The sequence below is a fragment of the Leptolyngbya sp. BC1307 genome, from assembly GCF_002286735.1.
GTDB lineage: Bacteria > Cyanobacteriota > Cyanobacteriia > Phormidesmidales > Phormidesmidaceae > Phormidesmis.
In genome coordinates, this window is the sequence record NZ_NRTA01000004.1 from 57,672 (window position 1) to 115,342 (window position 57,671).

General features: G+C 52.5%; 51 protein-coding genes, 1 tRNA gene, 1 pseudogene and 1 riboswitch (2 of these 54 cut by a window edge). Of the genes and pseudogenes, 22 read left to right on the forward strand and 31 right to left on the reverse strand.

Annotated elements, in window-relative coordinates; translation table 11 throughout:
* Positions 1-434: the end of a DMT family transporter gene (locus CKL79_RS03695; protein ID WP_121968243.1), read on the forward strand. Its footprint begins 949 nt before the window's first position; only the last 434 of its 1,383 coding nucleotides appear in the window; the start codon falls outside the window, past its left edge; it ends in the stop codon at positions 432-434.
* Positions 435-472: 38 nt separating this feature from the next.
* On the opposite strand, the gene CKL79_RS03700 is transcribed toward CKL79_RS03695, so the two are convergent.
* Positions 473-559 (reverse strand) — tRNA-Ser (locus tag CKL79_RS03700).
* A 111-nt stretch (positions 560-670) separates the two neighbouring features.
* On the opposite strand from CKL79_RS03700, the gene CKL79_RS03705 reads away from it, so the two are divergent.
* The 6 genes from CKL79_RS03705 to gntT all read left to right on the forward strand — a co-directional run bounded on the left by CKL79_RS03705 (position 671) and on the right by gntT (position 7,789).
* Positions 671-1,039 carry a 2Fe-2S iron-sulfur cluster-binding protein gene (locus CKL79_RS03705; protein WP_121968244.1) on the forward strand — a complete coding sequence of 123 codons (369 nt, stop codon included), beginning with the start codon at positions 671-673 and terminating at the stop codon, positions 1,037-1,039.
* 50 nt (positions 1,040-1,089) lie between these two features.
* Positions 1,090-1,923 (forward strand): inositol monophosphatase family protein, encoded by an 834-nt coding sequence (locus tag CKL79_RS03710; RefSeq protein WP_121968245.1) that lies wholly within the window; start codon positions 1,090-1,092, stop codon positions 1,921-1,923.
* A gap of 111 nt (positions 1,924-2,034) precedes the next feature.
* Positions 2,035-3,483, forward strand: a complete 1,449-nt coding sequence (locus CKL79_RS03715) for a DUF697 domain-containing protein (RefSeq protein WP_121968246.1) — start codon at positions 2,035-2,037, stop codon at positions 3,481-3,483.
* Between the two features lie 9 nt (positions 3,484-3,492).
* Positions 3,493-4,944 (forward strand): GTP-binding protein, encoded by a 1,452-nt coding sequence (locus CKL79_RS03720; RefSeq protein WP_121968247.1) that lies wholly within the window; start codon positions 3,493-3,495, stop codon positions 4,942-4,944.
* A gap of 294 nt (positions 4,945-5,238) precedes the next feature.
* Entirely contained in the window at positions 5,239-6,201 is a 963-nt protein-coding gene (locus CKL79_RS03725; RefSeq protein ID WP_121968248.1) for an RNA polymerase sigma factor, RpoD/SigA family, read from the forward strand.
* A gap of 211 nt (positions 6,202-6,412) precedes the next feature.
* Entirely contained in the window at positions 6,413-7,789 is a 1,377-nt protein-coding gene (gntT, locus tag CKL79_RS03730; protein WP_121968249.1) for a guanitoxin biosynthesis MATE family efflux transporter GntT, read from the forward strand.
* 28 nt (positions 7,790-7,817) lie between these two features.
* Here the strand turns inward: gntT and CKL79_RS03735 are convergent, their stop codons facing one another.
* From CKL79_RS03735 to CKL79_RS23065, 5 genes are all read right to left on the reverse strand, one after another.
* Positions 7,818-8,732 (reverse strand): MBL fold metallo-hydrolase, encoded by a 915-nt coding sequence (locus tag CKL79_RS03735; RefSeq protein ID WP_240518642.1) that lies wholly within the window; start codon positions 8,730-8,732, stop codon positions 7,818-7,820.
* 387 nt (positions 8,733-9,119) lie between these two features.
* The gene (locus CKL79_RS03740) at positions 9,120-9,629 is read right to left on the reverse strand and encodes an inorganic diphosphatase (protein ID WP_121968250.1); all 510 of its coding nucleotides are present in this window, start codon (positions 9,627-9,629) and stop codon (positions 9,120-9,122) included.
* Between the two features lie 678 nt (positions 9,630-10,307).
* Complete coding sequence (locus CKL79_RS03750) at positions 10,308-10,685, reverse strand: resolvase (protein ID WP_121968252.1); 378 nt, start codon at positions 10,683-10,685, stop codon at positions 10,308-10,310.
* Positions 10,686-11,153: 468 nt separating this feature from the next.
* Positions 11,154-11,726, reverse strand: a complete 573-nt coding sequence (locus CKL79_RS03755; protein ID WP_346427042.1) for a DUF1838 family protein — start codon at positions 11,724-11,726, stop codon at positions 11,154-11,156.
* Positions 11,727-11,738: 12 nt separating this feature from the next.
* Positions 11,739-11,978 carry a DUF1838 family protein gene (locus CKL79_RS23065; RefSeq protein ID WP_170943961.1) on the reverse strand — a complete coding sequence of 80 codons (240 nt, stop codon included), beginning with the start codon at positions 11,976-11,978 and terminating at the stop codon, positions 11,739-11,741.
* A 672-nt stretch (positions 11,979-12,650) separates the two neighbouring features.
* Between CKL79_RS23065 and CKL79_RS03765 the strand changes: the two genes are divergently transcribed.
* Positions 12,651-13,040, forward strand: a complete 390-nt coding sequence (locus CKL79_RS03765; protein ID WP_121968255.1) for a hypothetical protein — start codon at positions 12,651-12,653, stop codon at positions 13,038-13,040.
* Between the two features lie 200 nt (positions 13,041-13,240).
* Here CKL79_RS03765 and CKL79_RS03770 read toward each other — a convergent pair whose 3' ends face one another.
* The 3 genes from CKL79_RS03770 to CKL79_RS03780 form a co-directional block, all read right to left on the reverse strand.
* The gene (locus CKL79_RS03770) at positions 13,241-14,734 is read right to left on the reverse strand and encodes an ATP-binding protein (RefSeq protein ID WP_170943962.1); all 1,494 of its coding nucleotides are present in this window, start codon (positions 14,732-14,734) and stop codon (positions 13,241-13,243) included.
* A gap of 278 nt (positions 14,735-15,012) precedes the next feature.
* Positions 15,013-16,353 (reverse strand): SLC13 family permease, encoded by a 1,341-nt coding sequence (locus tag CKL79_RS03775; protein WP_121968257.1) that lies wholly within the window; start codon positions 16,351-16,353, stop codon positions 15,013-15,015.
* A 70-nt stretch (positions 16,354-16,423) separates the two neighbouring features.
* A riboswitch (cyclic di-AMP (ydaO/yuaA leader) is annotated at positions 16,424-16,567 on the reverse strand.
* A gap of 55 nt (positions 16,568-16,622) precedes the next feature.
* Positions 16,623-17,717, reverse strand: coding sequence for an ATP-binding protein (locus CKL79_RS03780; RefSeq protein ID WP_121968258.1), 1,095 nt, complete (start codon positions 17,715-17,717; stop codon positions 16,623-16,625).
* A gap of 97 nt (positions 17,718-17,814) precedes the next feature.
* Between CKL79_RS03780 and CKL79_RS03785 the strand changes: the two genes are divergently transcribed.
* A complete protein-coding gene (locus CKL79_RS03785) occupies positions 17,815-20,670 on the forward strand; it encodes a cation-translocating P-type ATPase (protein ID WP_121968259.1) in 2,856 nt (951 codons plus the stop codon).
* Positions 20,671-21,057: 387 nt separating this feature from the next.
* Here the strand turns inward: CKL79_RS03785 and aroB are convergent, their stop codons facing one another.
* Positions 21,058-22,206, reverse strand: coding sequence for a 3-dehydroquinate synthase (gene aroB, locus CKL79_RS03790; RefSeq protein ID WP_121968260.1), 1,149 nt, complete (start codon positions 22,204-22,206; stop codon positions 21,058-21,060).
* 91 nt (positions 22,207-22,297) lie between these two features.
* Between aroB and CKL79_RS03795 the strand changes: the two genes are divergently transcribed.
* Positions 22,298-22,393 (forward strand): cytochrome b6-f complex subunit PetL, encoded by a 96-nt coding sequence (locus tag CKL79_RS03795; RefSeq protein ID WP_121968261.1) that lies wholly within the window; start codon positions 22,298-22,300, stop codon positions 22,391-22,393.
* A gap of 86 nt (positions 22,394-22,479) precedes the next feature.
* Here CKL79_RS03795 and CKL79_RS03800 read toward each other — a convergent pair whose 3' ends face one another.
* From CKL79_RS03800 to CKL79_RS03815, 4 genes are all read right to left on the reverse strand, one after another.
* A complete protein-coding gene (locus CKL79_RS03800; RefSeq protein WP_121968262.1) occupies positions 22,480-23,841 on the reverse strand; it encodes an O-antigen ligase family protein in 1,362 nt (453 codons plus the stop codon).
* Positions 23,828-25,288: an undecaprenyl-phosphate galactose phosphotransferase WbaP gene (gene wbaP, locus CKL79_RS03805; RefSeq protein ID WP_346427043.1), complete on the reverse strand. Its 1,461-nt coding sequence runs from the start codon at positions 25,286-25,288 to the stop codon at positions 23,828-23,830. The genes CKL79_RS03800 and wbaP overlap by 14 nt, the downstream gene beginning before the upstream one ends.
* A gap of 52 nt (positions 25,289-25,340) precedes the next feature.
* Positions 25,341-26,459 (reverse strand): glycosyltransferase family 4 protein, encoded by a 1,119-nt coding sequence (locus CKL79_RS03810; RefSeq protein WP_121968264.1) that lies wholly within the window; start codon positions 26,457-26,459, stop codon positions 25,341-25,343.
* 198 nt (positions 26,460-26,657) lie between these two features.
* Complete coding sequence (locus CKL79_RS03815) at positions 26,658-27,638, reverse strand: transposase (RefSeq protein ID WP_121968265.1); 981 nt, start codon at positions 27,636-27,638, stop codon at positions 26,658-26,660.
* 349 nt (positions 27,639-27,987) lie between these two features.
* Here CKL79_RS03815 and rfbC point away from each other — a divergent pair.
* The 4 genes and pseudogenes from rfbC to rfbB form a co-directional block, all read left to right on the forward strand.
* Positions 27,988-28,530, forward strand: a pseudogene (gene rfbC, locus CKL79_RS03820) (dTDP-4-dehydrorhamnose 3,5-epimerase); the annotation flags it as partial.
* An 89-nt stretch (positions 28,531-28,619) separates the two neighbouring features.
* Complete coding sequence (gene rfbD, locus CKL79_RS03825) at positions 28,620-29,501, forward strand: dTDP-4-dehydrorhamnose reductase (RefSeq protein ID WP_121968267.1); 882 nt, start codon at positions 28,620-28,622, stop codon at positions 29,499-29,501.
* A 61-nt stretch (positions 29,502-29,562) separates the two neighbouring features.
* Complete coding sequence (locus tag CKL79_RS03830; protein ID WP_121968268.1) at positions 29,563-30,639, forward strand: glucose-1-phosphate thymidylyltransferase; 1,077 nt, start codon at positions 29,563-29,565, stop codon at positions 30,637-30,639.
* 53 nt (positions 30,640-30,692) lie between these two features.
* Complete coding sequence (gene rfbB, locus CKL79_RS03835) at positions 30,693-31,754, forward strand: dTDP-glucose 4,6-dehydratase (protein WP_121968269.1); 1,062 nt, start codon at positions 30,693-30,695, stop codon at positions 31,752-31,754.
* A gap of 189 nt (positions 31,755-31,943) precedes the next feature.
* Here rfbB and CKL79_RS03840 read toward each other — a convergent pair whose 3' ends face one another.
* A complete protein-coding gene (locus CKL79_RS03840) occupies positions 31,944-32,351 on the reverse strand; it encodes a hypothetical protein (RefSeq protein WP_121968270.1) in 408 nt (135 codons plus the stop codon).
* Positions 32,352-32,630: 279 nt separating this feature from the next.
* Between CKL79_RS03840 and hisB the strand changes: the two genes are divergently transcribed.
* Entirely contained in the window at positions 32,631-33,296 is a 666-nt protein-coding gene (hisB, locus tag CKL79_RS03845) for an imidazoleglycerol-phosphate dehydratase HisB (protein WP_205878985.1), read from the forward strand.
* A gap of 15 nt (positions 33,297-33,311) precedes the next feature.
* Here the strand turns inward: hisB and CKL79_RS03850 are convergent, their stop codons facing one another.
* A complete protein-coding gene (locus CKL79_RS03850) occupies positions 33,312-33,860 on the reverse strand; it encodes a hypothetical protein (protein ID WP_121968271.1) in 549 nt (182 codons plus the stop codon).
* 420 nt (positions 33,861-34,280) lie between these two features.
* Here CKL79_RS03850 and CKL79_RS03855 point away from each other — a divergent pair, with 420 nt between their 5' ends.
* The 3 genes from CKL79_RS03855 to CKL79_RS24135 all read left to right on the forward strand — a co-directional run bounded on the left by CKL79_RS03855 (position 34,281) and on the right by CKL79_RS24135 (position 35,457).
* Positions 34,281-34,868 (forward strand): HD domain-containing protein, encoded by a 588-nt coding sequence (locus tag CKL79_RS03855; RefSeq protein WP_121968272.1) that lies wholly within the window; start codon positions 34,281-34,283, stop codon positions 34,866-34,868.
* A gap of 124 nt (positions 34,869-34,992) precedes the next feature.
* Positions 34,993-35,316: a hypothetical protein gene (locus CKL79_RS03860; RefSeq protein WP_121968273.1), complete on the forward strand. Its 324-nt coding sequence runs from the start codon at positions 34,993-34,995 to the stop codon at positions 35,314-35,316.
* 6 nt (positions 35,317-35,322) lie between these two features.
* Positions 35,323-35,457 (forward strand): hypothetical protein, encoded by a 135-nt coding sequence (locus CKL79_RS24135; protein WP_276298925.1) that lies wholly within the window; start codon positions 35,323-35,325, stop codon positions 35,455-35,457.
* Here CKL79_RS24135 and CKL79_RS03865 read toward each other — a convergent pair.
* The 4 genes from CKL79_RS03865 to CKL79_RS03885 all read right to left on the reverse strand — a co-directional run bounded on the left by CKL79_RS03865 (position 35,454) and on the right by CKL79_RS03885 (position 38,740).
* Positions 35,454-36,269 carry an MAE_28990/MAE_18760 family HEPN-like nuclease gene (locus tag CKL79_RS03865; RefSeq protein WP_121968274.1) on the reverse strand — a complete coding sequence of 272 codons (816 nt, stop codon included), beginning with the start codon at positions 36,267-36,269 and terminating at the stop codon, positions 35,454-35,456. The two genes, CKL79_RS24135 and CKL79_RS03865, sit on opposite strands and share 4 nt — an antisense overlap.
* Positions 36,270-37,379 carry a DUF262 domain-containing protein gene (locus tag CKL79_RS03870; protein ID WP_121968275.1) on the reverse strand — a complete coding sequence of 370 codons (1,110 nt, stop codon included), beginning with the start codon at positions 37,377-37,379 and terminating at the stop codon, positions 36,270-36,272.
* 46 nt (positions 37,380-37,425) lie between these two features.
* Positions 37,426-37,728 carry a hypothetical protein gene (locus CKL79_RS03875; protein WP_121968276.1) on the reverse strand — a complete coding sequence of 101 codons (303 nt, stop codon included), beginning with the start codon at positions 37,726-37,728 and terminating at the stop codon, positions 37,426-37,428.
* 469 nt (positions 37,729-38,197) lie between these two features.
* Entirely contained in the window at positions 38,198-38,740 is a 543-nt protein-coding gene (locus CKL79_RS03885) for a DUF4334 domain-containing protein (RefSeq protein ID WP_121968353.1), read from the reverse strand.
* 696 nt (positions 38,741-39,436) lie between these two features.
* Here CKL79_RS03885 and CKL79_RS03890 point away from each other — a divergent pair.
* Positions 39,437-40,102, forward strand: coding sequence for a DUF305 domain-containing protein (locus CKL79_RS03890; protein ID WP_121968278.1), 666 nt, complete (start codon positions 39,437-39,439; stop codon positions 40,100-40,102).
* 78 nt (positions 40,103-40,180) lie between these two features.
* On the opposite strand, the gene CKL79_RS03895 is transcribed toward CKL79_RS03890, so the two are convergent.
* The 6 genes from CKL79_RS03895 to CKL79_RS24140 all read right to left on the reverse strand — a co-directional run bounded on the left by CKL79_RS03895 (position 40,181) and on the right by CKL79_RS24140 (position 47,741).
* Positions 40,181-40,660, reverse strand: a complete 480-nt coding sequence (locus tag CKL79_RS03895; protein WP_121968354.1) for a hypothetical protein — start codon at positions 40,658-40,660, stop codon at positions 40,181-40,183.
* A gap of 122 nt (positions 40,661-40,782) precedes the next feature.
* Positions 40,783-43,917, reverse strand: coding sequence for an efflux RND transporter permease subunit (locus CKL79_RS03900; protein WP_121968279.1), 3,135 nt, complete (start codon positions 43,915-43,917; stop codon positions 40,783-40,785).
* An 83-nt stretch (positions 43,918-44,000) separates the two neighbouring features.
* A complete protein-coding gene (locus CKL79_RS03905; RefSeq protein ID WP_170943963.1) occupies positions 44,001-45,596 on the reverse strand; it encodes an efflux RND transporter periplasmic adaptor subunit in 1,596 nt (531 codons plus the stop codon).
* 231 nt (positions 45,597-45,827) lie between these two features.
* Positions 45,828-45,998 (reverse strand): hypothetical protein, encoded by a 171-nt coding sequence (locus tag CKL79_RS23070; protein WP_170943964.1) that lies wholly within the window; start codon positions 45,996-45,998, stop codon positions 45,828-45,830.
* A gap of 487 nt (positions 45,999-46,485) precedes the next feature.
* Complete coding sequence (locus CKL79_RS03910) at positions 46,486-47,379, reverse strand: hypothetical protein (RefSeq protein WP_141242144.1); 894 nt, start codon at positions 47,377-47,379, stop codon at positions 46,486-46,488.
* Between the two features lie 227 nt (positions 47,380-47,606).
* Entirely contained in the window at positions 47,607-47,741 is a 135-nt protein-coding gene (locus CKL79_RS24140; RefSeq protein ID WP_276298935.1) for a hypothetical protein, read from the reverse strand.
* Between the two features lie 130 nt (positions 47,742-47,871).
* On the opposite strand from CKL79_RS24140, the gene CKL79_RS03915 reads away from it, so the two are divergent.
* Positions 47,872-49,740 (forward strand): alpha/beta hydrolase, encoded by a 1,869-nt coding sequence (locus tag CKL79_RS03915; RefSeq protein ID WP_121968282.1) that lies wholly within the window; start codon positions 47,872-47,874, stop codon positions 49,738-49,740.
* Positions 49,741-49,832: 92 nt separating this feature from the next.
* Here CKL79_RS03915 and CKL79_RS03920 read toward each other — a convergent pair whose 3' ends face one another.
* From CKL79_RS03920 to CKL79_RS03940, 5 genes are all read right to left on the reverse strand, one after another.
* Complete coding sequence (locus tag CKL79_RS03920) at positions 49,833-51,089, reverse strand: tetratricopeptide repeat protein (protein WP_121968283.1); 1,257 nt, start codon at positions 51,087-51,089, stop codon at positions 49,833-49,835.
* Between the two features lie 88 nt (positions 51,090-51,177).
* Positions 51,178-52,074 carry an ATP-binding protein gene (locus CKL79_RS03925; RefSeq protein WP_205878986.1) on the reverse strand — a complete coding sequence of 299 codons (897 nt, stop codon included), beginning with the start codon at positions 52,072-52,074 and terminating at the stop codon, positions 51,178-51,180.
* A gap of 165 nt (positions 52,075-52,239) precedes the next feature.
* Complete coding sequence (locus tag CKL79_RS03930; RefSeq protein WP_121968285.1) at positions 52,240-53,643, reverse strand: leucine-rich repeat-containing protein kinase family protein; 1,404 nt, start codon at positions 53,641-53,643, stop codon at positions 52,240-52,242.
* A 148-nt stretch (positions 53,644-53,791) separates the two neighbouring features.
* Entirely contained in the window at positions 53,792-54,775 is a 984-nt protein-coding gene (locus CKL79_RS03935; protein WP_121968286.1) for a hypothetical protein, read from the reverse strand.
* 303 nt (positions 54,776-55,078) lie between these two features.
* On the reverse strand, positions 55,079-55,843 hold the full coding sequence (locus CKL79_RS03940) for an HAD family phosphatase (protein ID WP_121968287.1): 765 nt from the start codon (positions 55,841-55,843) through the stop codon (positions 55,079-55,081).
* Between the two features lie 357 nt (positions 55,844-56,200).
* Here CKL79_RS03940 and CKL79_RS03945 point away from each other — a divergent pair, with 357 nt between their 5' ends.
* Entirely contained in the window at positions 56,201-56,662 is a 462-nt protein-coding gene (locus tag CKL79_RS03945) for a hypothetical protein (RefSeq protein WP_121968288.1), read from the forward strand.
* Between the two features lie 82 nt (positions 56,663-56,744).
* Positions 56,745-57,671: the 5' portion of an NAD(P)/FAD-dependent oxidoreductase gene (locus tag CKL79_RS03950; protein WP_121968289.1), read on the forward strand. It continues 606 nt past the right edge of the window; only the first 927 of its 1,533 coding nucleotides appear in the window; it begins with the start codon at positions 56,745-56,747; its stop codon lies off the right edge, out of view.

Sequence of the window (57,671 nt, forward strand, 5' to 3'; positions counted from 1 at the left end):
TTTTGCTGGGCGGCTTAGGCAGCATTTGCTTCGGCATCTATGTCGGTCTGACCAATCTCAGCTACCGGCAGCGGTGTCACCCTATTCCGGCGAGCATCGTCCAGTTTTCTACGGCGGCGGTGCTCAGCAGCCTGGTGCTGTTGGTCAAACCGCTGCAGCTAGCCAACATCAGCTGGCCAGGTTTTTTTCTCTGGGGGTTGCTTTTAGGCGTGGTGATGCTGCTGGCCTATCTGTTTAACTACAGCAGTCTGCGGCTGATTGGTATTCGCACTGCCATTGTCGCTGCTGCTACGCCAATGGTGGCCGTGCTGCTGGCCTGGAGCTTTATGCCAACGCCCTCGCTAGAAACCATTCAGTGGACTGGTATCGCGCTGGTGACTATTGGCGGCGTGGCCTTTGGCAAAGAAAAGCTCAGCGACAGCCCTCAGCCGTAAGCTCAACTTTGCCTATCGACTTTGCCTAATTTTAAGGACGGAGAGAGAGGGATTCGAACCCTCGAACAAGTTGCCCCGTTACAGCATTTCCAGTGCTGCGCCTTCAACCACTCGGCCATCTCTCCCTATGGGCGTGTAATGCTCGCATTACAGCTTTGCCATCCTATCAGAAATTGAGCCGTCTATCGCTATCTTTATGCGATCATAGAACTGCCCTCTGATTTTTTCGCTGATCTATGGCTGAGGTTTACAACGTTCGGATTCACGACCGCCAAAAAGGGACTGACTATACCGTGCAGGTGCCGGACGATCGCTACATTCTCCAAACCGCCGAAAACCAGACTGCTGACCTGCCCTTTGCTTGCCGCAACGGAGCCTGCACCACCTGCGCCGTGCGCGTACTCTCTGGCGATCTGCATCAGCCAGAAGCGATGGGCCTATCGCCCGACTTACGCGAACAGGGCTACGCGCTGCTGTGCGTCAGCTATCCGCGCAGCGATCTAGAAGTCGAGACGCAAGATGAAGACGAGGTCTACGAGCTGCAGTTTGGCCGCTACTTTGGCAAAGGCAAAGTCCGCTTTGGCATCCCGATTGAAGATGACTGAGCCATGACAGCGTAGACTCTTGCTTGTCTGACTAATCAGTTTTTCTACCTATGACCTACTCTCCTGCCGACCTCCAGCGCTTCCTTGACATTGCTACAGAAGCCGTCTCAGCCGGGGGCGCAGTGCTTCAGCACTACTGGGGCAACCTCGCAGATATCCGCTCTAAAGGTCGCCCTGGAGACTTAGTGACCGAAGCCGATAAAGCTGCCGAGAAGGAAGTGCTTGCCGTCTTGCGGTTGCACCTGCCGGGCCACGCCATTCTCGCAGAAGAGTCGGGCAGTATCGGCACCCAGACAGACGGCCTTCTTTGGGCGGTAGACCCGCTGGATGGCACGACGAACTACACCCATCAGTATCCGTTTTGCGGCTGCTCGGTGGGTTTACTAATTGACGGTAAACCAGCCGTCGGGGCGATTTTTGACCCGGTTCACAATCAGCTTTTTCGGGCGGCGAAGGGGCTGGGTGCGACCTGCAATCGGGAGCCGATCAGCGTCTCGGGTACGGCATCTTTGGCCGACAGTCTGCTGGTGACTGGCTTTGCCTATGACCGCCGCGAGACGATTGATAACAACTACGCCGAATTTTGCCATCTGACCCATCTCACTCAGGGCGTGCGTCGGGGCGGAGCGGCTTCGATTGATCTGGCCTATGTGGCCTGCGGGCGGATAGAGGGCTATTGGGAGAGAGGGCTGTCGCCCTGGGATTTGGCAGCGGGCGTGATCTTAGTTGAAGAGGCGGGAGGGCAGGTGACGGCTTATGACCAAAGCCCGTTTGAGATTGAGTCAGGGCGGATTTTGGCGACGAATGGCAAGGTACACAGCGATCTGAGTCGCGCGCTGACGGCTGTGAAGCCACTGGAGCGGTTTGCACCTGAGCAAAGTTAGGTTTCACAGCACAGTCTATTCCCAGGCAAGTTACCGCCTCGGTTCTCCCTACTTTGCCGATTTTGCCTGGTTCTATAGAATAGAGATACAGCAGCTCGCGGTAACTTTTTCATGCAACTAAAGCGTCCTATCTTAGTCGGTGGTTTGGGTTTGTCAGCCAGCTTGTGGCTGATGAATATTGTCGGGCATTCTCCGCTGGGAGATGGCTCTGGGCTACTGGGAATGTTTGCTTTGGGCTCCGGGCTCTGGTGGCTGAAGCAGCGCAGCCCAGCAGCAGCGATTGAGCCGCCCCTTGCTTTAGGGCCAGTTGATAGAGCTGCCGTTGAGCAGATTCTCTCTGAGGTAGAAGCCCGCTTGAATACGCTGATTAAAGAACTGCCAGCCGACGTTCAGGCCGATCAAACTCAGCCGATCTGGGCGCAGATAGCGCAGCAGCGACAGGCGATCGCCCAAACCCTCGCCAGTCTGAACCGCGAAACGCTAAAATTCGCTGTCGTCGGTAACCCATCAACCGGTAAAACAGCCCTAGTTTCCCAGCTCAGCGAGTCCTGGCAGAAGAGCCAGCCGACTGTCGCTGCGATCGCTGAAGTGACCGATGACGTGGCTTTGCCGCCGGTTGATACCGACCTCGTTTTATTCGTCACTGCTGCCGACCTAATGCAGGCCGAGCTGCAGCGCATTCAATCTTTACTGAAGGCGGGCTACCGGGTACAGATTGCCTATAACAAGCAAGACCAGCTTGCGCCTTTGGATCGTCAATCTGTCCTGCAGAGAATTCAGACGCGGGTGGAAGATTTGGGGATTGGGGTGAGTGCGATCGCTGCCCAACCTAGCCCGATAAAAGTCCGTCGCCACCAGGAAAATGGCGACATTGAAGTATCTTTTGAACAGCCGGACCCGCAGCTAGAGAGCCTGACAGAGAGGCTGACTCAGCTTGTCGAAACAGAAGCGCAGCAGCTTGTGATGACCACGGCTCTGCGGCAGGCCAAAGCGCTCTTGAATACTGCTCAGCAGTTGATTAACTGCCAACGCCGACAGCGGGCCATACCGCTCGTAGAGCAAATGCAGTGGATCGCCGCAGGTAGCGCTTTTGCCAGTCCGCTCGCCAGCTTAGATCTACTCGCCTCTACCGCCATCAATGCGCAGATGATTGTTGATTTGGGCGCAGTGTATGGCCAAAAGTTTTCTTTGGAACAGGCGAAAACGGCGGCAGGCACGCTAGCTGAGCTGTTGGTAAAACTGGGTTTGGTGGAGCTGTCTACGCAAGCTTTGGGCAGTTTGCTGAAGACTCACGCGGCTACCTATGTCGCGGGCGGCGCTTTGCAGGGTGTGAGCGCGGCTTATCTTACTCGCATGGTGGGGCTCAGCCTGATTGACTTTTTTGAAGAACAAAGTTTGTTGCCTGTTGAAAAGCAAAACTCTGCGTTTGGAGAGATGGGCGACAGGTTACAGTCTCTTTTTCAAGCCACCAAGAAAGGCGCTGGCCTGCAGGTCTTCGTTCAGCAAGCACTCGCTCACCTGCCGTTGCCCCAGGCCAAACCAGTTGCCACAGCGCAGTAGAGTCTACTCATGACAGCGCAAAACCCTTTAGTAGAGCAAGCCCGCACCAGTCTCAGGCAGGCGATAGATCGCTATATTCCTCAGCTCAAGATGACCCGGCTAGATGCTCAAGAGCTGAACCGTCAGGCAGCAGTCAAAAGTGGCATCGACCAGCTCACTACGCTGATGAACAAGCTGGATAGCTCGCTTTTACGGGTGGCTGTCTTCGGGCTGGTAAGTCGGGGCAAGTCGGCAGTGATCAACGCGCTAATGGGTGAAAAAGTGTTGGAGACTGGCCCGCTCAATGGAGTCACCCAATGGCCTCGGTCGGTGTATTGGCAACCAAAAATTGAGCAGGAGACAAAAGACCCGCTCAAGCTAGAGCTGATTGACACGCCTGGTCTCGACGAGATTGCAGGGCAGTCGCGGGGGGAAATGGCGCGAGAAATTGCTCAACAGGCCGATCTCATTTTGTTTGTTGTTTCTGGCGATGTTGTCCAAGTAGAATATCTGGCGCTGCAACAGCTTTATGCGACTCGCAAGCCCCTATTACTGGTGTTCAACAAGGTAGACCTCTATCCAGAAACTGATCGAGAGGCGATCGCTAAAAACTTAGAAGCGCTGTGGCAGAAGACTGAGAGCAAGGCTGATTTGCCAGAAGGCGCGAGACTTGTCGATGACATTGTGATGATCTCGGCTGAGCCGACGCCTTTGCAGGTGCGGGTAGAGTGGCCCGATGGTCGCACAACTGAAGAGTGGGAGCAGCCGCCCGCCCAGATAGAACCGCTGAAGAAGACTCTTTTAAAGATTGTTCAAGAAGAAGGCGCGACATTGATTGCTCTGAACGCGCTGAGGCAGGCAGGCGTGATCGAACAGCGCTTGGCGGAAGAGACGACTGAGCTAAATCAGGTCAATGCGGACGAGCTGATTTGGCAGTATGCGAAGTATAAGGCGATCGCTGTTTCTCTCAACCCCGTGGCCATCATCGATATGCTCGGCGGCATCGGCTCTGACATTGTGATGATTCGCGCGCTTTCTCGGCTCTATGGCTTTCCCATGACCCGGTTTGAAGCCAGTAAGCTCTGGCAGTCGATCATTCGCAGTTCGAGTACGCTGCTGCTGAGCGAATTTGGCACTAGCCTGCTGCTGGGATTTGGCAAGAGTGGCGCGGCGATCTGGAGTGCCTTTGAAAGCTTTTCAGGGTTTACCGCTTATGCCGGAGCAATGACGGCCCAGGCTGGCGCAGCGGGCTATGGTACCTACGCAGTCGGTCAAGCGGCCAAAGTATATCTGCAACAGGGCTGCACCTGGGGGCCGACCGGGGTAAATACCGTAATGCAAAACATTCTGGCCAGGGCCAAAGCTGACTCTACCCTGGAGCGCTTACAGACTGAAATTAAAGAAACCATTGGCAGCCCACAAAAGGGATCTGAAATGCAGACTAAGCCAGCAGCGGTGAACCCCTCCTCTCCTGCACAATGAGGATGCCCCTTGTCAAATTTGCATAAACGCGCTCATGCACCTCAGGAGTGGCTAGCTTGTGAGCAGTGTGGCCATCATCTGACGGCCAAATCCCTATGAAGCAGCCTGCCGGAAGCTATACAAGCCAGGTTCTGCCAAAATTAGTGAAAATACTGTCACTTTCGATGGATTTTATAAAACTTTAAATCTGCAACAATTAAGTACGGCAGTCACTATGAAAGTAGTGACTTCAGCGGATATCTATATCGTTGGCAGCCGTTCTCGATTATTTGCTCACCCGTCTCAAAATCTTTCATGAAAAATACTTCCCAGTCCTCTAGCTTAGTTAGGAGCTACTTAAAAAATATTGGTCGCTTTCCCCTACTTACCCACGAACAAGAAATTACCCTAGGTAAAAAAGTACAGAAGTACATGAAGCTTGAGGAGGCCAAATCAGATCTCGTTGAGTCGATGGGCGATACGCCATCTCCAGCGGTGTGGGCCGAAAGCACGGCTCTCTCTACAGAGGAACTGCAAAGAGCTGTGGAGGTTGGGCAGCGAGCGCGAGCTAAAATGGTCAGGTCTAACCTGCGTTTAGTTGTGTCTGTCGCTAAAAAGTATGCCGGACACAGCCTGGAGATGATGGATTTGATTCAGGAAGGCACGATTGGCCTGCACCGGGGAGTCGAAAAGTTTGACCCTGGTAAAGGATATCGGTTTTCAACCTACGCTTACTGGTGGATTCGCCAAGCGATCACCCGGTCAATCAGCAATAATAGCCGGGTCATTCGTCTACCGATTCACATTGGCGATAAGCTCAGAAAAATGCGCAAGGCGCAGCGTCAGCTATCTCAGTCATTGGGGCGTCCGGCTACAGTTAAAGAAGTGGCGAGCGAAATGTCGCTATCGGTTGAAAAGCTGAGAGAGCTGCAAGAGCAGGGAAGACGCCCGCTTTCGCTAGATATGAAAATCGGCAGCGAGCAAAACACTGAACTTGGGGCGCTGCTTGAAGACGAAGGCATTTTGCCGGAAGAATATGCCACTCGAAATCTGCTGAAAAACGATTTGAGTCAGCTTCTGTCGAAGACGCTCTCGGAGCAGCAAAGAGCTGTGATCAGAATGCGCTTTGGGCTTGATACCGGCAGCAAAATGACCCTCCATCAGGTTGGCGACTCGATGGGCATTAGCAGAGAGCGGGTGCGTCAGGTCGAGCGGTCTGCCTTGAGAAAGCTGCGTCAGCGAGGCGCTTCTCTGAAGGAGTATGCTGCGGTCGGCTAGGTCTATCTGCGCTGTAATAGACTGAGAATACATAATATAAAAATCGCAAGGGTGCTGCGCGGCTCTTGCGATTTTTGTATGCCCATTCAGCTGACGGTGCTGCCTGCATCAGCTAGCACGACTTGCCCTGCAAGAAAAGCGCCCTGCAAGAAAAGCTTAGAGCTGCGATTATAGAACTGATCCTCTAGCGAGCTGTTGCTGCTTATTGCTAATGACGTTCTCTATACCCGATCAATACCGTAGCTTTTTGCCTCGGTTTTATAAGTTGGCTGCGGTGGCTGTGCTGTCTAATATGATGGTGCCGCTGGCAGGTCTGTGCGATGCGGCATTTTTAGGTCATTTAGATAATATTAACTATTTGGCTGGCGTCATCTTGGGAGGGCTGCTGTTTGACTATATCTACCGAATTCTGAAGTTTTTGCGCAATAGTACCAACACGCTTACGGCTAATGCGGTCGGGCAGGATGACGAGACAGCAGTACTGGTAGCTGGACTGCGCTGCGGCCTGATCGCGCTGGCGATCGCAGGAGTGATTTTGCTGCTGCAATATCCGATTCATCAGTTTGGCTTTGCTGTGCTTTCTGGGTCAGGCGATGTCAAAGGCGCGGGGCTGGAGTATTTTAACGCTCGAATCTGGGGAGCGCCCGCTGTACTGCTTAACTTTGTGCTGATCGGTTGGTTTCTGGGCCGGGAGATGAATGGGATTGTTCTGCTGATGTCTCTGATTGGCAATGGTACCAATGTGCTGTTTGACTATCTGATGATCTGGCAGTGGGGTTGGGAGAGTACAGGGGCCGGGGTGGCCACAGCGCTGAGTCAGTATCTGGCTTTGCTGGTGGGGCTAGTTGCGGTGGCGCTCGGTATGCAATGGCAGTTGCTCAGGCCAGCTTGGGCGCAGGTGATGGACCGGCAGGGGCTGATGTCGGCAGTGGTACTCAAAGGCAATATTTTGGTGCGGTTTTTGGCGCTGATCTCGGCCTACGCCATTTTTACAAACCTGAGTGCGTCTTTTGGCGTGGGCACGCTAGCAGAAAACGGACTGCTGCTACAGATTGCGCTGCTGAGCCAGTTTACGGTGCAGGGCGTGGGGATGACGGCCCAAACGCTGATTGGCAACTTTAAGGGAAAAGGGCAAACGGCACAAATGCTGCCGGTGTTAGGGGTGGCACTGGTGACGGGGCTGGCGATCGCCCTAACGTTTGCCCTGAGTGCAGTCTTCTTCCCGGAGGCGATTTTTAAGCTACTGACAAGCCATACTGAAGTTTCTCAAGCTATGCAGCAGTCAGTTGGCTGGCTAGTACCGCTGCTGAGCTTGACGGCTGCTGCCTTCATGCTGGAGAGCTACTTTACCGGCATCAAAGATGGGGCCACCCTGCGAAATGGGGCGATATTGGGGTTTGCCGTCGGTTTTATGCCACTGACGCTGCTCGCCATGACCCGGCAGAGCGAATACCTGCTGTGGAGCGCGCTGACCGCCTACATGGGCGTGCTGCTGGCATTCCTGACTTACCGGCTGGTTAAAACTCATCAGCTGTTAGTTGCTGATGGTGATGCAGTGAGCGCAGACCCGGCGCAGACAGCCGTTTAAGTAGGCCGTTTAGATGGGCCGCAGACAGCTAGACAGGTCTTCCCTGATATCTTTGATGAAGCACCATGCCTTCGTGGGCGATTTTGGCAGTGGGGAAGCGATCGCTCACTGCTGTCTGTAAGAGATCCAGCGTGGCGTCGTCCTGCACCGGGCTATGGTGGAGCAGAATCAGCTCTTTGACATGGGCTTTTTGGGCAATCTCAATCCCGGTTTCCCAGGGCTGTGTGGCTGTTTTGGTGGCGTCGGTTTCGTACAAGTAGGTGAGATCGCAATAGGTGCCGTCGTAAATGAGCAGGTCTGCCTGGTCGGCAAATTTGAGCAGCTCCAGGTCGATCTGCTCGGTGGGGGTGTCGGTGGCGTATACCAGGCTGTGGCCTTGCCAGGTGAGCCGATAGCCGAGCGCTTCTGTGCGGTGGTTGATCTTTAAGGTGTCTACCTGGATATCGCCAATGTGAAAGCTGTCGCGATCGCTTAGCGTGTGAAAGGAGAGGTCGGCTCGCATGTGCTGCAGCGGCACGGTGAAGTGAGGCTGTAGCATCTGGTCGGTGAGACAGTGCTTGATTGATGCGCCATTGGGAGCGGTGCCACCATAGATAGAGAAGTGGTTTTGGGGGATGAAGGCGGGCTGAAAGAAGGGAAAGCCCTGAATGCGATCCCACTGGGTATGGGTGAAAAAAAGATGCGCGTTGCAAGGCGTATGCTGCAGGTGATGGCCCAGCCCGACCAGGCCAGTGCCGCCATCAAAGATAATTCGCTGGTGGCCAATCAGGACTTCTACGCAGACGGTGTTGCCACCATAGCGCTGGTTGGCGGCAGTCGGCGTCGGCACGCTACCCCGCACGCCCCAAAACTTCACTGACAGGCTATCTGCCGAGGTGTCTGGCGAGGGTTGCATGGCTGTCTGCGAAGCGCGATCGCGCGGGGGAAAAGCTGTGTGAACCATGATGGGCTGCTGGGTGTAGTAATCAGTGAGCCCAGGCTGGACAAAGAAGATCTCAGTGCTTCTATCGATTTTTGGCTTTGGTCTGTACTAGCTTTATCTTTTAGCGTGCTCTCTGACCGTATTTTTTGGGTCGCTACCGAGAAGGATGGCGATCGCCCACAGATGAAGAAAAAGCGGCCTGGGTGTGATCGCGATAGTCATCTACTTCTAAGAGCAGCAGCGCTAGCGAAGAGATAATGAGCACCAGCAGGCTGAGCCTTCTCTGCGAGCATGCAGCCGTCGCTTGCTATGTATGCAAAAGCCCGCTTGGCGTGATCTCCAGCGGGCCTTTCTAGGACTCTAGTCTTTTTAGGACTCTATAAGGGTTGAACGGCAGATGCTAGTGAGCTACTGGGTCGCTTTGATACATTCGTCGATGAGGGGTTGAACCTGATCGATGTTCTTCCAGCCGAGAATTTCGGTTTCTTTCTTTTCTAGATTTTTGTAGGTTTTAAAGAATTCAGCGATTTCGGCCAGACGATGCTCATCAATGTCGTCTAGAGATTTGACATTGACATAGCGGGGGTCGTCAGCGGGGACACAGAGAATTTTTTCGTCGCGATCGCCGCCGTCGATCATCTCCATCATGCCAATCGGCCGAGCCGGGATAACGCAGCCCGGAAAAGTTGGCTGATCCATAATCACCATGCCATCGAGCGGATCGCCGTCGTCAGCTAGCGTGTTTGGAATGAAGCCATAGTCGTAGGGGTATTGCACTGAGGAGTATAAAACGCGGTCTAGGGCAAAGGCATTGAGGTCTTTGTCAAATTCGTACTTGTTTTTACTGCCAGCTGGAATTTCAATGAGTACGTTGACAATGCCGGGCTTGGGCTGAGCGGGAATGCGGGATAGGTCCACAAGTTTCTCCTGTAGGTTGCAGATGGAGGGGTAGCAAATGGCTGAGCATGACAAAAAGTCAGCCCGAGTGCTGCGTCCTCCGACTAGCATTCTACGGGAGAGTGGGGTTCAGTTTATATTCGTTTTCTCAGGCTATAGAAGAGTTTTTGCCTGCGTGAGGAAGCGGTGAACCGATCGTTTAAACCAATTAGCCCGGTTTTTATTTATTCTACTTCTGCGCTCTCATAAATAGTGGGGATGGCTGCTGTGGAACAGGATCCGCCTCGGCTGTATTGAAGCTCGATATGGCATACAGAGGCAGCGTGAGTGTCATCACTGCAATGACGATGCCGACGATATTAGCAATATGACCGGGAGGTTGTTCAGGTTGGTGTTCGGGACTCGCAGATTCCATACGGAGAAAAGAGGCAGACGCTTGTGTAAAGTACAGTTGAAGCAGAGTAGGCTAAAGGACAATCAATATTAAGTATAAGCTGATACGCTTAATAGCCATACAGCATTAATCCTTAAGCCTGTAAGTTAATAGTATCCAAGAGCCAAACATTCGGCACACAGAACCTCACATTTGTGATAATGCCGTTACTTTTATCCGTATTTACCGCAATTGAATATGAAATAGACTACTGCTTACTGAGGCGGTGGCTGGCTAGGCGAATTTTTGGATTGTGAGAGTCTGTCTCAAGTCTGCTGCTGCTCTAACAGCGATCTAATCGCCTGAAGTTCGGTTAAGACTGCTTGCAGCAGCCGGTTGGTTTCATTCTCAGCAGGCTGAGCGACTTCGATGGTAACTTGCCTGATGCCCAGCATGTCTTGAGCAAAGCGAGCGACTTCGTTGGGGTGAAACATCAGCGGGGCGTCTTTATCGCTGCGAATTTCGGGGTTAAGACATTTGGGATTAAAAGGTGGGTTGAGGATAGCGGGGTCAGTGTTGGCATAGCGATAGACAGAGGCGCGGGAGCGGCTGAGGATCTTTTGTACCGCTTCAATCGGAATGAGCTGGTCTGGCGAGTCGATAGTGATGTTTTGAGCGGAAACGGTAACAGCTGATTCTGACATTTGGATAGCTATAGTACTGTATCAACATAAGACTATGCTAACTCGTTTTGGGTCTCAATGCTATATGAGTGAGTCTTGCTGAGCGGTGAGTTTTGGTCAAAATGCTGACGATAATTTTGAATAGCTAAGCGATCGCAGTAGCTGTTGAGCGGCTATGGGTTTTGAGTTGTCTAATCAGACGCTGCGCTTTCGGGGAAGCATGTCTTCAATTGAGAATTTTGAGTCTCTATATGAGTCTTTTTATGATATTCATGAGTCTCTAATTGGACAGGCTGGTAGTTGTATGATCCTCTCGTCTCGAATTAATACCAATCAGTATATTTTTGAGACTCAAAATGAGTATCTTGAGTCTTTTTGTGAGACTAAAAGATGCGTTCGCAAACTGCGCTTCAGCCTTTTCCCCTGCTGGTGCGGCCTATCGAACTCGTGTTGATTGAATCGAAAGTGTAATCCTTGTTTGAGCCACACTTAAGGTTGCAGGCTTTCTAAAAAATTCGTCCAGGTTGTCTGATTCGGTCGGTCGTCGCCTAGCGGCGGTGGGTCTTGATAGAGCGCGTAGTTTTCTGCGATTTGGCTTTTGAGTGGCTCCGGTAGCTGCTGCCAATCTGACAAGCGGGTGCTCGCTGCATGAAACACTAACTCACCTGGGCGATCGCCCATTTCCATCCAAGGTAGCCAGGGAGAAATTCGACTCCAGCTCACCGCAACCTCTTCTGAATCTCGATCTAGCAGAGTAATCAGCTCAGCGCGGTTAGCCACAAAGTTAAACATCTCCATTGCATGGTACTGACCGCCTACATACGACTGATATTCGCCGCCGAGCGGATTGGGATAAAACAACGGAATTGTCGTTGTTAGAAAAACGGTATTCGTATTGCCAAACGTTTGGAAGTCCAAGTTTGCTCCGGTCGTATCTGCCCACATAGGCGACGTATTGACCGGATCGTTCGCGACTGTAAGGACAGTGTTCGTTTGGTCTGTCCAAGGGTTGTTCCAAGTTTCTAAGATCTCATTCGTCTCTGGATCGAGATAAATCATCACCTCTCGACTGACCTAGCGAAACCCCGGCGAACCTGTCTCGGAAGTCAACGTCGTGTAGGCTCTTGAACTCATTCCCTGCACGTTAAAAACATGCTGGTCGGCTTCTCCACGGCGATGACTAAAGACCTCTCCCTGCCAAACGTAATAAATCGTTTTACCATCTTCCACTGAGCAAAGCAGCTTCCGAAAAGCCTGTAGCGCTTCGGCAGGAATATCCAGGTTGAGCGTCTGTGCCACATTCGGTGGGGACACGGAAGACGGAGCCTGCTTTGCTTGAGAAGGGTATGGAGAGATGCGATCGCTCCTTCGATAGCGAATGCAGTGAGTGCTAACACAGCAGAAATACTCAGTCCTAAAGAATTGACTTGCAACTCCTTCCCACTCCTTTCGAGCCGACTCTCGTATCTTACAGAAATCGGCGTCGAGGCAGAAAAAACGTAACGCTGTTTGTCTCTTTTTAAGACTTTCTTTTATTCAACTTGGACTTAAAATAATACTATTGAGTCTTAAATAAAGACTTGCTTTGCCTGTGGATAGCCACTGTCAAATGGACGACGTTTGCTGGGTTGCTCAATCAAAGGCTACGTGGCAACCGAAGTCTAGGTTTGCTGGTATGCTCAGCTATGAAAGCAAAAAGCCGACAGTCGCTCTGCGAAAGGGAGTAAAATTTTAGTCCAATAATAGTCCTGTAATAAAGCCAGATCCTCAAAACCCTTTTTCTGAGAGGAATGCAGACGTATGGTTATTTGCGTAACCCGCAACTAGTCAAAGCCGATTTTAGAAGCAAAAACTATCGTCACCGCTGCGTTTTTTTATCCGCTAGGACGGGTTCGGCTGTACCGGGCGATCGCTCCCATTATCGGTGCTGTCACTGCCGGGTGCGGCGCTGCCATATGGTGGCCGTGGACTTTCTCATCCACCTCAATGACGCCGCTCTCAGCCGTGACTATCGGACTCGGCTCCGTACTGGCTTCTTTAATCGCCGGATGGGCGGGTGTACTGGCCGCTCAGAACATGGTGCAGTGGTATGAGTGCTGGGGATTTGAACACACCCGTGCAGAAGGCTGGCTGGCCGGGGCAGTCCCTGAAACAGTGGAATCTAGGGCGATTTCGCCTGAAGTAGAACGTCCGCTGAAACCTGCGCTGATTGCGATCGCGCCGGGTTGGATAGGCGTTGCTTTACTTGCCTTCGTAGGTTCACCGGGTGGTTATTTGCCTTTACGGTGGCTGGTCTGTAGGACGAACGGACGTGAGCGCTGCGTTTACCTGTCTGCCATCTCCTCGCCTTTATACGTCGGTGAGCGCAGGCTTTAAGGTAACGCTGCCGATTATCTTGGTGATCGTGCTGGCATTTCTCTTTTTGAAAAAACTCTTCAACCGGGACAGACATTGATAAAGCATGCGTGTTTAGCGTTAATACCCCTGAATGAAAGTCTCAGGCAGATCCCTAGGTAGTCTCTGGCTCCGCTTTCTATCTTTTTTCATCAGGCCCCAATTAGCCAGATGTATGACACCTAACGGCTGATTGGCAACTGGATGATGAATGCGGCACCCTGTGCCTGACTGGTATCCAGGGTTAACGTTCCTCTGTGATTATCTTCAATAATTTGCCGTGCGATCGCTAATCCCAATCCAGTCCCCGTGCCAACAGGTTTGGTCGTAAAGAAGTGGTCAAATATCTTTGTTTGGAGGCTTTCTTCTATACCTAAACCATTGTCTTGAATACGGATAACGGCTTGATTCTGCTCATTCATTTGAGTGCTTATCCAAATCTGAGGCAGTTGGCTGAAACCATTAGCCCTCATTTTTTCTATGCAGTAGGCTTCCTCCAGGCTTTCGACAGCGTTCGACAGAATCGCCAGGAAGACTTGATTAATCTGAGCTGGGTCACACTCTACGGTTGAAATATCACCATAATCCTTGATGACTTCTATTTTAGAGTGCTTTCTGCTAGCCGCTAGCTGATGATTGAGAATGACCAGCGTGCTTTCTATACCCTCATGTAGATCAATTTGCTTAAGCCCAGACTCGTCTAATCGAGAGAAATTACGAAGAGACAGCACAATCTCACGAATGCGGTTGGAGCCTAAAAGCATAGAGTCTATTATTTTAGGTAAATCTTTAAGGATAAATTCAAAATCGATCTCACTATCGCGAGCTGAAATATCGTCATTATCGGCTGTTGGCTTCCTTTCCAGTTCTGAATGAACCAACGTCAACAAATCGCTCACATAGGGCTCGACATAGAGCAAATTGGCATGTATGAAATTAATCGGATTATTAATCTCGTGTGCAATACCTGCAACAAGTTGACCTAAGCTAGCCATTTTTTCACTGTGAACAAGCTGAGCTTGAGACTGTTGCAACTGCCGCAGTGTTTCATTGAGTTCGGTCGTTTGTTTCTGAATCGTTAGGACATATTCCGCCTGCTTCAGCGCAATACCGATCTGCTCGGCGACCTGAACTAGGATCTGCACCTCATTCTCTTTCCACTGTCTGGGGCCAGAATTTTGATAAGCGGCTAAAAGGCCCCAGAGCTGGCTATCTAAATAAACGGCAATAATGACATAGGAGCGGGCTTGATAGCTCTTTAAAACGTCTACATAACAGTCACTAAAGCCAGCATTTTCAATATCTTCACAGACTCGAAAGACTTTCCCTTGGACAAAAGAGCCACCGTAGGTAGCCTGGAGATGCGTATCGGTTGTTTTATGCGTGTCGAGTAATCTGATGCTACAGTCGCTGACGTTTTTTGAAATCAGGTCGTTATTTTGCTGCGCTTCGACAAGTGATATCCACTCTGAACCTACTGCCTCACATGTAAAGCGACCGCTCCAATCTGGATTGAATCGATAAATGGCAACTCTATCGGTTTTTAAGAGATGAAGCAACTCTTGGGTAGCTGTCTCACAAATCTCTGCAAAATCGAGCGATTGCCGAATTTTATTCGTAATCCTATTAAGTGAGTTCTGGGTCGAAATTGCCTTTTTTTCGATATCTGCTTGCACTTTCGAGATTGCGGACGAAATTGCGGAGGTGTAGTTAGCTAGTCTCACTGGAAAGCTTCACTTCATAGATAAAGGTACCTAAGAGTGCCCACCTGGCGATTAGAGAAGCCTAATCCTATCGAGAGAAATCCCGATAAAACGCTGTTCCCCTTTTGAAGGGCCGAGATTGCAGCACTATACCTCTGACTGGCTCATCCTTGAAGTGAAGCCACCGAAAAAAATTGCGTTTGTGGTGGCAGGGTCCTGAACTATTACGACCGGTGGGTTGTGGGTTATGTTCAAACTCTCAAGAAGCGAATCAACATATACAGGCTGATCGCGGTCACCTGTAAGACCGCCACCGGAATGCCGTACCGCAAAAACATTTGAAACGAGATGGGCTTGCCGTGTTGTTCAGCGATACCCGCCGCCACAATATTTGAGGAGGCTCCGACGAGGGTGCCGTTGCCCCCCAAAGTAGCGCCGTACATCATGGCGTAGAAGAGGGGCAGCACTTCAATCGGTAAAGTCCCGGCAAAATTTGGATCGAGAATTTCGGGTGCGGCCAGGCCCACCGTCACCAGGTACTGCTTAAGGAGCGGCACCATCGCCACTACCAGAGGAATGTTGGGAATCAGGCTGGACAAGAAACCCACCACCAGCAGCAGCACGATCGCACCCAGGGCAATATTTTTGCCGATAATCAGGGCCAGAATGCCGGATGCGCCGCTGAGAACGCCGGTTTTCTCCAGCCCGCCAATCAGCACAAACACACTCATAAAAAAGATTAGGGTGCTCCAGTCCACATCCTTAAAGATGTTTTGAACCGAGTCGATGCCGCTGTGGTGGGCAATCAGCAGACAAAGCGCCGCCCCCGTCAGCGCCGCCGTCGCCGGGGAGATGGGCACAGGAAAAGATTCTCCCACCACAAACAGTCCCAATACTAAGGCCACAATCACCCCCATCAGAGCCAAGATCCGGGGATGTTTGAGCTTTGGGTGGGGGAGGTGACTCAGGTCTTCGAGCTGTTTGTGCCAGATGGCGGGAAACAGCACCGGCAGCATCACTACAATGACGCCGATGGCGATCGCACCCCCTAAACTCAATGACTTGAGATAGTCCACAAAGCTGATATTAATGGCGTCACCGACAATAAAGGTGGCCGGATCGCCCACCAGCGTAAGTAACCCAGCACTGTTGGCGACAAACACCATCAGTATCAGCAGGGGCACAAAATTCACGCCCAACTCCGTCGCCATGGGGGGAATCAGCGGGGCCAGCAGCATCACCGTAGTGGCGTTGGGCAGCACGGCACAAATGGGAGTGGTAATGGCGACAATGCCAAGCAAAAGGCGTTTTCCCTGACCATCTGCGAGCACCACTATTTGCGTGGCCAGATAGTCAAAAATGCGGGTCGGCTCAAAGGCGCGCACCATCACCATCACCCCAAAGAACAAGGCTAGGGTGGCATAGCTGCGGGCAATGTAGTTAACCGCTTCGGTCAGGGTCAAGATGTTGAGAAACATCAGCACCATCGACCCCAGCATGGCGGCAATAGTGAGTTGAATGCGTTCAGTAATGATGCAAGCTAGCACGCCCACAAAAATCAGTGACGCAGCGATCGCAGGTCCATTGGCCATAGTCCCTCCTGGTAGAGATAGATAAATCTGAGCGCATCCAACCAGGAGATCTGCTGTGCCTTGGGGCAAGCAACCCTTCCCTCATTGCCGACGGAGTTAGCTGACGGGCTAGGAGTGAGAGTTCTCCCCTCTGAAACTACGGTGTGTCTCCAGAGTGCGCCCCTAAAGTGGGTCCCCCGTTTTGGCATAAAGCCAAATTAGGCTGATGGCTCAATTAGAATCTCCTTAAGATAGCACTACTTTCTAGAGCAGTAAAGTTATTGCTAGCACTATCCTAGTCGTCGCTTCAGCCAAAAATAGAGCAGAGGCAGAGCAATGCGGTAGCCGTACTGGGGCCCATAGATTAACCCCTTTTGTTCGAGGCTGTTGAGGGCTCCCTGCAGGCCGCCGCCCCGAGATAGCTGGTGTTTTTTGATATAGGCGCTGGCTTGGGGGCTATCGGTGGGGTCGAGAGCCAGACTCTCCAGCACGCGGGCCTGGGTAGGGGGCAGCAGCAGCAAGAGGGCCTCAAAGGTGACGCTCATATCCTGAGTCAGCGCCAGGATGCTGCTGTGCACCTGATGGGCCTGGATCAGCCCCGTGGGAGGCTGAGGGGTCATGGCGTGGTAGTCCAGCCAGATGCGCTGAGCCAGGGTAATGGCATCTTTCATGTGGCCCTGTGCGTAGCGTAAGTACAGATCTAGAGCGCGGCTATGGGGGTCAAATTTAAGGCCTGCCGTCGCCATGCTGCCTGCAATCCAGGGGCGCAATTCTTCGTTGCTCAGGGGTGCCAGCGAGATCACGGGCAACTGGCTAGCAAGCATCCAGGGTTCGGCAACGGTGGCCAACAAGCCATAGCTCACCCGGCTCTGGCGCGCGATTTCTTGCCTCAGGTAAGTTTCCCATTTGCCCTGACGGTCCCAGGAGCGGATGTGGGGAAAGTTGTGAAAGATAATCACTACCTGACAGTCCAGCCCTTCGGCAAGCTGCTGGGGTAGGGCCAGCAGCCCTTCAAACAACAGCCACTCTTTTCCTGGAGGAATTGGCCATACGAGCCGCCCCTGAGGCGAGAGAGTTTTGTCGAGGGTGAGGGGTTGACTCAGACTCCACTGCTGAATTTTAGCCAGCTCATCCGGTTCCGAAAAAGTATCGGTGAGGCCATCCGCCAGAAATCGCAAAAACTGCCCCGCATTGCGGCAGCGGAGAAAGTCGATTTCTAAACAGCGGGAGCCCACCTGCCGTGCCGCGCTGCGGATCAAGGTGCGCCGCCCGGCCCCAGACACCCCTGTCACGACAAAATCACGGTCCTGCCGTAGCAGGGTACAGACCTGCTCTAACTCAGCTTCCCGGCAGACCAGTGACTGGGGAACAAACGCATTCGCCATAGCTAAATTTTTGTATCGGCACTATTTTTTAGTGCTATAAATACTCTTGAGGTACTTTTTAATCGTACCACCCCAATCTTGAAGGTAGACAAAATCCATGGTTCACAGCGCAACCTCCCATCCTGACGTGAGTGCGTTTTCCAACTCGCCCTCCAATCAATGGCATACCCTCGGGCAGCAGCAGGCCCTCGGACTGTTGGAAAGCAGTCCCGAGGGCTTGAGTAACCGCGAAGCCCTCCGTCGGCAGCAGATCTACGGCCTCAACGAGCTGAAAGAAGGGGCTACCCGCAGCCCCTGGGTGATTCTGTGGGACCAGTTCAAGAACATCATGCTGCTGATGTTGATTGCGGTGGCCCTGGTGTCCTTGGTTCTCCATTTGCGACAGGGCGGGTTTCCTAAGGACGCGATCGCGATTTTTGCGATTGTGCTGCTGAACGGGTTATTGGGCTATCTGCAAGAGAGCAAGGCCGAAAAAGCCCTGGCTGCACTCAAAAACATGACCGCCTCCCGCGTGCGGGTGATGCGCAGCGGCTTCGAGCAAGAAATCGATGCCAAGTCGCTGGTACCAGGAGATGTGGTCTTGCTAGACGCGGGCGTTCAGGTGCCTGCCGATGGTCGCCTGCTCAATGCAGCCAATCTTCAGGTGCGAGAAGCCGCGCTCACCGGGGAAGCAGAGGCGGTGATCAAGCAGCCCCAGGCCACCCTATCGGCAGAAGCGGCCCTGGGCGATCGCCTTAATCTGGTCTTTCAAGGTACCGAAGTGCTGCAAGGCCGGGGCACTGTACTGGTGACCCAGACCGGGATGCAGACGGAGCTAGGTCGCATCGCCACCCTAATTCAGTCTGTAGAAAGCGAACCAACGCCCCTACAGCAGCGGATGACACAACTGGGCAACGTGCTGGTATCGGGCTCTCTGGCATTGGTAGCTTTGGTCGTGGTGATCGGCCTGCTGCGGACGGGCGATCTTAGCCTGTTTGATGAACTGCTAGAAGTGTCTCTCAGCATGGCGGTAGCGGTCGTACCCGAGGGCCTCCCCGCTGTGATCACGGTAACCCTGGCCCTAGGTACCCAGCGCATGGTGCGCCGCCACGCCCTGATACGCAAGCTGCCTGCCGTTGAGACCTTAGGCTCCGTTACCACCATCTGCTCAGACAAAACCGGCACCCTGACCCAAAACAAAATGGTGGTGCAGCAGGTACAAACTCTGGAAGATAACTATCAGGTCACCGGAGAAGGGTATACCCCCCAGGGCAGCATTCTAAGCCAAGAACAAACGGTCAACTTAGACCGTGCCCCCGCGCTGGAGAGCCTGTTAATTGCCTGTGCTCTTTGCAACGATGCCGCTTTGAGCCAGAACGGCAGCATTTGGACAGTTTTGGGCGACCCGACGGAGGGGGCCTTGCTGGCCTTAGCGGGCAAAGGCGGATTCAACGCCAGCAAACTGAGTCGCCACAGGGATCGCCTGGCAGAAATTCCCTTCACTTCGGAGCGGAAACGCATGAGCGTAGTCGTGCAGCCCGGTGAAGAGGAAGCCTATCCGCTCACTAGCAGCAGTCCCCTCCTGTTCACCAAGGGCTCCCCAGAGCTGGTGCTGGAGCGCTGCCGATTTTTCCGAGGTGGGGGCGAAGCAGAACCGCTAACGGCTGAGATGCAGCAACAGGTACTGGCTCAGAACAACGCTATGGCTTCTCGGGGTCTGCGGGTGTTGGGATTTGCCATGAAACCCCTCACCCCGCCAGTGCCCCTGGACAATCTTGAAACCCAAGAGCAAGACCTGATCTGGCTAGGATTAGTAGGCATGTTAGACGCCCCTCGCCCCGAGGTGCGATCAGCAGTCGCCGCCTGTCGTCAAGCAGGCATCCGCCCGGTGATGATTACCGGCGATCATCCCCTCACCGCCCAAGTAATAGCCGAAGATTTGGGCATTGCCTACCCCGGAGACACCATTCTGACCGGGCAGGAGCTGACCCATCTCTCCAGCGACGAACTAGAGCATGTAGTGTCCTATGTCAGCGTTTACGCCAGGGTCGCGCCTGAGCATAAGCTCCGCATTGTGCAGGCACTGCAAAAGCGAGGAGAATTTGTCGCCATGACCGGAGATGGGGTAAACGACGCCCCGGCCCTGAAGCAGGCAGATATCGGCATTGCCATGGGCATCACCGGCACCGACGTGAGTAAAGAAGCTAGCGATATGGTGCTGCTAGATGACAACTTCGCTACCATCGTGGCCGCTACCGAAGAAGGTCGGGTGGTGTACGACAACATTCGCCGCTTCATCAAATACATCCTGGGCAGCAACATCGGTGAAGTGCTGACCATCGCTGCGGCTCCCCTGATGGGTTTGGGGGGCGTTCCCCTGTCGCCGCTGCAAATTTTGTGGATGAACCTGGTCACCGATGGCGTCCCCGCCCTGGCCTTGGCGATGGAACCAGCAGAACCCAATGTGATGCAGCGATCGCCCCACAACCCTAGAGAAAGCATTTTTGCGCGGGGGCTAGGAGCCTACATGGTGCGGGTCGGCATTTTGCTGGCGATCTTGACCATTGGTCTGATGGCTTGGGCCTTTCAATATACCCACGCCGCAGGCTATCCCGGCGACCCCGACACCTGGAAGACGATGGTGTTTACCACCCTCTGTCTGGCGCAGATGGGCCATGCCCTAGCCGCCCGTTCCGATGTGCGCCTAACGGCTCAGCTCAGTCCCCTATCGAACCCTTACGTGTGGGGAGCCGTATTGCTCACCACCGGCTTACAGGTGGCGCTGATGTACGTGCCCGTATTGCAACAATTTTTCGGCCTGCATCCGCTATCTGGGCTGGAACTGGCGGTTTGCTTTGGCTTTAGCGCGCTGGTCTTTGTCTGGCTAGAGGCCGAAAAGCTCGTCATTCAGCTTTCTTACCGGAGAAAAACGGCAGTAAGCGGCAAGTCACAAACCTATAGCCATCGTCCATAGCAGCTCCGCACCTGGAAGATAGTCTCTTCATGAGACTCATTAAGGTTAAAGTGAGTCTCATAAAGGTACTTAATTGTCTTGTTTAGATACAGGGCATAACGAAAACTTCTGTATCTGCGCGGCACCTGTGCACTTTTGCAAAACGGCCTCAGGGAAATTTGCCCTGATCGGCCATGCCCCCTAGTTGACTGGCAAAAATCTGTTCATTTACGGGGGTGGTTCAATTTCGGTCAATTTTAGGTAACACTGTCAGCTCAAATTAGGCCATCCTTATCAATGGCTCAGCCAGCTTTGCCTACCTGTTGGCGTAGCCTCTCGTTAGAGAATCGCATCGAAAGTGTAACCCCGGTTTGAGCCACGCCTCAAGAACTCTCATGACCTTTGTCATCAAAAAGCGCGACAAGCGTTTAATACCCGCCGGACGCTCTCATTACTGACCTGATCGGTGACAAAGGCAGTGCCAATACTGCCAGGCAGCACAAACCTAACGCGCCCCGACTGGACTTTCTTATCGCTTTTTAGCGCCCTTAAAATATCGTCGATGCTAATGTCTGTAGGTAGCCGGGTCGGCAGCTGGGCCTTCTCAATCAGCGCCTTTTGACGCTGCGCTGCCGACTCGTCCCACGTGCCATCAGTGACCGGTTCTAGATTCAGCGCTACCGCAATCTCTCCGGCCACCACCATCCCAATGGCAACAGCTTCGCCGTGATTAATCTCGCTGTAGCCCGTCAGGCTCTCTATCGCATGGCCAACCGTATGGCCATAGTTCAAAATGGCCCGAATGCCAGCTTCTCTGACATCCTGACTGACCACATCGGCCTTGGCCTGGCAGGAATGGTTCAGCATCGTTTGCAGCAGCTCGTGACTGACCTGAGTGAAATCGTCTAGCCGTTCAGCCGCCTCTAGTCGCTCAAACAGAGGCAAATCCCAAATTACCCCGTACTTAATCACTTCGGCAACGCCTGCCCGAAACTCTCTAACAGGCAGCGTTTCTAAGACCTTTGGGTCAATCAGCACTAGCTTCGGCTGATGAAAGGCACCGATTAAATTCTTACCCCGAGGGTGATTCACCCCAGTTTTGCCGCCCATTGAGGCATCGACCATTGCCAATAGCGAAGTCGGCACCTGCACCACGGCGATTCCCCGCAGCCAGGTCGCCGCCGCGAAGCCGGTCATATCGCCAATCACCCCGCCTCCTAGCGCTACCATTGCAGAGCTGCGCTCCAGCCGGTTTTCGTAGGCGACATCGTGAATCTTTTCAATTGAGGCTAGGGTTTTGTACGATTCGCCCGCTGGCAAAATGCAGTGACAGACCTGATAGCCCGCCTGAGTAAGAGAAGTAATCGCCCGCTCTCCATACAGCTCAAACACCACCGGATTAGAAACCACCAGCACCTTCTGCCCAGGCTTAATCAGCGGATTGCCTTCCGCCGCCAGCCACGGCCCCAAATAGTCAAGACCGCCCGGTGCGATTCGAATATCGTAAGCGTCCTGAGGAATATTGACGCGGATAGTGGTTTTAGTCAGGGCAGTCATAGGAGTTAGATAGGGGAAACCCCAACGGTAGGAGAGCAGAGGATATGCTTCAATAGACAAAGCATTGAGAACCTCAGTTTAGGAGATAAAGATGGGCGGCGCAGTAATTTATGTGGTTTACCTGGCAGCACTATTTGGGACAGCGATGGCGCTTTACTTTGGCCTGCGAGCGGTAAAGCTGATCTAGTTTTCCTGAATTTGACCCCTGAATTTGGCATAGAGTCTGCAGTAGTCATCTGTAGCAAACCGCAGGGCGTGAGCACGGCTAGAAAGTCAGCTGCTCGCGCCCTGTTCATTTTTGGGTAGCTCGCTTTCTGCCATTTTGGGTCCAGCCGGGTCACTGTGACTAAGCAGATAGATACTAGCCAATAGCCCCCAGCTGAGCACGTTGATGCGTGAGTCAAACAGCGTCACATCAAACAAAGCAAACATCAGGCAGCTCGCAAAAGCCAGCAGGTAGCCCAGCAAAATAGCGCGGTTTTCAGCAGGCAGCTTTCCCCAAATAAAGGTGCTCACACCCTCGTAGCACAGCCTCCCAATTACGACGCAAAAGCCCAGCATCACAGGGATACCAGCCTCTGATGCTAAAAACAGCCAGACATTGTGCGCATGGGCAATGCTGTCATAGCCAGGAATGCTGCCCGGTTCATAAGTCAGTCGCAGCCCTGCAAATCCCCACCCCAGCCAGGGCCGCTGCCAGATCATGTCTAAACCCAGTCGCCAAACCCCAATCCGAGGGTCTTGGGTAATCAGGGCCAGAGAAAGCGATCGCCCCCCAATCCCCCAAGCCAAAACAGCAGCAGCGATCGCCCCGCTTCCCACCAGCCCCGAGAGCATCACCCAGCGGTGACGACGGGCCGAGTATAGAGCGATCGCCACCAGCACAAAGGCGATCAGCACCCCATTGCGCGACCCCGTACAAAAGATAGCGACAATGCAGAGAGCGATCGCCCCAGCCTCAGCCCACTGCTGCCGGTTAAACCGGGTTTGCTTAGCAAGCCCCTTCAGCCCCAGCCCCAGCCCCAGCCCCAAAATAATCACCAGATAGGCACTCAGCGTGTTCGGATGGCTAAAGACGCTGTGAGCCCGGTGACCAAAATCAGGTTCATCGTATAGCCAGCCCAGCAGCCAGCCCAGTAGCCAGCCAGGTAGAGCAAGCGTGCGAATGCGCGGCGCAACGGTCTCAAACCTCAGCCCGTACTCAACCACTGCCAGCAAATTCATCGGCACCGAGGTCAGCAGCAGCCATCTGGCCAGAGTTTCCAGCTTGATAAAAGGCTGCTTAACGACAGAAGGCACCGTCGCCAGAATGCCAAAGAAGAGAAAGAAGGGCAAAAAATTAGTGAGCTGCAAAAAAGCCTCACCCCGGTTCATCGCAAAGCTAGCGCTCAGCAGCAGCCCCCCGCTTAGCCAGCCAAAGCCTCGCTGCCCGCATAGCCGCCAAACCCGGCCACCCCGCTGAAACATAGCGGCAATTAGCAGCCCTAACATCACCACCAGACTGGCATAGCTAACGTATGGCAGCGCAATCAAACTTCCCAGCCAGACCTGCTCGCGGCGGGGTGGAGGCCCGCCGCGAGCAAACTGTAGTTTTCTCTTACCCTCTCCTAGCCGTATCATCTCAATACGCACCATCCCCAGCTAAAACGACCCTAATAGTACGGATCAGAATGTAAATATCCAACCACATCGACCAGTTGCGAACATAGTAGGTATCAAAGTTAACCCGCTCTTCATAAGTGACGTTATTGCGTCCCGAAACCTGCCATAGCCCGGTGAGGCCAGGCAACACCTGCAAATACAGTTCAAACTTATCGCCATATCGCCAAACCTCCTGATGCACGATTGGGCGAGGGCCAACCATACTCATCTCACCCCGCAGCACATTCCACATCTGCGGCAGTTCATCCAGGCTAGTCTGCCTCAAGAAATGCCCGACCCGCGTAATTCTCGGATCGGCCTTCAGCTTATGATCTTTCTCCCACAGCGCCCGCAGCTCAGGATGATCCTGCAAATACTGCTCTAGCGCTAAGTCGGCATTGAGCACCATTGAGCGAAATTTCCAAGCCTGAAACAGTTTTCCGCCTTGGCCGATACGGGTTTGCCGGTAGAAAATTGGCCCAGGTGAGTCACAGGCAATCAGCAAACTAATCACGGCAATCAGCGGCAGGGCCAACAGCCCGATTAAAAGCACCAGCCCCTTATCTAGGGTGGCCTTCAGCAGTCTAGGTCTGGGTAAAAAAAGCTGCTGCCGCGTTTCTAAGCCCAAAACGCCTCCCAAGTCTTTAGCAACAACCCAGAGACTGGCCATGCCAAACAGATCAGGAATAATCATTAGGTGAGGAAAGGTACGGCCATAGCGCTCTAGTAGCTGCATCAGCTGATGGCGGGCGACGCCCGGCATCGCCACGATCGCATAGGGAATCTTCAGCTCTCGGGCTAATACCGGAGCAAGAGCCAGATTCCCCACCACCGGCACACCCGCTAAAGACCCATGCTTACCCGGATCGTCATCCAAAACAGCAATGGGTTTGAGCCCCAAGCTGGGCTGACGTTGCAAGGTGCGAATCACCATTTCTCCCGTCGCCCCCGCCCCCATCACCACCACCGGATAGCCCCACCAGGGCTGGCGAGCACACAGCGACCGAATACCATAGCGGCCAATAATCACAAAGACAATAGAGAACAGCCAGGCCATCAAAAAAGCCGCTCTAGAGTAAAGCGCGACCTCTCGAAAAAGAAAAATAGAGGAGCCCAATAGTAAATAGAGCAGCGTTGTCGTCAGGGTCAGGCGACGCAGCTCGTCTACTGGGCTCATAGCAATTCCTGGGTAGAGGCTAGCCAGCGCGTAGGCCAGTATAAAAATGCCCGCGATCGGCCACAGCCGCCAGTATAGAGAAGGGTGAAATTGACCACCGAATATCAGCCGCACCCAGACGCTAGCGACCCCCGCCAGCCCAAGACATAGCAGATCAATCGCGATCAGCGTAATCAGCGTGAGCCAGGGACGGGTAGAAACTCGGGCGATCGCCCGCTTAAGGCTAGTTCCACTAACACTGTTAGAGCTTGAGATTGGATAGATGGTCACAGCGGCATGTCCTACTCCCCGTCGGTGATGCCTGTCATATAGCCGGTCATTCACCCGCTTTGAACTGCACCCAGGCATTCTCAACAAAACCCTTAAACCGCGACTGAAAACACGCGATTGAGAACTTTTCGGCATGGTCTTTAAGCGCACCCGATTCAAATTGACCCACACATGACTCTAGCCATTTGACCGACTGTACCAGACTTTCAACTGTCTGATGAGGAAAGAGTAGCCCGGTCTGCTGGTGGATCACCGTCTCAGCTTGCCCGCCTTTGGCATAAGCAATCACGGGTGCACCGGCTGCTTGAGCTTCAACTGGGGTAATGCCAAAATCCTCCTCTGGCGGAAAAATAAAGCCCCGACAGCGCTGCATGTAATCTTCTACCACGCTATCTGGCTGTTTGCCTAAAAAGCGAATATTGGGCTGGGCCATTTGCCGCATAGCCTTATCGCTGGGGCCATCGCCAATGATCACCAGAGGTAATCCCAATTGATTGAAGGCGGCAATGGTCAGATCGACCCGTTTATAAGGCACAAATCGCGATACCGTCAGGTAAAAATCTTCCCGAGCGTAGTCTGCTCGAAACCGGCCAGTATCAACCGGTGGATAGATAACCTCAGCAGAACGACGATAGGTTTTTTCAATGCGCCGAGCGACATAGCGGGAGTTCGCTAAATAGTGATCCACCCGGTGAGCGCTCGCCACGTCCCATAGCCGCAAATAGTGCAAAACCGCGCGGGTCAATCCGCTTTTAAGGCCGCGCGTTAGCCCGGCCTGCCGCAGATACTGATGCTGTAATTCCCAGCCATAGCGCAGCGGCGTGTGTACATAGCTAATATGCAGCTGATCAGGGCGGGTCAGAATGCCTTTGGCCACGGCGTGATGACTCGAAATAATCAGGTCATAGGCGGCCAGATCGAACTGCTCAACTGCCAAGGGCATCAGCGGCAAATAGCTGCGAAAATGCCGCTCAGCAAAAGGCAGCTTTTGAATAAAGGAGGTGGTGACCGGCTTGTGCTGAATGAAATAACGCAGAGACTCAGGCAAAAAGTCTACTAGGCTATACAAATCCGCATCAGGATAGAGCTTGAGAATTTGCTCGACTACTTTCTCAGAACCGGCATGGCTAGTCAGCCACTCGTGAATGACGGCAATTCTCTTCATAGCGGCGGCTAGTAGACTGGGATCTGGGGCGCGCAGCGTGCAGATTACCCGCCGCAGTTGGCTATGGCTGTCAACAACTTTCTCCAGAGCGCGCAGCAGCCTGCCAGCCAGCTTACCAGCAAAAAGCAGCCCCAGAAAGCCTCCTGAGACCGCCGCCGAAGCGATGAGATACGTTATGAGCTGAATCGACGGATGGGCTTACGTAACCGGGGCGCGATCGCTCTCACCCGATTGAGCCTTCATCCGGCTAGACAGCTTGCGCTGGAGAGATGAGTAAGCCCTGACCGGAAACTCCCTAATCTGGTGAATAGCCAGGTTCCAAATGTAGCCATACTGAGGAAACTGACGCAGCAGAATGATCTCTGCAAAAACGTAGAACCGGCCCCGGCGGCGATGCTCAGGCGGATTATCTTCTACGCGCAGCTGAGCCGGAGCCGGTAGCTGGTAGCCAATCACCTGATCGGGCTGAGCCGGATCGTAAAACTTAGCCTGCAAAGCCAAACCTAGCAGCCGATCTAAACACCAGAAAGGCAGATACTTAACCGGGCCAAAGAGATTGAACCCCTTTAAAATTTCTTGTAGGGCCTCCTGCACCATGGCGTTTATCCAGACCTTCTTATCGAAGTTTTCGGCGTGAGGCCCTAAGTGATCACGCCGACCGCGCCAGATACAGCCCCAGTCAAACTTGTTATGCATGGGGGCAATCGGAATTTCTAGTAGATGGCCTTCGGCATATAGCCGCAGATTACCATCGGCCTTGCGGCAAATCGGTAGCGACGTGAGGTCTTCTGGCAACTCTTCCCAGGGAGCGTGCAGTGCGGCCTGGTCGCCATAGGCGTATTCTTCTTTGGCCAGGCGCATCACCCAGCTACCAGGGAACTGCTGAAAATACCGCTCTGCCAGCGCCGGGACTTCGGGGTTGATATACTCGTCGCAGTTAAAGGTCAGCAGGTAAGTGCCTGAAGCGTTTAGCATACCGCTGAGACGCTGAATAATTTCGCCGCGAAAAGGGCTCACTAGCTGGCGCAGGCGACCGTCAGCGCAGGGCTCAGGGCAGACACCGGGCGGATGCACCAGAATGAACTCCACATCGCCTTGCACTTTGAGCAATTCTTGCAGCCATTGAGCTGAGAACCCCTCTCGCATAGGTATGACAATAGAGAGGAAGGGAGGAGTCATAGCAAAACGTCCTAAGGCGTACTGTCTTAAAAGCGCAGATCTCATAGCGCAGATTTTTGAAGCGCGAGTCTTAAAGTGCAGAGAGAGCAGCTATCTGGTTGCGCTGCTCTCCCATTATTCCCACAGTCTCTATTTACTAGGAAGCCGTACTGTTGTCTTTTTGAAAGATTTACGTGAGTATGAGCTGCCTGCGTTTTTCCGCTTAAAGGTAATTTGCGCCAGCGCTGCATAAGCTAAACATTGGAATAGGTATTGATCGATTGCAAAACCCGGTTTCTGCTATGGTTTTTCTCTCGCCCCGATCGCAGCCGTCAAGCGACCAGTTTAGTGTCGATTTAAGAGCTTCAGTATGCAGATTACGCCGACCAAAATTCCCGAAGTCGTCATAATTGAGCCTCGGGTTTTTCAAGATGAACGCGGCTTCTTCTTAGAGAGCTTTAATCAGCGAGCCTTTGATGAGGCTATAGTCGCTAGCTATTCATTCGTTCAAGATAACCACTCCTCGTCTGCAGCTAATATCCTGCGCGGGCTACACTACCAGGTTAAACAGGCCCAGGGCAAGCTCGTGCGGGCGGTCGTCGGTAGCATTTACGACGTAGCGGTCGATATTCGCCAGGGGTCACCGACTTTTGGCAAGTCGGTAGGTAAGATCTTGAGCGCCGAAAATAAAAAGCAGCTGTGGATTCCGCCAGGATTTGCGCATGGGTTTTATGTGCTCTCAGAAACGGCTGACGTGCTTTATAAAGCGACAGACTTTTACAGCCCAGCAGATGAGCGCTGCCTGGTGTGGAATGATCCCGCGCTCAGTATTCAGTGGCCCACAGCAGGCCAAACGCCCGTGCTTTCGGACAAAGACGCGGCTGGAGAAACGCTAGCCTCAGCGGACTTGTTTGACTACGCAGACTTCAGCCGTGCAGACTTCAGCCAGGCCAACTCTGACCCTGCAAACCTTCCTGAAAACCTTGCAGAAGGTGCTAAGGCATGAGCATTTTGTTGATAGGCGCTCAAGGACAGGTCGGGCGGGAGCTGGTGAAAACGCTGACGCCGCTCGCACCGGTAACGGCAGTGGGCAGGCAGCAGCTAGATTTGACTGATTTGGAGGCGATCGCCCATCAGGTAGCCGCCGCCCATCCCAAACTCATCGTCAATGCCGCAGCCTACACCGCCGTAGACCAAGCCGAAAGCGAGCCAGAGCTGGCCTACCGGATCAATGCAGAAGCCCCTCAGGCATTGGCGCAGTCAGCAGCTAAGTGCGGTGCCGCGCTGATCCATATCTCTACCGACTATGTGTTTGCTGGGCAGGCCGGGTCGCCGCGCTGTGAAGCTGACCCAACTGGCCCGCTAAGCGTCTATGGCAAAACCAAGCTAGCGGGGGAAGCGGCCATTCGCGCTGCTCTCGACCAGCACATTATTTTGCGGACGGCCTGGGTCTACGGCGCTCAGGGCAAGGGTAATTTCGTCAAGACCATGCTGCGATTGGGGAAAGATCGAGACCATCTCAACGTAGTGGCCGATCAGGTCGGGTCGCCGACTTGGGCCAGAGATATTGCGATCGCCATCGCGCAGCTCAGCCAGCAAGTGACTCAGAGGCCGGGCACTTACCACTACACCAACAGCGGTGTAGCCAGCTGGTACGACTTTGCGATCGCCATCTTCCAAGAGGCCCGCGCTCTGGGCATGCCGCTGCAAATTCAGACGGTCAACCCCATTACCACAGCAGACTACCCCACTCCGGCCCAGAGACCGGCCTACTCCGTTTTGAACTGCCAAAAGACAGCTCGCCTCTTAGGGCATAGCGCCCCCTACTGGCGGGAGAGCCTGCGGGCCATGCTACAGGAGCTAGCTCAATCCGGGCACGATTAGCCAGCGCTAACCCAGCCAATCCCCCCCCCTCTACGCTTGAAACTCACTCAGGGAAAATCGTATGAAAGCACTGATCTTATCGGGCGGTAAAGGCACCCGCCTCAGACCGCTGACCTACACAGGCGCAAAGCAGCTAGTGCCCGTGGCTAATAAGCCCATTCTCTGGTACGGCATTGAGAGCCTGGTCGCTGCTGGCATCACCGAAATTGGCATCATTGTCAGCCCAGAGACCGGCCCAGAAATTGAGGCAAAAACGGGAAAGGGCGATCGCTTTGGCGCAAACATTACCTACATCTCTCAAGCCAGCCCCGACGGTCTGGCCCACGCGGTCAAAATCGCTCAGCCTTTCTTGGGTGATTCTCCCTTTGTGATGTATCTGGGTGACAACCTGATTCAAGACCATCTGGTCGAATTTGTGGCTGACTTTAAGGCCAAGCCGCTGGGCGCGATCATCATGCTCAAGCAGGTGGCAAACCCCACTGCGTTTGGCGTCGCGCAAATTGCCGCCGATGGCAGCGTTATCAAGCTGGTAGAGAAGCCTAAAGATCCGCCTTCTAACCTGGCGCTGGTTGGCGTGTACTTATTTTCGGCAGAGATTCATCAGGCGATCGCCCAAATCAAACCCTCAGCGCGCGGCGAACTAGAAATTACCGACGCCATCCAGCAGCTGATTGATACCCATCAGCCAGTCGAAGCGAAAGAACTCTCTGGCTGGTGGCTAGATACGGGTAAAAAAGACGATCTGCTAGAGGCCAACCGCATCATTTTAGATGAGTACATTACCCATCCACAAATTTTGGGCGACGTAGATGCGCAGAGTAAAATCAGTGGCCGTGTTGTGGTCGGGCAGGGCTCTCGGCTGACTAACTGCACCGTGCGTGGTCCAGTCGTGATTGGTGAAAACTGCGTTTTGGAGAACTGCTTTGTCGGCTCTTACACCAGCATTGCTGATAGTACCTGCATGATCAATGTCGAAATCGATCACAGCGTGGTACTGCAAGGCGCGACAATTTCAGGCATTCATCAGCGCATCGTCGATAGTTTGATTGGGGCTCGGGCCAAGCTGACCGTGACCGACCATCGACCCAAGGCACTGCGGTTCATGGTGGGGGACGACTCTACTATTGAACTCACCTAGTCTGCTATTTTGCTTTCAAACCCCGTCTCTCCAACAAACTATTTCTCACAATCATGACAAAACGAGTTCTCATTACCGGCGGAGCTGGATTTATCGGGTCTAACTTTGTCCATCACTGGTGTAAAAATCACGAAGGGCGAGCGGTTGTTTTAGATATTTTGGGCTATGCAGGGAATAAAGAGAATTTAGCCGGACTGGAAGGCCAGGATAGATTTCGCCTGGTCAAGGGAGATATTTGCGACAGTCAATTAGTTGCAGCTTTGCTGGCAGAAGAAGAGATCGATACAGTCATTCACTTTGCAGCTGAGTCGCATGTAGACCGCTCAATTTTAGGCCCTGCCGCCTTTGTCCAGACTAACGTAGTTGGCACCTTTACCCTGCTAGAGGCCTTTCGCGATCGCTGGCAAACCCAAGGCAAACCGGCTGACTATCGCTTTCTCCATGTCTCCACCGACGAAGTATACGGCAGCTTAGAAGCAGACGGCCCTGCCTTTACAGAAACCACGCCCTACGCACCCAATAGTCCTTACTCAGCGTCTAAAGCAGGCAGCGATCATCTGGCCCGTGCCTATTTTCACACCTACGGCATGCCCACCCTGATTACCAACTGCTCAAATAACTACGGCCCCTATCAGTTTCCCGAAAAGCTAATTCCGCTCATGTGCCTCAACATTTTGCTCGGCAAGCCGCTGCCGGTGTATGGCGATGGCCAAAATGTGCGCGACTGGCTGCATGTGAGCGACCACTGCGCCGCAATTGATGGGGTGCTGCATCAGGCAAATCCAGGCGATGTCTATAATATCGGCGGCAATAACCAGGTCAAAAATATAGATATCGTCCATCAGCTTTGCGACCTGATGGGTGAACTAGCCGGTGACCTCCCGCAGCCACCCCGTGAGCTAATCACCTTCGTCACCGATAGACCCGGCCACGACCGCCGCTATGCGATGGACATCGCCAAAATTCAGCGAGAGTTGGGCTGGTCGCCCGCCTATGACTTTGCTACCGGGCTGCGGCAAACGGTCGAGTGGTATTTGAATCATCGCGACTGGTGGCAACCGCTGCTCTCTGACGAGTACAAGGGCTATTACGACCGGTTATATGGCGATCGCTAATCATCCCCCTTCAGCACTCTCCCACTCAACAGTTCTACAGCAGGCAGTCGGTCAGGTGGGGCATCGCAGACACACTCAGCCGTTGCCCTCACGGAATACGAGAGCCTAAGCAGCCAGATCGAACAGCAACACTTCTGTCATGACCCTATATCCAGACAGTCATGTACAGCTCACCCTGAATGACAGCAACTAGGTAGAGACCGAGACCGAGGATGAGCCCGACTGTTTTTCCTTGGCTTTAGAAAGCTTTTCGGAGACTGCCGCCACTTCTTCGAGCCGCGCAGCGTCTTTCTCTACATCGGCTGTGTCCGCACCGTCGGTGGGCTCTGCTGGACTAACCGGCGAGGGATCAGTGGCTTCGGCGGCGGGTTGGATGGCGGTGACCTTTTTAGAGGAGCTGACTGGAGCGATCGCCTTTTCCCCCTGAGCTTCCTCCTGAGATTCCCCTTGGGCCAGCGCCGCTGTCTCTGCCGCAATATCTTCTTGAATGCGCCGCGAGACAAACGAAACAAAGGCAATGCTAATAAATCCGGCGCTAAACAGCATCCACCCGTCAATTACATAGGTCATGAAGTGGTTGAGTTCACTGACAGACATAAGCAAAGCCTCGTCAAACGTTAAAAGTCGCCTGCCCCCAGTGCTGACCGTATCTCTACACAGAAAGCCATGAAAACACTCAGCGCATAATCGCCTATTATGCTAGCTCATCTGCAAAGATTCAATTCCGTGTGAAGAAGGGTTGCACAGTCAGATGTTTCACGCTCGACCACACAGATAGTCACACAACTCGTACAAAGTCGTAAGATTAAAAGACACATTCGTACGGTGGGAACCCATCGTTCAGCGCACTCCTAGCATTAGCCTTTAGCAATCATCATGGTCTCTAGCCCCTCTCAGATTTCGACTTCCGTTCAGCAATCTGCAACGCCAAACGCAGACTTAGTAAAGCAACCGGGCCGTACCGCTTCGGTCAGCCGGACGACTAAAGAAACTGACGTGCAGGTGGTGCTCAACGTCGATGGGCAGGGCCGCTGCACCGCTGATACCGGCATTCCCTTTTTAGATCATATGCTGCATCAGATTGCCTCGCATGGGCTGTTTGACCTGGAAGTGCGCGCGACTGGCGATATCGAAATCGACGATCACCATACGAATGAAGATGTCGGTATCACCTTAGGAATGGCACTGCATCAGGCACTGGGCGATCGCAAAGGCATTACCCGCTTTGGCCATTTTGTTGCCCCGCTAGATGAAGCCCTGGTACAGATAGCGCTCGACTTCTCGGGTCGCCCCCACCTCAGCTACGGCCTAGAGATCCCCACGCAGCGCGTCGGCACCTACGATACTCAGCTCGTGCGCGAATTTTTTGTCGCCATCATCAACCATGCGCAGCTGACGCTACATATTCGTCAGCTCAGTGGTATTAACTCCCATCACATTATTGAAGCCACCTTTAAGGCATTTGCCCGAGCCATGCGCATGGCCACCGAAACCGACCCCCGCCGGGCCGGAACGATTCCTAGCTCGAAAGGGGTGATCTAGTTTGCATAGGCGGCGTTACGACAGTTGCACGGTTGCTAGCTGCTGCTGCCGGGGCTGACTGTGATGCTCAGGGAGTGGATGATGAGTAGGGTTAGGCGTAATCGCCAGTCTGTAATTGCGCACAAAGACTTCAATTTTATTGAGCGCTTGGGCAACGGATTTTCCGATTGGAATAGGCTGGATGCATCGGGCGCGCACTTCTGTTATGGGCAGTTGAAACCACCATGACTGAGGCGATTGACCGTGGCGGCTGTGAGCTTCGCTGAGCAGAGCCGCTGGGCTTTGAAACGTTTGAAAGGTAGCAGGCGCTGCCAGAGCTGGCCGAGCAGTCCCGAGCGGGCTGACTTTCATCCGCGAGCAGGGCTGCGTATAGGGGGTGATAAAAATAGCGTAGTTGGCCTGCGCTAGCTGATCGATAGCGGCCATCCGCGACTGATCAATTAAAAGCGATCGCACGCCCGGCAACTGCCAGCCATCCACGGCGCTAGCAATTGCTTGAGTAGCTTCGGTGACTTCACAGCAGACAATCCAAAATTTTGTCTTGTGAGAGGTGGGCACTGACATATCGCTTAATAATAAGGGGACGATTTTATATAGCCGTCGTCGGATGCATACTCGCAGAGAAGGCGATGCCTACGTACGACGGCTAGCCACTTAGCCACTTAGTCACTTAGCCCGCAGCACATAGCGGTTCTAGCGATCGCTAATGGAGTGACCTCAGTGGCCAAAGCTATAGAACTCAAAATAACTGTAAGCCTTGCCCCCATCATGCCTTCGCTGAGCAAAAACTATCAACGGTTGTTGATGAAAGTTTAAGTGAACATTATCGTGGCGATGAAGCTTTAACAAAGCGTTCCAGAGCGCGTTCCAGAGCGCGTTTCAGCCGCTAGCAGAGAAATCAGGGGCACTGCACAGGCATCGTCTGCCATCAGTCGAACACTGAATTCGCTATATTTTTACCAGCCATCGTGCCTATTCCTCACCATGTCTTCATCTGTCATGCCTGCTGCCAAAGACAAAATCATGACCGCAAAGTTTTTAGAAGCGCTGAGCTTTGCCGCCTATCAACACCGCTATCAACAGCGTAAAGATAACGTCACGCCCTACATCAACCACCCGATTGCCGTTGCCAATATTTTGCTGAACGAAGCTGGCGTGAGCGATGAGACCGTGCTGATTGCCGCTTTGCTACACGATACCGTCGAAGACACGGGCACTGGCTTTGCCGATATTGAGCAGCGCTTTGGCCGAACAGTTCGCGATATCGTGGCCGAAGTGACTGACGATAAGTCTTTGCCTAAAAAGGCCCGTAAGCAAAAGCAAATTGACCATGCGCCAAGTTTGAGCGATCGCGCCCGCCTGGTAAAACTTGCCGACAAAACCGCCAACCTGCGCGATGTCACCTCCGCACCCCCCAAGGACTGGCCAGTCTCCCGGCTTGATGAATATCTCGACTGGGGCAAAGCCGTCATCGATCAAATTCGCGGCAGCCATGCCCAGCTAGAAGATTTATTTGATCAGGCGTATCGGCAGGGTAAGGAAACGGTTGGTGCGTTGAGCAAGTCGGCGTAGTGCCAGTCTAGTGGCCGCTTTTTTGGTCGCAGATGACGAGGCCGAGGCATTCTAGGCGCTGGAGGTTTTCGGTAATGGCATCCAATTTCTTCTGCGTAGTGCGGCCTTTAAACTGGGCGGCGATTTGTTTGGCGCTCCATTCGCCGGGGGTGGTGCGGAGGAGGTCGCGGATGGCGGCGAGCTGTTCTTTAGGTTTGGTGGGCCATTTTTGTTGTTCTACGGATTCGGTGATGGGTTCTTCTGGGGTGAGAACTTTGAGGGTGGTTTGTTGGGGTTGGGTTTCTTCGAGGGCTTGCCCAGGAGATTGGTACTCGGGGCGGAGCCAGCGGATGAGGCCGTTGCGTTCTTCTCCGGCTCGTTCGGCGTTGAGGGCAACGAGGTTTTCGAGGATTTGTTCATCGGTGAGGGTTGGGGGCCAGCCGTAGGCGTTGAGGACTGCGGCGTCTAGCTCGTCGTGGATTTGCTTGAGGGTGGAGACGAGGGCTTTGTTGTTGTAGCCTCAGTCGGCGTCGGTGAAGGGTTGGCCTGCGCGGAGTTTTTCGAGCAGGTTGTATATGCCGATGATGGTGTACTTCGCGACATCTCTTAACAAGCTCTCATCTGTTTAGGTAAAGCTTCGTGGCAAAGAACCAACACTAGAGCGTGCTGCAAAACGGCAACTTTGTTCCGGAAGTCGATCAGCTCCCCTACAGATAAGCTATTAGTGGTAGACGACCCGTGTGCAATTCCATTCCTACTCTCAAGTAACTGATCGAGAAATGTTATCCAAAAAGTATTTGCGCGCTTGCTTCCTCCTCTGTAATCAGAAGCATCAATTCCAAATTCACTTACATTCATGCTATATGGATAGACTTTTGTGCCGACCGACGTGTGATGCATCAGTTCCTTTAGTAGCGCTTCTATGTCAGATCTCACATCGCGAAAGATATTGTCTAGCCGCGAATTATCTATTCGTGAAAAGAAATTGTTTACGCCGAAGTTGGCACATACCTTATCGATAACTCTGGGCGAGGGATTCTTGTTATTTCCACGAGCACTCTCTATCAGAAAAGGTTCAAGGGAAAACTTTGTTTCTAGCCCGCATAGCAGACTAATTAGCTCTCTTGTTTGATTGCTGTCTTCCTTATCTGCGCCAGTGAATGTCTTGCAAAAAGTTGCTTGAATCGGGTACGGAGTTTCCTTAAAACTTGAGAACTTGTTCGCGTCATCTAAAATTGCTCTTGCTACCTCTTTTGTAAAGCCTTCAAGGTGAGCCACCATCAGCACAATAGATGCTCTACATAAAGCACTGTAGAGCGTAGGATTTTTGTCTTGTTCTTCAGCAGATCTTTCAATTAAAACATCTACCTCTTTCCACTGATCCTCTATAGAATTAACAAGATAGTTGACAAAAGTTTTCATTTACGAGAAAACCTGCTTTGCGGCTTCAATTCTTGCGATGACTTTTTCTCTGGCGCTTGTGCTAGCCGACACAGCATCAAAGAAGACCTGCTGCTTAAACAAATCTCTAAAGCCATCCACCGCACTGGGCGCTATCTGAGGATTGGCAAAGTCCATCGACATAGATGCTGAGACAGCTAGTGCATCAAAAACAGCGGCATTAAAGTTCGACATCTTATCAAAAGCGTCGTTTTCGTAACGATATTTTGCAAATGCCTTATCCCCAAAAGCTTCTCGAATCGTTCGCATGGTTATCAAGAATGTCTGTCTCATTTCCGATAGCTCACTTTTGCTAAGCTGATTAAACTTATCCATCTCATCGTTAAGAAACTGCTTAAGACCTTTTCCCAGAGATTGGTCATTATAGTTATTCAGCGCAAAGAACCTCAGTACAAGTTCGACATCTTCCATCTTTTTGACTTTGCTGTTGCTTTCAGGGTTGTTAGGGTCAATCTGTAACAATATCCTAAAATTTATATCCTTAGACAGCTCCTTCAGAAGGTCGTTAAATGGCCCTCGTGATACAGCATTTCTAAGTTCTTGAGCTTCTAGCTTCACTGAGCCAGAGTTAAGTCTCTCAAAAATATCGTACTTTACCTGATCGTCAACGGTAGAGTCGATTCGCAAACACTTGATAGTTCTCTCTTCTAATCTTCTAATTAAAAAAGGAGGTAAGTCTTTGTAGTAAGTTCCTTCTAGCTCGGTCAGTGCGTCGAGTCCTGTTAACGAAAACTCGTTGTTGAAGAATTTTGTAATAGCCGTTAATCGCTGCTGCCCATCAATGACAGAGTAACGAGATTCTTCGTCGCCTGTCTCAATATCAATGTCTACATCTTGAGATAGATAAATTAAAGGAACTGGAATGTTGAGGATAAGACTTTCAATCAGTCGCGATGAAGTTTCCGTAGTCCATCGATGTCTTCTTTGATAGTCGGGGTCAAGCTTGATAGTGCCTCTCTTGATTTTTTTGACCAGGGTTTCTAAGTCATACTCAATATTCTGAGTTTTGACGGTTCTTTCCCTAGCCTTTTGCTGTAAGCCAGATAGGTTTTGTTTGAGAGTGGTGATCATGCCATACGCCAAGAGCTTCGCTAAGTTTAGTTTATCGTGAGCGCAGTCAAATCGTGCGATTATTCGTTTGTGTTTTGTCGCTAACCCTGCTTCGCCTTAACGAAAAAGCAGCCTTATAAAAGTTCGCAAAGCGCGTCGTCGGGGCCATCTTCTGGCTGCTATAAAACTTGATGTCCTTATCAAAGCAATACGGATCGTCTGCCTGGTTACCCTTGGGCGCAGGCTTATCCACTCTCAGCGCCTCGCACAAGTCCAAGAAAAATCCCTGACAGTTGGCCCGCTCATTCCCCTCAGAGCCCAGCCACTTACCCAAAAACTGCTCGACCCGCTGCTGATCTGCCCTATCCATTCACGCCCTCTTGCGTCCGACTAGCCACCGGGATACCCCCGTTAGCCCTCACTATTCCCATAGTAGCCACGTCTGCCTGTGACCCGGCCCCCAAAGTTTTCTTAGGAACCGCTAAATACTGCTTACATAGCAGCTCGCACTGGTCAGGGAAGCGATCGCACTTCTCCGTAAGCTGCTCACACTATTCCCCAAGCAGCTCGCGCTCCTCGCCGAGCAACCCACACTCCTCGCCCAGTCGCTTGCACTTCTCCGTGAGCCGCTCGCACTTCTCCGTAAGTCGTTCACGCTTCTCTAGGAGCCGCTTGCGCTCTTTGCCGAGCAGTTCACGCTTTTCGCAGAGCAGCAAATACTTCTCACTTACCTGTAAACTCACGAGCGTCAATAGCGTCCTGCGATCGCCGCCCGCCACTCCCCACCGGCATCGCCTCAGGCAAGGCCATAGGCTGTGGAAAAATGACCACAACCCCTCTTACTGCTCTCTATTCAAAATGAAGAAAAAAGGCTGCTGAGACTCCTTGTAGTCCATCAGGCCAAGCAGCGTGTTTTCATCCACTTTTCTAAAGACATCGTGAATCGGCAAATGGTCGTAGATCATAGTGGCGCTAATTTTGCCTCGATGCTCCATCATTCGCAGCCGCGCCTGACTCTTTTCTGTTTTTAGCAGCGGATTAAACAACGTGAACACGGGTTTAACCGCTTCGTTCGTAGGAATGGGTAGGCTCAAAGCCATTTTCATCATCTGCGGATTAGGCGAAATCTTGAAGATCTGACCGTTGCCATCTAAAAACAGCAGCGGATGGACACAATCCGGGCTAACGAATTCTTTACCGTACCAGTTTGCCACCTCCAGCAAGCCATCCATCGGATGATCGGTGTCGAGGCCAGAGCCCTTCCATCTGCCAAACATAAAGGCTATATCCACCGGTTCTAGCTGATCAAATAGGGCTAAGGCTTCTTCTGTAGTCGCTTTCTTTTTCTGTAAGATCGGATGGATTTTTTCTTCAGTAAGCATGATATTTCCTGTAGAGCGCACTTTGCCGAGATTGAAGCAAGAGGTCCATAAAGTCTGCATTCTTAGTGTGACGAGAGAATAGCCGCCAATCGTCTAACTTTTGTGAGAACTTAGCCGAGCAAAACATCACCCACAGGTAGAAGAGACCTCTGACGTAGAGTCCCTATCATAGCGGACAGACAGACACCACCCCCACGTTCGCCCATGCAGACCTCTTCTCCCATCCAAACCGAGCCTCAAAAGCCTTTTAACTTAGACGATTGGCAGGGCAGCAAGAGTTATAACTATGGTCAGTGATTTACTCTTGCTCTCGCGGCTAGATAGCAAACAGCGGCCCTTAGTAAAAAGTGATTGCTGCTTGCAAGATTTGATTAGCGATATTGCTGAAGAATTGCCACTGCAGTTTTAGGTGGCCTTGTAATTTCTACATTGCTGACTTTAGTGGTCGTCCCAGTCGTGTATTCCTTTGTAGACGATGCTGCCGAGTTCTTTAAGCGTTTATCGAACCGGCGAGTAAAAAAAGCCCACCTGTCTCGATTGGAGCTTCCCTAGTTAAGATTCCGTTTCTTATCACCAGCCAATTTCTTTGCCTGCCAACGAGACAGAGATTACCGTCGTTTACCCTGTTTCATCCGCATTTCACTTTTCAGATCTATAATTTTCTATAGCTGTTATTTCATAAGGATTTGATTTCGTATGCGCCTGAAGCAAAATGTAGGTTTGGTTTTATCATTGGGGCTTTTAGCCTCTGCGTCTACCTTTCTAGCTGGATGCAGCCCCTCTGATTCGGTTTCTCAAACGCCTGAGCAGTCTACGCCTGTAGGCGACGACATGCCTATGGAAGACCATGCGATGACGATGGATCTTGGCCCCCAGGATGACGAGTTTGATCTGCGCTTTATTGATGGCATGATCTTGCACCATCAGGGAGCGATCGCCATGGCCGAAGCCGCTCTCCAAAATTCTCAGCGCGCCGAAACCAAGGAGCTGGCACAAAATATTATCAGAGACCAGAAAGATGAAATCTCCCAAATGCAGACATGGCGGCAGGCATGGTATCCGGAAGCTAGCGCTGAACCGATTATGTATGATGCTCAAATGGGACACACGATGGAGATGTCTACTGAGATGCAGTCGAGTATGCGAATGGATGGCGACTTAGGCAAGGCCGATGATGAGTTTGACCTGCGCTTTATCAACGGCATGATTCCTCACCATGACGGCGCTTTGGCGATGGCAGAGCAGGGACTGAAGAATAGCGATCGTCCTGAAATACAACAGGTGTCTAATGATATTCTTAGAACCCAACAGGTAGAGATTGATCTGATGAACCAGTGGAAAAAAGACTGGTATGGCCAATAGCTTCTAAGCTTACGATTACGTTGTGAGAAGGGATTAGTCAGTCAGAACAATATCCCTTCTCATCTGTCGGGTAGATAACTACCTAGTAAAACTGAAGCGCCCGTTAACCTTCTCTCCGTTGATATCAGAAAGAATAGCTACTTTGTATTCTCCTGCCGCATCGCTGGGCAAAAGCGCAGCGTAATGTTCGCCTTCAGCATCGTAGTCCATATCTAACGACTGTTGAGTGCCATCCGGCAGATCGATCTGGGCACTCACCTGAGCATCTGGAATAGGTGAGTGGCTCTCGCCGTCTTGCAAATACAGATCTAGGTGGGTGCCTGTTGCCTCTGCCTCAGGCACTAGCTCCAGATGGTAAGCGCCTACTTCAACAACCTGACCACCGGCTTGGGACTCGCCTGCGGCTGAAGGTTCAGTCACTTCAGTCGCAGCGCTTTCAGTCGCATCAGGTGCGGTAGGTTCTACCTCAGCGGTGGTATTGCCATTACCCTCACAGCCTGTCAACACCAACAGACTCGCGCTGGCCAGTACTGCAACCATAGATCGATTCAGTTTCATAAATTCTCTCTTTTTCAGTGAAAACGTGTTCATTAGATGACGGGCAGAAATAAACTTTACAGCAGATTCAGAATAGCAGTACCTCCTCATTTTTATTCTCTTTAGGAACATCAAGCGCAACCTCAAATCGCTGAAGCCTCCTCAGGCAAAGCGTCCCATGGGACATCGGCTTGAACAGAGGGGGTTGGTTTGGCAACCAGATATCGGCCAAACAGCGCATAAAGTGCAGGTAACACCAGCAGGGTAAGCGCTGTGGATGTCACCAAGCCGCCTAGCACCACAACTGCTAGCGGTTGCAAGATTTCTTTTCCAGCCCCGCTGCCAATCACCAGCGGAACCATGCCTAGAGCCGAAGTCAGCGCCGTCATCAAGATGGCCACAAGTCGCTCCATTGAGCCTTCGACAATCACCTCCTGAAGCGGCATTCCCTTGGCCAGCTTGGTATTGTAGTTGTCTACCAACAGCAGGCCGTTGCGAGTGGCCACCCCAAACAGGGTGATGAAGCCGACCAGTGATGCCACCGACACAATGCCGCCGCCGAGTGCAATCGAAAAGATGCCGCCGACCAGGGCAAGCGGCAGGTTAATCATAATCATCAGCATACCAACCACTGATTTGACGGCGAAGTACATCAGCACTGAAATTAGAACAAGGGCTAATCCACCAAAGACAAGGAGATTGTGACTGGCCCGCTGCTCTGATTCAAACTGTCCCCCGTATTGAATAAAGTATCCAGAGGGTAGCGGAATCGTATCTTTTACTTTAGCTTGAATGTCGTCTACAACCGATCCCAAATCTCGCCCCGCCACGTTCGCAGACACCACAATCAAGCGCGAAACATTCTCACGATTAATCGTGTTTGGGCCTGTTCCATAGTCAACTTGGGCTACCTGGGCTAGGGGAATCCTTTGGCCGGTTGGCGTATCAATCAGCAGGTTTTGAATCGTCTCTAAGTTGTTCCTTGCCCCGTCTTCTAGCCAAACTAGCAGATCAAATAGCTGCTGCTGCTCTAGCACCTGCGAGACTACACGACCATTGAGCGCGGTTTCAACAATCTCAGAGATTTGGCCGACGGTGAGGCCGTAGCGGGCGGCAGCCGCACGATCAAACTGAATTTGTACCTGGCGAATGGGAACTTGGGGCTCTAGCTGAAGATCGACGAGGCCATCAATCTCTCGAATAGCACTCTCTACTTCACTGCCAATGGAGCGGAGTTCGTCTAAATCAGGGCCGAAGATTTTGATGGCGATCGCACTCCTCACCCCAGAGAGCACCTCATCCATCCGGTGCGAAATAAACCCACCAATACTAGGTGCAATCCCTGGAATTCGCGCAAATTCCTCGCGAATTTTCTCAATCGACGCTTCCCGATCCGCCAACCCTATTGGACTCAGTTCTACGTCTAAGTGGCCCAAATTCACGCCGCCTGCATCGGCATCTCCGGGCGCACGTCCAGCGCGTAGCTGCACTGTCTCAAATCGCGGATCGTCCTTTAAAGCCGACTGCATAGCCAGCCCAGACTGGTTAGTCGCTTCTAGGGAAACCCCTGGATAAAGCAGCATGGCATTCACCAGCGAAGGCTCTTGAAACTCGGGCAAAAACACACGCCCCAGGCTAGAAAACATGATTAGAGCGGCCACTAATGAAGCACCGGCAATCATCAGTACAACTTTGGCTCGCCGCATCACAACCCCGAGCAAAGGGCGGTACAGCCGTTGCACAGAAGCGCTTACCCAGGTCTCATCGCTAGGCAGCGGGCGATTGGCTAGCAGAATGGCACACAGGGCGGGCGACAGGGTCATCGCCACGGCGGTAGAGGCAAAAATAGACACCAAATAAGCGATGCCCATCGGGGCAAAAATTCGGCCTTCCACGCCAACCAGGCTAAAAATGGGCGCAAACACCACTGCAATAATCACCGTCGAAAAAAGGACGCTGACTCGCACCTCTACCGAGGTTCGGTACACCACCTGAAACGGATGCTCCGGCGTGCCCGCTAGCTGATTTTTCCGCAGTCCCCGATAGGCATTTTCCATATCGACAATTGAGTCATCCACAACCGATCCAATCGCCACCGCTAGACCGCCCAGGGTCATGGTGTTAATGCCCTGACCAAAGGCGTTCAAAATTATCATGCCAACCAAAAGTGACAGGGGAATCGCGCTGAGGGTAATGACGGCGGTGCGCCAGTTCATCAAAAACAACAGCAAAATGATCGAGACAATGATGATGCCATCTCGCAGGGAACCCAGCACATTTTCAATCGAAGCTTCAATGAAGTTCTCTTGTCGAAACGTTTCTGTCACCGTCACGTCTTCAGGCAAAACCCCTTTGACCTCGGCCATTGCCTGCTCGACAGCCCGCGTAACGGTGGGTGTGTCGTTCAGCGGCTGCTTATTCACCACGATGATTACGGCGCGATCGCCATTAAAACTGCCATCGCCCCGCTTCAGCGCTGCCCCCACAGACACCTGAGCCACATCGCGCAGCAACACGGGCGGGCCATCGCGACCGGGCAGTACAGAAGCCCCTAACTCATCAATTGACGTGAGCCGTCCCACGCCGCGAATAATCATTTCCTGATCGGGCGTGGTGAGGAAGCCGCCTGCCGCATTGACATTAGCCGCCGCCGCCGCTTCGGTCACGGCTTGCAGCGAAACGTCAAAGGCCACCAGCTTAGCCGGATCAACCAATACCTGATACTGCCGCACATCTCCCCCGTAGGCAATCACCTGAGACACCCCAGGCACCGCCAGCAGTCGATTGGTGACATCGCGATCAACCAATCGCCGTACCTCCATCAAAGAGGTCGTTTGTGGCGTGAGGGCGTACATTAAAATCGTGCCAATCGGGGACGAAATCGGCGCGATTTGAGGGGTGCCGATGCCCTCTGGCAGCTTGTCTTGCACTTGCTGTAGCCGCTCTGCTACGAGCTGTCTGGCCTGATACACATCAGTGCCCCAGCCAAAAATAACCTTCACCACCGATATACTCACCGCCGAAGACGACCGCACCGTTTCCACGCCGGGGGTGCCATTTACCGCACTCTCAATCGGCAGGGTAATTAACGATTCGACTTCTTCGGGCGCTAAGCCGGGAGCCTCGGTCTGAATCTCAACCTGCGGCGGGGCAAAATCAGGAAACACATCTAGCGGCATTTGGGTGAGGTTGTAAATGCCCAGAACCGTCACCACCACCGCTCCTATCACCACTAGCCAGCGCTGGACAATCGACCATTTCAAAATTGAGTTGAGCATAGTTTAGCGATCGCCTGCTGACAGCGATAGGCGGCTGTAAAGGGAATGGAATAGGTTCTAGAATCGGCCTGGATTTAGGTCGCTCAGATCTGATCGAACGGTTGTGGTTGTGGTTGCTCGTTAATGACCGTTTGAGGAGATCTAATATCTGACCCGGCGGTGAGTAAAGGAGCAGATGTTTTTTGCGACCGGCGGCCTATCCAAAAAGCACCGGCTGCGATCGCCCCACCCACAGGCAGCATTACCCACCACGGCAAACCGGAACTATCAGCAATATCTACTTCATCCACTGCTGCTTCGGCTTCGCCCCCGCCGCGCAGCGACTGAGCGTAGAGCTGAGCTACTCGCTGGGTGACAATGCGATCGCCTTCAAAGACACCGCTCTTCACTTCCACCCAGTCTCCTGCCGTCTTTCCCAGAGTCACCTCTACGGGCTGATAACTACCGCCATTTTGCACATACACTACCTGCTGACCTTTAATTTCGGTCAGGGCCGATTGCGGCACCGCCAAGACAGGGGCTGAGCTACTCTGGTTCACGACTTCAATTTCGGCAAACATCCCTGGCTTTAGCGCCCCGTCAGAATTCTCAATTTCAGCCTTTACGGGAATCACCCGAGTGTCACCTTCTACGACAGCCCCTACTAACGTGACTTCTCCTGAAAAAGTCCGATCTGGAAAGCCCGCTACCTTCACCCTTACGGGCTGACCGATGGCAATCTGCTGCAAATCTTTCTCGTAGACGTTGGCCGTCGCTAGCACCGTGCGATCGTCAATAATTGTCATCAGCGCCGCACCAGCATCCTCAGACGACTGCCCCAATGACACTTCTCTATCGGCGATGCGTCCCGAAATCGGCGCGGTAATGGTGATAGTGCCGTCTTCGTTAGCGTTTGCCCCAAGCTGCTGAAGGCGGGTGTCGTAGGTTGCTGTGCTCAGCTCAGCGCGAGATTGAGCGACCTGCAGAGCAGTTTGGGCGCGATCTCTCTCAGCATCTGCATCTAGCACATCTAATCGGCTCTGCGCCTCTGTCAAAGCTTTTCTCGCCTCTGCTAAATGCGCTTCTGACTCCAAAAGGTCTCGTCTGGCGAGTGCCCCTTTTGCGGTCAGTTCGCGATCGCGGTCGTACTGTTCTTGCGCTACTCTCAGTTCTGTTTGTGCTTGCGCTATTGAAGTTTGAGCAATCTGCTGCTGTCGGGTATAGGTCTGCTGGGCAAGCTGTAAATTCGTCTGCGCTACTTGCACAGTGCCCGTCGCCTCGGCACGGCGATCCAATGCACTCACCCGTAGCTCTGCTAGTTCGCCGCTGGTGATAACAGCTAGCGCCTCTCCCTGCTGTACGCTGTCTCCCGGCTGCGCAAATAGCTGCACGACTGTGCCACCCGCAGGATTAGTCACCTCTACTCTGCGGCTAGGCGCAGTCTCAATCTGCCCGGTCACTTGAGTGCCAAAGGCCAAATGCCTAAGGGTGACTGGCTCTACCTTCAGCCCAATTCGCTCTGCAGTTTCGGCATCCACTTGAATACTGTCTGCTGAGGTGGCCTCTGCGCCCCCTTGAAATTCATCGCCATGACCCACATGAGCCAGCACAGCAGCAGGCGTAGTCAGCAGCAGCACACTCAAGAGCGTTCCAGAAAGTCTATAAAAAGAGCCACATCGACGATTAGGGTGGGTGGACATAAGCAATCCTATCCTGCTGAGTAAAACGCAAACTTTTATCCATCCGCTCATGTTTTCATGCAAATGTGAAATCAGGATGAAATCGAACTGGCTGTAGCGATCACAACTGTATTTTCTTTGTGTGCAAACTACGAAGTGCTTCTGGATTGACTGAAGAATCCAAAAGCACTTCGTAGTGGGTTCATTGAAATCTAGCGGATAAACCAGAAGCGAACCTAATCGCTCAAGCGTTTAATTTGTGCTGTAGTCCAAATAGTGAAGGCGTACCTCTTGTATGCTGACGACACCATCACCATTCCGGTCGGTCGCTGAGCTATGGCTTGAACCCTGTGCCATAGCGACTGGCGCGATCGCTGCCGCAGACATCAGCAAAAACAGGTTGGCAATCCAAAAACGTTTCATAATCAAAATCCTTAGCAAGTGTGGGTTGCTTTCATGCAACTGTCTTCTACGATACAAAGTGAATATGAAACCAAAGTGAAATCAGAGCCAGCAATTCCGAATTCCAGACTACGGACATCTAAAACCCTTGATTTCTCGTTCGCCTCAGGTCACAGTCAAATGCGTTTAGCAGATCTGAACAGCTGAGACCCAGTAAATTCGTTCCTCACTGAGGTGGTATGCATGTCTGCAAGTTGGAATTTGGAATTGCTGCAGAAATAGAGAATTATTTGATCGCCCTCTAAACAATCTCTCGGCAGTCAAACAGGTTTTACAAGCATTAGACCTCTTGCACAATAGATTTCATGGTGGGTTGATAGGCTTTGGTTCACTGTTGCCAACATAGGCCGATGAACGACAAAACCACCCAAACTCTCAGCGATCGCCACTCTCCACATCAAGCATCACTTACCAAGATTTTTGATCGCCGGCAGCAGCAGCGTAATCGCTAATTACTCAGCAAACTATCTGGCCCCTCGTGGTGAAATGCGGGAGATGCGCCGTAGGGAACCAGGTCATATAAAAGTTCACTTTGCAAATACACAACAGCAATCACCTGACCATCGCGCTTGAGCACGCCCCAAGTGCTAGGCAGCGTATTGTTAATCATCTGACCGGCTAACGGATCTGTGAGAGCCGGTAGTTCACCCGCAAAAAGCTGTTCAATCGTTTGGGTTTCTTGTTCGCTGGGAAAAGTGGTGTAGAGTTCTGGCGAGAGCTGCAGCTTGCCATCATTACTAGAGCGGATGCTGCTGCTGTTGATTCGCGCATATTTGAAAGGTGGTTGAGCGGCTGGCACGAGCAGCGTGGCATTGGGTGAATGCGGAAAAGAAGCTTTGATGGCGCTGAGAAGTTTTGAGAGATTTCCTAGCTGACCTTTCTCGGCGAGCGTATTCGTATCAATCGCTTCTAACAGCGGGGGAGTGAATAGGTTTAAAACCGCTTGCATAGAAGTATTGAGATCGGTTTGGGCCTGGGAAAATTCGGAGCGGGCTGCTTCGGCAGCAGCTTGAGCGCGAAAGTGGTTAGTGATTTGCAAGCCGCCAATGATCAGGGCGATCGCCACCAACCCCGCCACCAAGCTTTGCCGCATCCGCCTTTTAGCCCGCCGCGATACCGCGTAGTCTGGCAACCCGGCCCGGCTAGCGTTCGCCTCAGCCGTCAAAGCTAAAGATAGCAGCACATTCATCACGACCAGTACGAAGGTAACAATGCCGCCTGCGATCAGTAATGCCCGCACAAGCAGGCTCCAGGCATCGGGTAAAATATCCCACAGCAAGACTTCATCTATCACCCATAGCACAATGCCAGAGCAGGAAAAACTCAGTAGGACGATAGCCAAGTTAGTAAAGAACCGTAACAAAAAGCGGTGATTCATCAGGAATGCCTAGCAGTTACAGAGACTACAAATAAACAAAAGACTATTCCGGAAGCGTCACAACGCTTTCAGACTTGATGCCATTACGTCCTAAACCCTGTTAAAAACTAATAAAACCGCATATTTCTCCAAACTTTCTGATCGAAGAGCAAAAATATACTGAGCTTGTCGCTGAGCAGGTGCAGCTCAACTTAGAGAAGCTTTACGGCGATCGCGACTACGCCCTGCGAGACACCCACACCAAAACACACGCCTGCGTAAAAGGCACGCTCGACATTTTTGATTTTGATCAGCAGGCCATTAGGCAAACGCTTAATAGGTTGCATCTCATGACCATCGCTTTAATAATCATAAAGCAAGCAGAACAAGGCAAGCAGAATAATCATCTACAGACAGATAGCTCTATATGTTCCAGATCCGTTGCAGTGTATGTTCGAATCCTACAGATAAAAAGCTATGAATCAACCTACAGGGCGCTACTTACTCTCTATTGAGGCAATTCCAGCAACCGTAGAATCGCCTTCGCACAGCGCTGAGGCAGCTTTGCCAAGCTTCCCCGCCTATCTCGTTGGCAGTACGGCCCCTAACAATGTGGAAGATGGCGTTCAAAAAGTGCCCGATCCCGAAATTGCCATTACTGAAATTGCTAAGTTTTTGAGCAAGCAAGCGCAGCCTGAAATCCTGATCGCTATTCACGGCTATAACACAGGGCTAGGTGAGTTTGCGACGGCTCAAGATGGCTATAAGCACGGTAGCGGGGTTAAAGGCTGGTATCAAAATATCAGAAATCACATTGCGAAAACCCGTACTAACTGCCCACCGGGGCTGATGCTGATCGGCTATCGATGGCCGTCTGAAGAGGTTAAGGGCGTCGATAACGATACCTTAGGGCATAAGCTTCAGTATGCTCGCAAATCGCTTCCCCTTACGTTGAAGGTGATTTCGAGGATAGCGATCGCTATTTTCATCGTCCTGCTCATTCTTTCATTAGTCACTGATTTACCAGGGACACTGCTGTTTAGCATTGTGGGCGTGAGTCTTTTAGTGCTGGCGACCGTTGCGATTTCAATTGTTTTCACATTCTTTGCCCTCAGAATTGTTGGATACTTTCGAGATGCTTACAGGGCTAATCATTTTGGCGTTCCAGACTTAGTTGAGCTGATCAGGCAGCTGGATAAAGCCGTATTAGAAGAGACTCCCGGCGATGACTGGACTCATCGCCGCCGCATCAAGCTATCGTTTATCGGCCATAGTATGGGCGGATTTGTGGTGACAAACACCGTGAGAATTCTCTCAGATGTGTTTGATACCCGGTCGATTGGTCACACCAGCATCAATGCTAGCAAGGCAAAAACCCCCGCCCCTGATATTGGGAATGTTTTCTCACTAGGGCGACTGGTTTTAGTCTCGCCCGATATTCCTGCAGAGACAATTATCTCGGGCCGCGCTAATTTTCTCAGCTCGTCGCTGCGGCGGTTTGAAGAAACCTATCTATTTAGCAACGAAGGCGATATGGCGCTGAAGCTGGCCTCGACGATCGCTAACTATTCTAGTTTTCCAGCTCGCACCCGAGAAGGAGGATATCGCTTGGGCAACGTAGTGCTGCGATCGCCCCATGAATTTGCCAAAGCCAACCGACGGCCCCAGTACGGCATTCTCAACCTGGAGTCGCTACAGCCCCCACGGTCTCAGACAGATCGCCCAGCGCAGATGCCATCGTTTCTACAGTATCTCTACATTCTCGATCAAACCTCTTTGCGAGAGCGCCAGGCGGACCTGATAGAACCAGAGCGCAAGCCGATTGCAGAACTATTCACCGTTTTCGACTGCACCGACTATCAGGAGATCGTCATCGATCAGCAGACAGGGTCGCCCAAAAAAATCGGCCTGCTAAGTCATGCGCTGGGTAAGCGATCGCTCACTTTTGTCGATTGCTTTCTACTCACTATCGACTATTTCAGAGGCAAAATTGACACCCACGGCGGATATTTTTTCCCCGGTGATTTGCCCAGTGCTGTCGGCAAAAATGAACGCCTGGCCCGGCCCGATGCTCGCCTTACAAAGCATTTGATCTATGGTTTGGCTAGCTCAGGCTTTACCGCCTGCCTAGAATCGCTCAGCACTTACGACACTTCTGAAGCGGCAAGCCCGATGGTCGGCGAAGCAGCTTCAGGTTGCGAAATCCCTCCAGAGCAGCGCGTGATATACCTGAATAAGCTCTCTGAGCTGTGTCAGCAGCATGGCATTCAGGTGCTACTGGCAGCAGAGCGATACAACCGGGATGTTTTGGGGCTGACCATAGAGGGCGATCGCGATGGCTACTAAAGCACTCTCGTGACATCTGCCCGACGCTGATATGGCTAGCGGCGGCGATATTACGACAGAGCAATGGCCTAAGGCTCACAGAAAGCCATACTTCATGCGCATACCTGACCTTCGGATATAAGGGCCAGAAATTGAGGACTGTCGCGGATATCATCAAAGTCAGTGTCGGTTTTTGCCATTTCAGAATACTTGTCAGTGCCGTCTAGCTCAATGGCTTTTTGCAGGCAAGTTAAAGCATCTTCTAGTCGTTTTGAGAGTGCATAGCTACAGGCTTTGTTGTACCAAGTTGAAGCGTTATCAGGTTGAATAGCGAGGGCGGCATCATAGGCGGCGATCGCTTCCTCATATCGGCCCAATTCGCCTAGCGCAATGCCTTTGTTATCGAGGGCTGCGTGTTTGCCAGGTTGAATAGCGAGGGCGGCATCATAGGCGGCGATCGCTTCCTCATATCGGCCCAATTCGTCTAGCGCATAGCCTTTGTTATAGAGGGCATCGTGATAGTCAGGTTGAATAGCAAGGGCGGCATCATAGGCGGCAATCGCTTCCTCACTCCGGCCCAATTTACGCAGCGCATAGCCTCTGGCATACCAAGCGTTATCGTTTGTTGATTGAAGAGCAGTTGCGCCCTCACAGCAACGTAGCGCCGCCGCAAAGTCTTGACCTGCACCAAACACCCAGCTTTGTTCTACCAGCAGCTGAGACCGCCGTTCATCAGACTGATTTTTCTCATCAATCAAATCTTGCAGCTTTGCAATCTTTTCAATTCTCGCTGTCTCCGAAAGCGCTACATACTCCGAATATCTCGTGCCCAGTACCTGAGCCGTTTCTTGCGTGAGTTGTTCGTTATCAGCGGCAAACGTCCAAATGCCTGAGCGCCAGTCAAAAAAATCAACTGCCCGGTGCATAAAATACTTCAGCGCAAACGGCCTGACAACAAACACCAGACACAAATGACTAAACTGACGGTGAAAGTCCTCCCGCTGCCGATTGAGATGATTCAAGATGGGCGGCAGCACCTCTAGCTTGTAATAGTCATTCCGCCCCGCTTCTGTCTTAAGGTAAGGCGCTAAAGACTTGTCTATTCCTTCAATAAACAACACATTCAGCGCAGCCAGGTCTTCTCTTGCTTCAATCAAGCTGCGCAGGTTGTCAATCGGCTCATCCAGCATTAGCCTACCCAACCGCTTCTGCGGCAGGTCTTGCTTTAGCTGCGCAAAAATCTCTTGCCCTTTCGCTGGCGTACACTGCAAAAACAAAATTCCAAACCCGCTTCGTCGCCGCAGCGCCCTTACTAGCGACCGATACAGCGCTGCTGGATCATCTATTTTCTCTCTAGCGCCCTTTTGCAACGCGGGCGAAACCTGCGCAGCCTGCTCTATAGTTAGCGGCGCTGGGCTAACGGTGCCTGCTTTACGTTTGCATCCTCTACGCCAGCCATCAGCCCAGCTTCTCTACCCCCGCCTGATTCACCTTACCTGCCAGCGACTTTACCATCACCATCGGCAGCACATCCGGCTTGCTGTAGTAGTCCTCTAGCCGCGTCACCCGAGGCGAATAGATCATCTGAATCGGCACTGTGTAAATTACATGGCACGCCAGCCCCCGCATCGGCTCACTGCGATTGATATAAATTTCATCAAAATTGCTTCTGCCGTCGGTATTGTTCTCAGCGATCCGATCCAAATTATCGGCAATCACCACAATGCCTTTACAGTCGGGCGATATTTGCCTTTGGGCCTCCGCAATAAAGCCATTTAGCGCCGCCAACAACGAAGGTGTACTGTCACTCAGCTTTTTCCTCAGCTCCCGCCGAATATCCGGCACTGCCTGCACACTCGCCGTAATTTTGGCAAACTGACTCACCTGCTGCTCCAGACTCAAACTGTCAAACTCCAGTTCAGTCAGCGCCAGCTCCTTCAGCGACTGCCACCGCTCCCGCATCCACTCCACCAGCGGGTTATGATCTCTCAGCTCAATGCTCTGCACCAGATTTTTCGTACAGGCAAACAAAATATCGGCATACTCCGCATCCTGCGTCTCTACATCATCCTCCACCGCAAAATACACCACATGATAGCTCCGGCCCTGCAAATAATCCCGTAGCCGCAGCAGCTCCGTCGTTTTCCCCACCCCCCGATGCCCGCTATAAAGCTGACAGGTCGGCTGCTTAGAGCGAACAATTTGCTTACCCAGCTCGCGCACCACATCCCACCGACCGCGCACCTCCTCGCAGTTCACATACGTCCCCTCCGGCGGCGGCTCAAACGGCTGAAACACATTGTAAATTTCGGTCAGCAGCTCATCAGGTGTCATCAGGTCAGCCCAAAGCCTCAAAACTCCTGCCTAGCGTAACGCCTAACGCCAGCATTCAAAGCCCCTTTTACGCAGTTTTTTATATCCGGGCTGATCGCTTCGCCCCGGTTAGCTGCCTAGCGGTGAGGATATGAGTACATGCCGCACTGACCACCTGACTTCCAGACAAACGCTCATACGACAGGTCTACAGCGCTGATAGAACGGCGCAAATAGTCGGGAATAGAGGTCGCTTCGTCGGCTCTAGTTGCAAGCAGTCTTGCTGCAAACGGCGCAGCGTATTCAGGGTAGTGACCTCAGCCTGACTCTGCTCCTGACTCTGCTCAGGCGCGATCGCACAGCGCATCAACAAATCCTCCAGCAAGCAGCCAAACGCCCTTACCTCCAGCCGTTCTAATACCTTCCCCGTAGAGCGATCGCCCGGATCGTAAAAAGAGGCTGCGCCAAAGTCACCTAAAAAACTCTCCCCCGCTTCGTTGACCAAAATATTGTGCGCATAGAGATCGCCATGCGTAATGCCCCGGCAGTGAAGATGCGCAACAGCCGCCGCAATCCCGCTGGCAATCTTTAATATCACCGGCAGCGTAAACGCCGTGCCCGCTGCATAGGTATCTCGGGTGCAGGTATCCAAATCAGGCGGGCCACCCAGATTGGTATACGCCGAAGAGATAAACGAAAAGACCAGCCCGGCTTTACCTTTTGCCCCTTCAGCGCTGCCATCAATGCTGCCATCAGGGCGATCGCTCAGTTTACCAATCGCAGTCACCAAGTTAGGATGAGAACCCGCCGCCAGACAGGCCCGCATTTCATCTAGCGGCAGACCATCGCTCGTCATTTCGCCCTTAAACAGCTTTACAGCAACTACCTGAGGCTGACCCGTTGCCGATAGATCGGATGCTACAGCCGAAGGAATGCTCCACAGCCCTTTATAAATCACTCCCGATGCGCCCTGCCCTAAGATATCGCCTAGCTGTAGCTCAGCCGGGTCAATGGTCGGCAGCGCTTTTTCTGCTAACGGTATGGCCGGGCGATCGCCGCACGGATTACCCGCATAGGCCAGCCACGACAGGCGCGGCAGCGAAAACAACCAATCGGGCAGCGCCGTCAGACGATTAGCCGACAGCCGGATCAGTTCTAGATTCTGGCAATTTGCCAGCTCATCAGGGAGAGACCGCAGCCGATTGCCAGCGAGCATCAGCTTTTGCAATCGACTGAGCTTGCCAATAGCCGCAGGCAGCACTTCGAGCCGATTGCCTGTAAGAATGAGCCAGCGAATTGTCGGCGCTAGCGCCCGTTCGTCAATAGCAGCAATTCGATTGTCCTTGAAGCTAACCATCGAAAGCGCCGGGCAGTCAGCCAGCACCGCCGGAAACGCTTCAAACTGATTGTTATTGAAAAATACAATTTTGAGCTTCTTAAGCTGTCCAAACGACTCAGGCAGGCGGCTGAGACGATTATTTGATAGCACCAAAACTTCTAACGAATCAGCCAGGTCTAAAATTTCTAGCGGGAACTCAGTTAGCCCACAGGACAGCTTTAGCTCTTTGTGACCCATCAGCTGACCTGACTTCAGCAAAGCGAGCGTTTCCATATCACCGGTAAGTAGCAAACAACTTGAGCAAGACAGTAGCCACAACCGCTTCTAAATATTGAAGACATACTGAATACTGCCTACTGCCCACTACCCCGACATCTTACATTCTGTCAGGACAATCCACTCAGCTCGCCCTCCCAGTCATTCAGTTAACAGCCGTCCCTAAAATAGTCTCTGTGACCGGGCAAGCGTCATCCTTCTCCAGCATAGCCGTATCGAGCGCCAGCTCAATGTCTTCTGGATACAGACTCACCCATTGGGCTAGCTGCCTTTCTGCCGGTGCAAAATAAGTAGAGCTTTTTGAAATACTGCAAAAGTCTCTTAGCATAGGCAGCCATCTCCCATTCTGACCATGCTCCATACCTTTATCAAATAGCACCTTATATTGGACGTAGATGCCGTCAGGTGAAGGGGCAGCAGCTGGCTGGCTGGCGACTGGAGAATCAGGAGGGAGGTTGGGCGTAGCGATCGCCGAACTCTCAGGCTCTCGAACATAAGCAAAAACAGCGGCAGCTAAAACCGCTAACCCCAACACCGCCGCCGCCACCTTAGGATAAAGACTCGCCGATGGCACAGACTGTTCTGCAGCTAGCGTCGGCGAGACGATAGAAACCGGGCGAGTGATACCGGGCAACTGTTGCTCAAGCCAGGCAAAGTCAAACACATCTGCATAAATGGCATTGGCAACCTTTAGCTTGCCATTTTTGGCGACCACCAGGCCAGACTGCAGCAGCGTCTTTTGCCCACGACTATTGTCTACCGAGATCGCGCCTGGCTGTAAGATCTGCATGTATAGCAGCAGCAGCGCGTCTTTTCGCTCATAGTTTAAAAGGGCATCGCGAATTTCTTTAAGATGAGCCGCAGCGGCATTGTTTTCCCAATCATCGACTATCTTTTGGTGGACGATTCTATCTACAATGGCAGCCTCTTTGCCTTCGACGATTTGAGGTGAGTACTTAACGATGTAGTGGCAGAGAAGATTAGTCATAAAAAACTCTCCACCTGTCCACTCCCGAATTTTTTCAAGAATGTCAGAGACCGCATCTACGTCGCTCATCTGAGAGAAAAGCTCTGTCTTAAGATCGGCTAAGACGGCTGACGTTTGTGCCTGGTAATTTTCTGAGCTCATCTTTCCGCAACTCCTGAGTCAAACTATTGATAAGAATCATCTTTAAAATTTGCACCCATGCAAGCCTGCGGACTAAACATTCCTCTGCTCCAACCTCCTTAGTTTTTAGCCTGATAGCTGTTGACATTAGGATACAACCGGTAGATAGCGTCAGCCGGGACAGAAGAATCATGGCCATTATCCTTCTTCTAAGAACGATCTAGATAAAGGAAATGTAAGTATTACTGTGGATTCCCGGACCAGTTAGATAAAGAGAAGGTAAGTATTGTTCCGGACTAGCAGACGGCCCGCTGGTATAGCGGACTACGGGAGCGACGACTCTGCTGCAGTGGTGCTGCCAGATGAGGGATTAGGCGTGGGGCGCTCGCCGCCAAATTTTTCGCCAATCCAGTCAAACTTAATTTCCCGCAGGTAGTCAACTACCCAGGTAGCGCGTCGCTGCAGCATGTGATTGGGGTAAGTGTGAGCCACCCCCACAACCGGAATCTGCGCATTCTTAGCAGCTTCAATGCCAGCAAAAGAGTCCTCAATGGCGACACAGTCACCCGGCTGAAGCTGGAGCGTGGCATCTGCCTGGTTGAGCCGCTCAATAGCTTTGAGATAGCCATCCGGTGACGGTTTACTGCCGTCTGCTGAGATATCGTCTCCAGCAACGACAGCGGAAAAATGCTGACTGAGTTCAGCGCGATTGAGTACGCTCGTCACCACTGGCCGTTCGCTGCCCGTGACGATCACCATCTTGATCTGAGCAGCCCGGCAGCGAAAAATCAGATCTTCTAGCCCCGGATAAAGCGGCAGCTTGTCTAAGCGCTCTAGCCAGGACTGATAGTCGGCATTTTTTTGGTCGAGCAGTTTGGTCAGGGCCTCACTGCTAACCGTGCGACCGCGCTGCTGAAGTAGCCCCTGCAGACAGGCGCGATCGCTCCGCCCCAAGCAAACCTGACTGTAGTCGTCGGCATCAGGCCGCAGGTTTTCCGCCAGCAAAAGCTGATCGCTCAGCTGCTGCCGAATATCCTCATCATTGATGATGATGCCGTTAAAGCTAAAAAAAGCCGCCTTGAGTGCCATAGATGAATCGTTAAAAGTAGCCTTTAATACGTTTTGTTATCAATCTCTTTTTGTTTTACCAGAACTGATATGTTCTTATCTGCCGCTTGCCTGCTGCTTGCCTTCTACTTTAAATGTAACAGGATGATCGCCGCTTGAACGGTTTGACAAGCTTTTAAGCCATGTTTTAGGCCGTGCCCGGGGCGATCGCCAGCCGCTGTATGTAAAAAAACGACAATGTTCTAATATAAGAACTCTAATCTAAGAACATAAGTCGATCAGCTGAACTATCTCACGCGCGGCAGTTCTCCCAAACAGATTTTAGTTTCTGATCACCGTCTCAACCTGTCCTATACATTTCAGTTGAGAAGATTATCAATGGCCCCTAAAACTTCTTCTACCATCAAAGGTGTCTCCATTCCACTGCTGCTTGAGTGGTGGCAGCAGCGCAAGCGACTAGCGAGTTCTCACAGCAACCTGCACGCCACCTTACCTAAAAACGACGAAACCTACCTGCAGGCTTACTACCGGCTGATGGAAATCTACTCAGTCGTCAAGTCAGGCGGCGTCCAGACCCAAACCGAAGCCGTCCATGCGTTTGCCGCCCGCGAAACCCATCAGCTCAATCAGCAGATAGCAGCCATAGAGACCGCCACCGACCTCTCCGAGCAGGAAAAGCAGCAGCAGCGCGAAAAGCTTGAGCAGGAACTCAACGAACTGCACTCAGCCAACAGCTGGCGGCTACAGGCGCTCACCGACATTTCACCAGCGGAAGAGGCCATCGTCAGGCAATATCTGTCTACTATTGAGAGGACATTGATGCCGGTGAAGTGCGCTTAGCGGGAATGGGGTTTGGGGAGAAAACCTTCCCACCTGAGCCGCTATCCCCATCAGCCCTATTCAACTCCTCGCTAAAAATCCTATGCAAGCTGTAGACGCAATCATCATCGGCAGTGGCTTGGGCGGGCTCGTGTCTGGGGCACTGCTGGCCCGCTACGGTCGCCGGGTGGTTGTCTGTGAGAGCCATACGCTGCCGGGTGGGGCGGCACATGCCTTTCAGCGAGGCGGCTTTACCTTTGACTCTGGCCCCTCTTTTTACTGTGGTCTGGCTGACGCAGCCGGGGCAAATCCGCTGAGTCAGGTGCTGGCCGTACTGGGTGAATCGATTGAAGCGGTGCCCTACGATCCGTTTGGCTACTATCACTTTCCCGAAGGAACGCTGCCGGTCTACGGTGACGGTGAAAAGTACCGGCAGGCCGTCGAGCAGTTTAGCCCAGGAGCCGCCGATAGGCTAGCTAAATTAGAAGCGCGGCTGCTAAAGATCTATGCCCCTCTCAAAGCAATTCCAACGCTGGCCCTCAGATCTGACTGGCAGCTCTTGCCTTTGCTGCTGCGGCGCTACCCGAGAGCGATCGCGCATCTCCTCCCTACCCTGCCCGACTTAGGCCGCTCTATGGGCGAAGTCATGGCTGCCTGCAACCCCGCTGGCTACGATCCCTGGCTACAGCGCTTGCTCGACCTGGAGTGCTTTTTGCTCTCGGGGATGAAATGCGATCAGACCGTTGCGCCCGAAATGGCGTTTATGTTTGGCGAGCGAGCGCACTCGGTCATTGACTACCCCGTTGGCGGCAGCGGCGCTCTCGTAGAAGCATTGGTACGCGGGCTTAAGCGCTGGGGCGGTGAGCTGCGGCTAGGCGCTCATGTCGAGCAAATCGTGACCGAAAAAGGCCAGGCCAAAGGGGTAGTGCTGAAAAATGGCGATCGCCTCACCGCCCCCATCGTCATTTCTAATGCCACCCTTTGGGATACTTACAGCCAGCTACTCGACCCGGCTGCGCTACCGGCAGAC

Excerpts from the sequence above, each read along its gene's own strand:
- gntT (WP_121968249.1), top strand. The coding sequence starts at position 6,413 with ATGACGTTCTCTATACCCGATCAATACCGTAGCTTTTTGCCTCGGTTT.
- CKL79_RS03840 (WP_121968270.1), bottom strand. The coding sequence starts at position 32,351 with ATGTCTGTCAGTGAACTCAACCACTTCATGACCTATGTAATTGACGGG.
- CKL79_RS03905 (WP_170943963.1), bottom strand. The coding sequence starts at position 45,596 with ATGTCCACCCACCCTAATCGTCGATGTGGCTCTTTTTATAGACTTTCT.
- CKL79_RS03775 (WP_121968257.1), bottom strand. The coding sequence starts at position 16,353 with ATGGCCAATGGACCTGCGATCGCTGCGTCACTGATTTTTGTGGGCGTG.
- hisB (WP_205878985.1), top strand. The coding sequence starts at position 32,631 with ATGGTCTCTAGCCCCTCTCAGATTTCGACTTCCGTTCAGCAATCTGCA.
- CKL79_RS03795 (WP_121968261.1), top strand. The coding sequence starts at position 22,298 with ATGGGCGGCGCAGTAATTTATGTGGTTTACCTGGCAGCACTATTTGGG.
- rfbD (WP_121968267.1), top strand. The coding sequence starts at position 28,620 with ATGAGCATTTTGTTGATAGGCGCTCAAGGACAGGTCGGGCGGGAGCTG.
- CKL79_RS03935 (WP_121968286.1), bottom strand. The coding sequence starts at position 54,775 with ATGAGCTCAGAAAATTACCAGGCACAAACGTCAGCCGTCTTAGCCGAT.
- CKL79_RS03720 (WP_121968247.1), top strand. The coding sequence starts at position 3,493 with ATGACAGCGCAAAACCCTTTAGTAGAGCAAGCCCGCACCAGTCTCAGG.
- CKL79_RS03715 (WP_121968246.1), top strand. The coding sequence starts at position 2,035 with ATGCAACTAAAGCGTCCTATCTTAGTCGGTGGTTTGGGTTTGTCAGCC.
- CKL79_RS03900 (WP_121968279.1), bottom strand. The coding sequence starts at position 43,917 with ATGCTCAACTCAATTTTGAAATGGTCGATTGTCCAGCGCTGGCTAGTG.
- CKL79_RS03750 (WP_121968252.1), bottom strand. The coding sequence starts at position 10,685 with ATGTCAGAATCAGCTGTTACCGTTTCCGCTCAAAACATCACTATCGAC.
- CKL79_RS03945 (WP_121968288.1), top strand. The coding sequence starts at position 56,201 with ATGGCCCCTAAAACTTCTTCTACCATCAAAGGTGTCTCCATTCCACTG.
- CKL79_RS03865 (WP_121968274.1), bottom strand. The coding sequence starts at position 36,269 with ATGAAAACTTTTGTCAACTATCTTGTTAATTCTATAGAGGATCAGTGG.
- aroB (WP_121968260.1), bottom strand. The coding sequence starts at position 22,206 with ATGACTGCCCTGACTAAAACCACTATCCGCGTCAATATTCCTCAGGAC.
- CKL79_RS03850 (WP_121968271.1), bottom strand. The coding sequence starts at position 33,860 with ATGTCAGTGCCCACCTCTCACAAGACAAAATTTTGGATTGTCTGCTGT.
- CKL79_RS03780 (WP_121968258.1), bottom strand. The coding sequence starts at position 17,717 with ATGGCGAATGCGTTTGTTCCCCAGTCACTGGTCTGCCGGGAAGCTGAG.
- CKL79_RS03815 (WP_121968265.1), bottom strand. The coding sequence starts at position 27,638 with ATGACTCCTCCCTTCCTCTCTATTGTCATACCTATGCGAGAGGGGTTC.
- CKL79_RS03915 (WP_121968282.1), top strand. The coding sequence starts at position 47,872 with ATGAATCAACCTACAGGGCGCTACTTACTCTCTATTGAGGCAATTCCA.
- CKL79_RS03870 (WP_121968275.1), bottom strand. The coding sequence starts at position 37,379 with ATGATCACCACTCTCAAACAAAACCTATCTGGCTTACAGCAAAAGGCT.
- CKL79_RS03800 (WP_121968262.1), bottom strand. The coding sequence starts at position 23,841 with ATGGTGCGTATTGAGATGATACGGCTAGGAGAGGGTAAGAGAAAACTA.
- CKL79_RS03765 (WP_121968255.1), top strand. The coding sequence starts at position 12,651 with ATGACGCCGCTCTCAGCCGTGACTATCGGACTCGGCTCCGTACTGGCT.
- CKL79_RS23070 (WP_170943964.1), bottom strand. The coding sequence starts at position 45,998 with ATGAAACGTTTTTGGATTGCCAACCTGTTTTTGCTGATGTCTGCGGCA.
- CKL79_RS03930 (WP_121968285.1), bottom strand. The coding sequence starts at position 53,643 with ATGGAAACGCTCGCTTTGCTGAAGTCAGGTCAGCTGATGGGTCACAAA.
- CKL79_RS03855 (WP_121968272.1), top strand. The coding sequence starts at position 34,281 with ATGTCTTCATCTGTCATGCCTGCTGCCAAAGACAAAATCATGACCGCA.
- rfbB (WP_121968269.1), top strand. The coding sequence starts at position 30,693 with ATGACAAAACGAGTTCTCATTACCGGCGGAGCTGGATTTATCGGGTCT.
- CKL79_RS03890 (WP_121968278.1), top strand. The coding sequence starts at position 39,437 with ATGCGCCTGAAGCAAAATGTAGGTTTGGTTTTATCATTGGGGCTTTTA.
- CKL79_RS03875 (WP_121968276.1), bottom strand. The coding sequence starts at position 37,728 with ATGGATAGGGCAGATCAGCAGCGGGTCGAGCAGTTTTTGGGTAAGTGG.
- CKL79_RS03885 (WP_121968353.1), bottom strand. The coding sequence starts at position 38,740 with ATGCTTACTGAAGAAAAAATCCATCCGATCTTACAGAAAAAGAAAGCG.
- CKL79_RS03725 (WP_121968248.1), top strand. The coding sequence starts at position 5,239 with ATGAAAAATACTTCCCAGTCCTCTAGCTTAGTTAGGAGCTACTTAAAA.
- CKL79_RS03810 (WP_121968264.1), bottom strand. The coding sequence starts at position 26,459 with ATGAAGAGAATTGCCGTCATTCACGAGTGGCTGACTAGCCATGCCGGT.
- CKL79_RS03735 (WP_240518642.1), bottom strand. The coding sequence starts at position 8,732 with ATGGTTCACACAGCTTTTCCCCCGCGCGATCGCGCTTCGCAGACAGCC.
- CKL79_RS03710 (WP_121968245.1), top strand. The coding sequence starts at position 1,090 with ATGACCTACTCTCCTGCCGACCTCCAGCGCTTCCTTGACATTGCTACA.
- CKL79_RS03830 (WP_121968268.1), top strand. The coding sequence starts at position 29,563 with ATGAAAGCACTGATCTTATCGGGCGGTAAAGGCACCCGCCTCAGACCG.
- CKL79_RS03940 (WP_121968287.1), bottom strand. The coding sequence starts at position 55,843 with ATGGCACTCAAGGCGGCTTTTTTTAGCTTTAACGGCATCATCATCAAT.
- CKL79_RS03705 (WP_121968244.1), top strand. The coding sequence starts at position 671 with ATGGCTGAGGTTTACAACGTTCGGATTCACGACCGCCAAAAAGGGACT.
- CKL79_RS03895 (WP_121968354.1), bottom strand. The coding sequence starts at position 40,660 with ATGAAACTGAATCGATCTATGGTTGCAGTACTGGCCAGCGCGAGTCTG.
- CKL79_RS03785 (WP_121968259.1), top strand. The coding sequence starts at position 17,815 with ATGGTTCACAGCGCAACCTCCCATCCTGACGTGAGTGCGTTTTCCAAC.
- CKL79_RS24140 (WP_276298935.1), bottom strand. The coding sequence starts at position 47,741 with ATGCAACCTATTAAGCGTTTGCCTAATGGCCTGCTGATCAAAATCAAA.